Genomic DNA, 56,074 nt, shown 5'->3' on the forward strand with positions numbered 1-56,074 from the left:
GCGATGTGCGGGCGGCCGAGGGGTGCGCCGCCGGCGATCGTGCGGACCTGCGCGAGGGTGATCGGTGCGCCCAGCTCGCGGCAGCGCTCGACCATCCGCACCCCGCGCCGCTCGCGGTCGTCGCGGATCAGCGCCAGCCCGGCGGCCAGCGGAGCGTGGCCGGGGTCGACGAAGTAGCCGAGCAGGTGCACCTCCGCGTCGTCGAGGCGGCACGAGATCTCGACCCCCGGCACCAGTTCGACGCCGGTGGCCGCGCGCGACGCCGCTTCGAGGCCCGCCACCGTGTCGTGGTCGGTCAGCGCGACCACCGTCAGCCCCGCCTCGGCGGCCAGCCGCGGCAGCCGCTCCGGCGGTGTGGTGCCGTCCGAGGCCGTGCTGTGGGCGTGCAGGTCGATCGTCATGCGACGGATCGTCGCACGAACTCGCGCGGCCGGACGGCGCCGCCGGCCGCGCGTCGACTTGAATGGGGGCGTGGAGATCCTCACCGACGCCGCCACGCTCGCCCTGTACACCACCGACGCGTCCAACTACCGCCACGTGCCCCGCGGCGTGGTGCTGCCGGAGACCGTCGACGACGTCGTCGCCGCCGTCGCCGAGGCCCGCGCCCGCGACCTGCCGGTGATCGCGCGCGGTGGCGGCACGAGCGTCGCCGGGAACGCGTGCGGGCCCGGGCTGGTCATCGACACCTCCCGCCACCTCGGCGGGGTGCTGTCGCTGGACCCGGCCACGCGGCTCGCCCGGGTGCGGCCCGGCACGGTGCTGGACGACCTGCAGGCGGCCGCAGCGCCGCACGGGCTGCGGTTCGGCCCGGACCCGTCGACGCACAGCCGCTGCACCCTCGGCGGCATGATCGGCAACAACGCGTGCGGCTCGCACTCGGTGGCGTGGGGCCGGACGGTCGACGCCGTCCGGTCGCTGGAAGTGCTGCTCTACGACGGCACGCGGCTGCGGGTCGGGCGGGACGAGCCCACCGAGGGGCCGATCTTCGACGAATTGCGCGCGCTGGTGCGCGACAACCTCGCGTTGCTGCGCAAGGAGCTGTCGACGTGGCCGCGCCGCGTCTCCGGCTACGGCCTCGAGCACCTGCTGCCGGAGAACGGGTTCGACGTCGCCAAGGCGCTCGTCGGCAGCGAAGGCACGTGCGTGACGATCCTCGAAGCGACCGTCTCGCTCGCCCGGCTCCCGGACCGCAAGGTGCTCGCCGTGCTCGGCTTCCCCTCCGACATCGCCGCCGCCGACGCCGTGCCCGCGATCCTGCCGTGGTCGCCGCTGACCGTCGAGGGCGTCGACGCCGAGCTGGTCGCGATGCTGCCCGGCCGCGCGGGCGACCTGCCGCCGGGCGGGGCCTGGCTGTTCGTCGAGCTGGCCGGGGAAGAGCCGGCCGAGCGGGCCCGCGCGCTGGCCGCGTCGCTCGATCTCACCGGCTTCGCGATCCTCGACGATCCGGCCGCGCAGCGCCGCCTGTGGCGGATCCGCGAGGAAGGCGCCGGGCTCGCGACGCGGCTCGCCGACGGCTCGGAGGCGTGGCCCGGCTGGGAGGACGCCGCCGTCCCGCCCGAACGGCTCGGCGCGTACCTGCGGGAGTTCAAGGAGCTGATGCGGGCGCACGGGCGGCGCAGCGTGGTCTACGGCCACTACGGCGAAGGCTGCCTGCACCTGCGGCTGGACTTCGACCTGCTGTCGCCGGACGGGATCGCCGCGTTCCGGCGGTTCCTGGAGGAGGCGGCGGACCTCGTCGCGGCGCACGGCGGATCGCTGTCGGGCGAGCACGGGGACGGCCAGGCGCGGTCCGAGCTGCTGTCCCGGATGTACAGCCCCGGAATGCTGGACGTCTTCGCGCGGTTCAAGGGGATCTTCGACCCGGCCGGGCGGATGAACCCCGGCATCCTCGTCGCGCCGCGGCCGGTCGACGCCGACCTGCGGGTGCGGCGCGCGCCTCTGTCCATAGCGGACGTGACCGTGCTCGGCTACCCGGAGGACCGCGGCAGCTTCGGCCAGGCGATGCGGCGCTGCGTCGGCGTGGGCAAGTGCCGGAACACCAGCGGCGGTGGCGTGATGTGCCCGAGCTACCGGGCCACGCGCGAGGAGAAGCACTCGACGCGCGGCCGGGCGCACCTGCTCGCGGAAATGATCAACGGCGAGGTGATCACGGACGGCTGGCGCTCGCCGGAAGTCCGCGAGGCGCTCGACCTGTGCCTGTCCTGCAAGGGCTGCCTGTCCGACTGCCCGGTCGACGTCGACATGGCGACGTACAAGGCGGAGTTCCTGCACCAGCACTACCGGCGGCGGCTGCGGCCGGCGTCGCACTATTCGATGGGCTGGCTGCCGCTGTGGCTCCGGCTGAGCGCGCGCCTGCCGGAACTGGCGAACGCGGCCGGGCGGTCTCCGCTGGTTTCCCGGGTGCTGAAGCGGCTCGGCGGCATCGCGCGGGAGCGTGCCCTGCCGTCGTTCGCGCCGTCGCCGTTCACGAAGTCACGCGCGGATCTGCGCCGCCGGGCTTCGGGGGAGCGGAAGGTCCTGCTGTGGCCCGACTCCTTCAACAACTACCTGACCCCCGCCGTGCTGGAGGCGGCGTACGACGTGCTGACCGCGGCGGGCTACGACGTCGTGCTGCCGGACCGCGGAGTCTGCTGTGGACTGACGTGGGTGTCGACCGGCCAGCTCGGCGTCGCGCGTCGGGTCCTGAACCGGACGCTGGACGTCCTGGCGCCGTACCTGGACGAAGGGTACGAGGTAGCCGGGCTGGAACCGAGCTGCACGGCGCTGTTCCGCGGCGACCTGCCGGCGCTCCTGCCCGGCGACGCGCGGGCGGAGCTGCTGAAATCCCGGACGTTCACGTTCGCGGAACTGCTGGCGCGGGCCCCGGTGCCGTTCGCGGCACTGGACGTCGACGCGATCACGCAGGTGCACTGCCACCAGCACGCGGTGCTGGGCTTCGGCGCCGACGAGTCGGCGCTCGCCGCGGCCGGCGTGCGCAACACGACGCTGGACTCCGGCTGCTGCGGCCTGGCGGGCAACTTCGGCTTCGAACGCGGCCACTACGACGTCTCGAGGGCGGTGGCGGAGGACCGCATGCTCCCGGCGATCCGCGCGGCCTCCCCGGACACGGTGGTCGTGTCCGACGGCTTCAGCTGCCGGACGCAGATCGAGCAGGAATCGGGCCGCCGCCCGCTGCACCTGGCCGAGCTACTGCGGCGCGCGCTGCCCTGAACCGGCGCCTACCAAACCGGTGGTGCGCAGCGACGTTTTCGCGTCGTGCCGCCACGAATTGCGCCCGGTCCGCCGGCGCCGGCACGGTCAGCAACGTCTCGCGGGTCGCCGCGGGCGGGAAGGACACCATGATCTCGACGGTAGGGCGGCCGTCCACCGGTTATTCGCTGCGCTCCAGGAGCGTCCGGACCGCCGGGAGCACGAGCCGGGCGATGTCGCCGGGGTCGGCGCCGGCCAGCGGTTGCTTGCCGGAGACCTCGCGCACCAGCGCGATGCCCATCAGCCAGGCCAGCGCGAGGTCGGCGCGCAGCTCGGCGTCCGGGGCGTCGGTCAGCGTGGCCAGCGCCCGCGCGTACTCGTCGCCGATCTCCTGCCGGATCGCCGCCGCGACGCCGTCACTGCCCGACGAGCGCAAGTACGTCTCCAACGTCCGGTTCCGCGCGCCCTCGGGGGCCAGCATGCTGCGCAGGGAAGCGCTGAAGAACCGTTCGGGCGGGGTGGTGGCCAGCTGCTCGCGTCCGTTGCGCGCGATGACGGCTTCGAACAGCGCCTCCTTGCTGCCGAAGTAGCGGAACAACAGCGCCTGGTTGACCCCGGCGCCGCCGGCGATGTCCCGCACGGTCGTCCGGTCGAACCCGCGCTCGGCGAACAGCTTCGCGGCGGCGTCCAGCAACGCCTGCTGCGTCGCGGCCGCGTCCCGCCTCCGGCCGGCCTGTTCCGTCATCGCAGCAGGCTAACCCGGCAAACGGGACGCGGCGCGGCAGCCCTACGCGCCGGAAACGCGGATGGCGGCGGCCGGGCAGGTCAGCTCGGCCTGCCGGACCGCGTCCGCCTCGGCTCCGGCAGGCTCTTCCGCGAGGAGGACGACCGTGCCGTCGTCCTCGTCCTGGTCGAACGTGCCCGGCGCGAGCAGCACGCACTGTCCGGACGAGACACAGCTCGCCGTGTCCACCGTGACCTTCATCGGTTCCTCCTCACCAGGTCACCGGAACGGCGTCGACCCCGCCGGCGACGCGGTTGACGCGGACCGGGATCTCGTCGACGGCCGCCGCGAGCCGCAGCCCGGGGAAGCGGCGGAACAGGGCCGGGAACACCGTGCGCAGCTCGGTTCGGGCCAGGTTGGCGCCGATGCAGACGTGGGCGCCGGTGCCGAAGGCGAGGTGGACGTTCGGCGTGCGGCCGGGGTCGAACTCGTCGGGGTCGTCGAACACCGACGCGTCGCGGTTGGCAGCGTCGCTGGAAATCAGCACCGCGTCGCCACGCCGGATCTTCGTCCCGGCGATCTCGACGTCTTCGCGGGCGTACCGCAGCAGGCCGGTCCCGCTGGTCGCCGTCATCCGGAGGATCTCCTCGACCGTCTGGTTCACCTCGCCGCCGGGGTCGGCGGCGAAGCGGTCGCGGCGGGTTTCGTCGGCGAGCAGGAACAGCGTGCCCATCGCGATGCGCGTCGATGTCGTCTCGTGCCCGGCGAACAGCAGGCCGGCGCCCATCCGGGCGAGGTCATCGTCGGTGAACGCCGGGTCCTCGGCCTGGGCGGCGACCATGTCGGAAATGACGTCGGGCTGCGGGTCCGCGCGCTTCGCTTCGGCCAGCTTCGTCATGTAGGCCTTGAACTCGGTCATGGCCTGCTGCGCGTCTTCGCCGCCGTCCATCCTCGCGATCCGTTCGGACAGGCCGCGGAAGTGCGCGCGGTCGGCGTAGGGCACGCCGAGCAGCTCGCAGATCACCAGGACCGGCAGCGGGAACGCGAGGAACTCGGTGAGGTCGACCGGTTCACCGGGACGGGCGTCGCGGGCGGCCTGCATGTCGTCGAGGCAGCGGGCGGTCAGCTCCGCGATCCGGTCGCCGAGGGCGCGCATGCGCGGGGCGGAGAACGCGGGCGCCAGCATCTTGCGCATCCGCTTGTGTTCCCGCTCTTCGGTGTCGAAGTCGCCGCTCGGGCCGTCCTGCACCGCGGCGTGGGAAATCCGCGACGCCTCCTCCGGCGCCGGGTGCGAGCGGCCGAAACGCTTGTCGCGGAACACTTCCTTGGCCTCTTCGTACGACGTCACCAGCCACGCCGGATCGCCGGCGGGCGTGACGACCCGGCTGATCGGCGCCCGGCGGCGGAGCGCTTCGTACTCCGGGGCGATGGCGAGCGCGTTCGCCCGGGTGAAGGGGAGGCGAGGCGTCGCTTCGGTGGTGGTCATGCGTCTCTCCTGGGTTCGGTTTCCAGCTCGGCGAGCCAGCGGAGCTCGGCGTCGAACTTCCCGAGCACGTGGCGCAGCGCCGCGCGGCTCCACGGGTCGGCCTGCCCGGCGGCGAGCGCGGTGAGCCGGGCGTGCTCGGCGGTCAGTGCCTGCTTGCGGACGCCGAGCACCCGGGCGCGTTCGGCCTGGTTCAGCCAGCCGAAGTTCCCGACGCGGGCCAGGAACTCCTCCTGGCTGAGCGCCAGCTCGCCGGGGAAGTCGGCGAGCATGTCGTGCAGCAGTTCCCGGCCGACGTCGGTGATCGTGTAGACGTGCCGCGGCGGCTTGGCTTCCTGTTCCTCCGCGCTGCGGCTCACCGCGCCCGCGTCGACGAAGCGCCGCAGCGTCGGGTAGAGCGAGTTGTTCGACAAGGTGTGGCCCGTCGACGCCTCCACGGCCTTGCGCAGTTCGTACCCGTGCATCGGTTCGCCGGCGAGCTTCGCCAGCAGGAGGATGTCGATCCACACCTAGGTCACCGTAACCTAGGTTTCGGTGACCTGGCAATGGCTCAGGGTGACATGCGGAAGGAAAATTTCCGCTACAGTTGTAAGCGTCTGCTTACAGCCGGAGCACGGGGGTCCGCATGACAGTCACCCACACCGAGCCGCTCGCGTACCCGTTCAACGAGGAGGCGGGCCTCGACCTCAACGAGGCCTACGCGGCGGCCCGCGAAGCCGAGGGCATGGTCCGGGTCAAGATGACCTACGGCGAACCGGCGTGGCTGGCCACCCGGTACGCCGACGCCCGGCTGGTGCTCGGCGACCGCCGGTTCTCCCGTGCGATGGAGAAGGAGAAGGACGCGCCGCGCCGCTCGCCCGTGGTGCGCGAGGGCGGCATCCTGCAGATGGACCCGCCGGACCACACACGGCTGCGGACGCTGGTGGCGAAGGCGTTCACCATGCGCCGGGTCGAGCTGCTCCGCCCGCGCGTCGCCGCCCTCGCCGCCGGGCTGATCGCCGACATGAAGGCGGCCGGCCCGCCCGCCGACCTGGTCGACGCGTACGCGCTGCCGATCCCGGTCGCGGTGATCTGCGAGCTGCTCGGCGTCCCGGTCGCCGACCGGCCGAAGTTCCGCGTCTGGAGCGACGCCGCGCTCTCCACCAGCGGCCTGACGCCCGAGGAGTTCGAGCGCAACCGCGAAGAGCTGCGCGACTACATGCGCGGCCTGATCGCCGAGCACCGCGCGAACCCCCAGGACGACCTGATGACGGCCCTGATCGAGGCCCGCGACACGCGTGACCGGCTGAGCGAGCTGGAGCTGGTCGACCTGTGCGTCGGCATCCTCGTGGCCGGGCACGAGACGACCGCGAGCCAGATCCCGAACTTCGTCTACGCGCTGCTGGACCAGCCGGGGCAGTGGGAGCGCCTGGTGGCCGACCCGGACCTGATCCCGGCCGCGGTCGAGGAACTGCTGCGGTTCGTCCCGCTCGGCGCGGGGGCGGGCTTCGCGCGTTACGCCACCGAGGACGTCGAGGTGGGCGGGGTGCTGGTGCGCGCGGGCGAGCCGGTGCTGGTGGCGATCGGCGCGGCGAACCGCGACGGGCTGCAGTTCGCCGATGCGGACGAGCTGCGCTTCGACCGCGAGGAGAACCACCACCTGGGCTTCGGCCACGGCGTGCACCACTGCCTCGGCGCGCCGCTCGCGCGGCTGGAGCTGCAGGAGGCGCTGCGCGCGCTCGTCACCGAGATGCCGCGGATCCACCTGGCCGGCGATATCGTGTGGAAGACGCAGATGCTCGTCCGCGGACCGCGGTCGATGCCGATCGGATGGTGACAGTGAGCTGGCACGTGGAAGTCGACGAACACACCTGCATCGGTTCGGGGATGTGCGCCGCGCTGATGCCGGAGGTGTTCGTCCTGGAAGGCGCGGTCGCGCACCCGGTGACGTCCGAAGTGGCGGCGGACGAGACGGTGCTGGACGCGGCCGACTCGTGCCCGGCGATGGCGATCACGGTGACCGACGGCGGCCGCGAGATCGGCCCGCGGCCCTAGGGGACGAAGCGGCCGTGCTCGGTGACCACGGCCGTGACGAGCTCGTACGGGGTGACGTCGAAGGCGGGGTTGAAGACCCGTGAGCCCGGCGGCGTGAGCGGCACCCCGGCGTATTCGGTGAGCTCACGGGCATCGCGCTCCTCGATGGCGATGCCCGTGCCGTCGGCCAGCGTCTTGTCCACAGTGGACGAAGGCGCGACGACGACGAAGGGCACACCGTGGTGCCGGGCGGCGATGGCGAGGCCGTAGGTGCCGATCTTGTTGGCGACGTCGCCGTTGGCGGCGATCCGGTCGGCACCGACGAGAACGCAGTCGACGAGGCCACGCGCCATCGCGGCGGCGGCCGCGCTGTCGGGCTGAACGCGGTGGGGGACGTTCTCCTGGGCGAGTTCCCACGCGGTCAGCCGGGCGCCTTGGAGCAGCGGACGCGTTTCGTCGACGAGGACTTCCTCGACGAGCCCGCGCGCGTGCAGGTGCCAGACGACACCGAGGGCACTGCCCCAGCCGACGGTGGCGAGCCGCCCGGCGTTGCAGTGACTGAGCAGCCGCAACGGCCGGCGCGGGCACTCGGCGAGCACGACCTCGGCGGCGTGCCGCGAGGCGGTCTCGTTGAGCTGTTCGTCCTCGTCGAGGAGAGCGAGAGCTTCGGCGAGGACGGCTTCGGGGCCCTGGCCGAGCTTGCCGAGCGCCCGTTCGACACCCCAGGCGAGGTTGACGGCGGTGGGCCGCGCGTTGGCGATGCGTCCGGCTTCGGCCTCGACGTCGACGTTCTGCCGGGCGGCGAGGGCGACCCCCAGCGCCCCGGCGGCTCCGAGGGCGGGAGCACCCCGGACGGCGAGCCGCTGGATGGCGTCGACGAGCTGGTCGACGGTCCGCAGCCGAAGCAGCCGGAAGTCGCCGGGCAGCGCGGTCTGGTCGATGATGACGACGGCGTCGTCGGCCCAGTCGATGGTCCTGCGCACGTGCCCTCCCCGGGTTTTTCGGTTGCGCACCCCGTGACGATGCGGTGGTGACCATTGAACGGCAGAACCCGCCCGGACTGCACACCCCACCGGGCTACCACCACGTGACCACGACGACAGCGCGCCGCACGGTGTACCTGGCGGGCCAGTGCCCCCTGTCCCCGGCGGGAGAGGTGGTGGCCGGCGGACTGGCCCGCCAGGTCGCCCAGGTGGCGAGCAACACGGCAGCGGCACTGGCAGCGGCGGGAGCAACCCCGGCCGACGTGGTCAGGACGGTGATCTACGTGGTGACAACGGAGCGAGAGACGCTGTCGGAGGTGTGGGCCCAGCTGACGACATCGGAGATCGCCGAGGCATTCACATCGGCGAGCACGTTGCTGGGGGTGGCCCAGCTGGGCTACCCGGGCCAGCTGGTGGAACTGGAGGTGACGGCAGCACTGGACTGAGGGCGCCGCGAAGCGGCTGGTCACCGGAGGCCGCCGCCACGCGGCAGGGCTCGGCGAGCGCCGGGATGGGGAGACTCCGGCGAGTGCGAATCCCCGCGGTCGGGCAGGGCTGCCGCGCAGCGGCGGGCCTGCCCGTGGCCGAGGCGGCGAACGGCAAGAAACCCCGGGCAGACACGACCCCCGCCAACCGGTGCCCGGCCTCCCCATCCCGCGTCCCCGCCCGCCCACACCTCCCCCGGCCCCCCGGCCCCGGAAACCCGAGAGCGACCTCAGAGCCCGACCAGCAAATCGGTCTCGGTGATCCCCGGCCCCTGCCCGGCCCGGATGAACCACTCGGTCCCGAAAGCGAACGCGAACGCGTCGTCGGGCATGGCGAGCATGAACATGTCCTCGGTGATCTGACTCGGATGAGCCCGCATGGCCGCCCGCTTCAAGCCCACATACTGGGACACGTCGACCGCCGCCGTGATCTCGGCTTCCGGCTTGCCGAACTCCACGTTCTCCGGAGGCTTCGGCGCCGCCTCCGCGGGCATCAGGCCCTGCTCGACCGCCGCTTCGAAGCCGCGTTGCATGAACTCGCGGTTGAACGTCGCCTGGAAGACGCGGCTCGTTTCGGCCAGCTCGGCCGCGCGGATGCCGACGCGGTGGACCTGGATGTGGTCCGGGTGGCCGTAGTCGCCGTTGTCGTCGTAGACCGTCAGGACGTCCGCCGACTCTTCGCGCAGGATCGCCGCCAGCTGCTCGGCCGCCTTTTCGACGTCGGCCTGCCAGAAGCACGCCGGGTCGTCGTTCGTCGGCTCGCCCATCATCCCGGAGTCGCGGTAGCCCAGGAACTCGACGCGCGCGACGCCGAGGACCTCCGCGGCCGCGTGCGACTCCTGCACGCGCCGCTCCCACAGTTGTTCGCCCTCGGCGAGAAAGCCCTCGGGAACCTCGCCGACTTCGCCCTTCGTGGCGACGACGAGCACGACGCGGTGCCCCTCCGCGACGGCCTTGGCCATCACACCGGCGGTGCGCAGGCATTCGTCGTCCGGGTGGGCGTGGAAGGTGACCAGAGTTGCCATGTCCGCGACGCTACCGGCTGCCACCGACAAAAACCGCCCGCCAGGGTGCGCGGGCGACGGAACGCGTGGCCGCGCCGGCTCGAAGGGCCGGACCGCCGCCGGACATCGCGGGCCGGCGGACGACGGCAGCGCCGGGCTCGGGGCCGCGTCAGATCTGTTCCGCCGGGCACCACCAGGTCGACCGGCCGCCGACCGTGCCGTGGGTCAACGCCGCGCCGCAGCGCGGGCAGTGGTCGCCGGCGCGGCGGTGGGGGATGATCTCGCCGGTGTGCACGCCGCCGTGCTCGATCGCGGCGCGCAACGCCTTCCGGAGTGCCTTGTGGAGGTTCGCGAGGTCGTCGCCGCTCAGTTCGTTCACCGGCCGGGCCGGGGCGATCGCGGCCTGCCAGAGGGATTCGTCGGCCAGCAGGTTCCCGATCCCGGCCAGCACGGACTGGTCCAGCAGCCGTGCCTTCACCGGCGCCCGGCCGCGGCCGACGCGTTCGCGGAACTCCCGGCGCGAGACCTCGCCGGCGTCCGGGCCGAGCGCGTCGAGATCGGGGTCGAGCCGGACCCGGCTGAGCCGCCGGGTGTCGAACAGCCGCAGCTGTTCGCCGTCGGCGAAGGTGATCCCGAACCGGAACCACTCGGGTTTCTCTTCGCGCTCGCGCGCCCGCCCGGGCGGGCCGCTCCGGCCGCCGAACCGCAGCTGCCCGGCCATTCCCAGGTGCAGGCCGAGGTGGGGGCCGGGCCGCCCGGCCCCGCTTTCCGTTTCGCACCAGAGCGTCTTGCCCCGCCGGTGCGCCCCGGTGAGCCGCCCGCCCCGCAGCGCGGCGGCGATGTCCCCGGGCGCGTGCGGGCGGCACACCCAGTCGTCGTGGTCGTCGACGTCCCGGATCCGGCGGCCGAGCGCGTCGGTGAGGACCTGACGGGCGAGTTCCACTTCGGGCAGTTCGGGCACGCCGCCCAGTCTGCCGACAACCGCGGGCGCCCGCGCGTCAGGCGTCGAGGGACTGCGGCGAGGCGACTTCCCAGGCGAACCCGTCCGGATCGGTGAACGACCCGGCGGAGGTGTGGACGGCGATCCGGTGCGAGCCACTGCCTTCGGGCGAGACGCCGGCCTGCTTGGCGAGCGCCTTGCGCCGGTAGAGGGCGAGCTTGATCGGGCCGGCCCCGGCGTCGAACTCGACGTACATGCGGCCGAAGCTCTTCGCGACGGTGAGCCCGTGGCCGACGTAGAACTTCTTGCTGGCGGCCACGTCGGCGACACCCAGCAGGAGCACGATCGCGTCGAACTCCCGCGTGACCGGGCCGGTGTTCTTCTTCGCGGAGGTGGCGATGGTCCAGACCGCGCCGTCGGGAGCGCGGACGGCCCCGCCGTAGCCCCACATGGACTTCGCGGCGGGCTTGAGCGAGGTGGCCCCGGCTTCGAGGGCGGTGCCGATGAGCGAGTCGACGTCGCCGGGCTGGGCGACGGTGAGGGAGAGCGTGAAGCCACGGAACCCGTCGGACGGCTGATCGGCGGTACGGAAGCGCAGCTCGCTGGTGAGCCCGAAGGCGTCGGTGTAGAAGCGCGCGGCGGCCGCGGTGTCGGCCACTTCGAGGGTGAGGGAGTCGATGTTCGTCATGCCGGTAACGCTAGGTGCGGCGCGGTGACCGGCGCTTCTCGATTCCTGATCGGTCTGCCGGGCGGGCCCGGTCGCGGTACTCACACACCCGCGAACCGATGGACGCGATCAGTACTCGTTCTTGATCACGAAGTAGGAACCCCGGATGGTCCCGGCCAGTTTCGACTTCTGGCGGGCGAACTTGAACGCTCCCAGCTCCGCCGGGACCTCCATCCCGTCGGACAGCTTGAACCCCACCGCCCGCTTGCCCGATTCGGCGAGCGTGTACATCACGTTGACCGACAGGCCGCTCTCGTAGAACACGTACGCCATCCGGATGCCGTCCACCTCGAACTCCGTCGCTTCGAGCGGGCGGGACGCGATGACGATGTCACGCTCTTCCTTGAGGATCCGGTGCACCCAGTCGATCGTCGCGGCGGCTTCGCTCGCCGGCTCGACGGTGAACACGTGGTCGTACTTGTTCTTGAAGTAGCGGGCCTCGTTCGCGCGCAGGCCGGCGAGCGCCGGTGCCACCGGTGACGACTCCAGGCCCACCGTCGACACGGTTTCGAAGTCCACGGCATAGGACATGGCGAATTCCTCCGTCTGCGGGTCGGGCCTCTCGTGGGGAAGGTAGACGACTCGGGCGCGCGGCGCACGGTACCCGGCCGTCCGCAGCTCCAGGGGCGTGCCGCCGCCGGCTCAGCTCGGCAGGGTCCGCCGCAGGAACTCCCTGGTCAGGCCCCAGGCGCGTGCCGCCGCCTGCGGGTGGTGGAACATCGGGGCCACGTTGTTGTGGAACGCGTGCCCCGCCTCCTCCTGGACGTGGATCTCCGCGCCCGGGTGCGCCGCCACCGCGGCTTCGACCACCGCCACGTCCGAGCGCGGGATGTACGGGTCCTGCCCGCCGAAGTGGAACTGGATCGGGCACGTCACCTTCGCCAGGTCCGCGATCCGCGCGGGCACCGTCGAGCCGTAGAACGACACCGCCGTGTCCGGGTCGCCCGCCGCCGCGGCCGCGAACGCCAGCGAACCGCCCAGGCAGAAGCCCAGGACACCGACGCCGCCCGTCACCGCGGGCAGGCCGCGCAGGTGCGCCACCGTCGCCAGGACGTCGGACAGCCCCAGCTCCGGATCGAACGACGAGGCCACCTCCATCGACGCCGCCACGCCCGCCTCGTCGTGCGTCGACGACCAGCCGGGCGCCGTCCGCCGGAACAGCTCCGGCACCCCCACCACGTAACCCGCCGACGCCAGCTCCGCCGCCACCGAGCGCAGATAGTCGTCCAAGCCGAAGATCTCCTGGACCAGCACCAGCCCCGGGCCGCGGCCCGACGGCGGGACCCACAGCGGGAGATCGGTCAGCACGCTGTTCATCGGAAGGTCCTTTCCAGGCAGTCGCCGCCCAGCACCACCGGCAAGCCGCCGGACGCGCGAACCGACGCCACCCAGGTGTACGCCGCCCGCGCGGCCGCGTCGCGGACGCCGTCACCCGGCCGCCACGTGCCGGTGTACCGGCCCGGCGTCACGACCGCCGGCCCTGGTCGGACGGTGCGTCGATCAGGACGAGGTGCGTCACCCGGTCACCGTACTGGCTCCGCGGCCGGAGCCGTCCTAAGTTGGGGTGCCGACCAAGGAGGCGTGATGGCTGAGCAGACCAAGTACATCCTGGACGAAGCCGATCTCCCCACGCAGTGGTACAACGTCATCCCCGACCTGCCCGAGCCGCCACCGCCGCCGCTGCACCCCGGCACCCGCGAGCCCGTCGGCCCGGAGGACCTGGCCCCGCTCTTCCCGCAGGCGCTCATCGCCCAGGAAGTGACGACCGATCGCTATGTCGACATCCCCGAGGAGGTCCGGGAGGTCTACCGGCTCTGGCGGCCGTCGCCGCTGTTCCGGGCGCGGCGGCTGGAGAAGGCGCTCGGCACGCCGGCGCGGATCTACTACAAGTACGAGGGCGTGAGCCCGGTCGGGTCCCACAAGCCGAACACCGCCGTGCCGCAGGCGTTCTACAACGCGGCCGAAGGCGTCACGCGGCTGACCACCGAGACCGGCGCCGGCCAGTGGGGAAGCGCGCTGGCGTTCGCCTGCGCCCAGTACGGGCTCGAGTGCGAGGTCTGGCAGGTGCGGGCCTCCTACGACCAGAAGCCCTACCGCAAGCTGATGATGGAGACGTTCGGCGCGACCGTGCACCCCAGCCCGTCCGAGCTGACCGAGTCCGGCAAGGCCATCCTCGCCGAGCACCCGGACTCGACCGGCAGCCTCGGCATCGCGATCAGCGAGGCGGTCGAGCAGGCGGCGCAGGACCCGAACGCGCGGTACGCCCTGGGCAGCGTGCTCAACCACGTGCTGCTGCACCAGACGGTCATCGGCGAAGAAGCGCTCAAGCAGTTCGAGCTGGCCGGCGACACCCCGGACGTCCTGGTCGGCTGCACCGGTGGCGGCTCCAACTTCGGCGGGCTGGCCTTCCCGTTCCTGCGCGAGAAGCTGGCCGGGCGGATGAACCCGGTGATCCGCGCGGTGGAGCCGGCCGCGTGCCCGTCGCTGACGCGCGGCAAGTACGCCTACGACTTCGGCGACACGGCCGGGCTCACCCCGCTGCTCAAGATGCACACGCTCGGCCACGAGTTCATCCCGGACCCGATCCACGCGGGCGGCCTGCGCTACCACGGGATGTCGCCGCTGATCTCGCACATCTACGAGCTGGGCCTGATCGAAGCGATCGCGATCGGGCAGCAGGAGTGCTTCGCGGCGGGCGTCCGGTTCGCGCGGGCCGAAGGGATCATCCCGGCCCCGGAGCCGACCCACGCGCTGGCGGCGTGCATCCAGGAAGCGTTGCGGTGCAAGGAAACGGGCGAGGAGAAGGTGATCCTCACGGCGCTGTGCGGCCACGCCCACCTGGACCTGCCGGCGTACGGCGCCTACCTCGCGGGAGACATGGTGGACAACGAGCTGTCCGAGGCGACCCTGGAGGAGTCGCTCGCCACCCTGCCGTAGTCCCGAGCGCCCCAAGGCGGCCTTGGGTGCGTCAGACGCACCCAAGGCCGCCTTGGTTGCTCCACCCATGCCCCCGCCACCACCCGCAACGGAGGCGCTTCGCAGTGCCCATTCAACGCACCGAAGGCCACATTGGGGCGCTCTGGGACCGGTCAGAGGGCGTCGGGGATTTCGGGGCGGATGAGTTCGGTGTGCGGGTTCGCCAGGACCACGCGGTCGCGGCCGGCCGCCTTCGCCTCGAACACCGCGTCGTCCGCTGCCTGCAGGAGGATCGTGTACTCCGTCGCCGTCTCCGGGTAGACCGCCGCGCCGATCGAGGCCGTCAGGCCCGTGATCACCTCCGGCTTGCCCGGGCGGATCACCGGGACCGGCACCTCGATCCGGGCGATCGCCGCGCGGATGCGGTCAGCGATGGACACGATCTCCGCGCTCGTCGCGCCCGGGAGCAGGACCACGAACTCGTCGCCGCCGAAGCGGCCCACGTAGTCGCCGCCGCGGACCGCGCCCTGGATCGCCGCCGCGATCGCGCGCAGGACCTCGTCGCCAGCCAGGTGGCCGTTGCCGTCGTCGATCGCCTTGAAGTGGTCCAGGTCGATCATCAGCACGCCCGCCGTCGACGACAGCTCCGCCGCGCGCGCCAGCTCGTTGCGCGCCAGCTGGACCCAGAACTCCGGGGCGAGCAGCGCCGTCTTGGAGTCCGTGCGCGCGGCGGCCTGGAACTGCGGCAGCAGCAGCCCGATGTGCAGCGCGACCGGCGTCACCATCAGCACCGGCAGCAGCCACGGCCGGACCGTCATCACCAGCGCGATCCCGCAGCCGACGCCGACCGCGGCCAGCACGATCAGCACGTCCGACGGGTTGCCGAACGCCTGCCGCGGCGGCTTGCCCGGGTTGCTCATCAGGATCGCGAGGATCACCAGCACGTAGTTGAGCCCGAAGTAGCCGATGCCGGCCGCCAGCAGCGCGGTCATCCCGCCGAACCCGTCCAGGTAGGGCACGTACGGCGCGACGTGCCCGGTCCCGGCGGACAGCACGGACCCGGCGGCCGCGCACGCCAGGATGACCGACGCGGCGGAGAACACTTTCCGGTGAACCACGCCGCGTCGCTTGTAGACCCGCACCCACGAGTGGGCATAGCTCACCGTGATGACCAACGTGGCCAGCGGCGGCGGCAGCAGGAGCAGCCCGGCGAAGATCCAGATCGACTGCAGGTGCATGTGCGGGCGCCCGTCGGCGGCCAGCTCGCGGATCCGCTCGATGCGCTGCGCCGCTTCGAGGTGCACGACCTCGCCGGCCAGGATCAGGCCGCACCACAGCAGCGACTGGGCGGTGACCGGCACCAGCCCGGCGGTGCCGAGGACGACGGCCAGCGCCAGCACGTCGACGACGAGGACGTAGCCGAGCACCGGAGTGGTCAGCTTCCACATCGCCCACGTACGGATACCTGATCGTGGACGTTCTGAGCTGGGCTTTCGCCCTGGGGACCCGGACAATCCCACGAAACGCCCCTCTTCTCAGGACGGAACTCTTCGCGGAAATCGTCACTGTAATCGAATGAACGCGGTGTGTCACTAGGCCGGTCAGGCTACGGTTCGGTCACCCACCGTGCCAATTCGCACACGAACAGGAGAAATCATGTCGCACTTCCTTCCCAGCGCCAACATCGTCCCGTCCCGCCGGCGCGCGCAGCGGCCGACCGACTGGACCCGGCAGCTCCCCACCGACTGGACCCGCGCGATCCCCACCGACTGGACCACGCGGCAGCTGCCGACCGACTGGACCACCCGCGAGCTGCCGACCGACCGGACCGTCCGCCGGATGCCGACCGAGTGGGCCCGCCCCGGCGTCTCGTCACCGCTGCCCGAGTGCCCGACCGACTGGACCCCGCGGCAGATCCCGACCGACTGGACGCGGTCCTGACCAGCGCCCGGTGACCGGCGCCCCGCCGGTCACCGGGAGGCCGGCCGCGCCCGCCGCCACAGCGTCGCCGCGCCGGACGCGGCCACCACGCCGATCGCCCCGGCCCCGGCGACGACGCCGTGCGGCGCGAAGCGTTCGGCCGCGAGCCCGGCCAGCACCACGCCGAGGCCCTGGGACACGCGCAGCGCCGTCAACGCGAAGCCGAACGCCTGCGCGCGCTGAGCATCGGGCGTGAGCTGGACGAACGTCGTGTTCGCGATCAGGTTGTACGAACTGGCCACCCCGGACAGCGTCAGCAGCGCCAACGTGGCCACCAGGTCCGGCCGCAGCGCGCAGCCGAGCAAGGCGGCGCACGCCAGCACGGCCAGCGGGCCGAGCAGCCCGCTCCGCCGATCGGGCGGGATCCGCGACAACGCGGCCATGCCGAGCACGTTCCCCAGCGCGTACGCCCCCAGCAGCAGCCCGACGACCGTCGCGCCCCCGCCGAGTTCGGCGGCGTACGGCGCGGCGATCGCCTCGCCCGCGATGTAGATCCCCGACACGCACCCCAGCGCGACCAGCGCCAGCCGGCGCCGGTCGCCGACCACCACCCGCCAGCCCGCCCGCACGTGCCGCCACCACCGGACGCCCGAAGACTCGCGCGGTGGCCGGGACCGGACGCCCGCGACCAGGAACACCGCCGACACCGCGAAGCTCGCCGCGTCCGCCAGCAGCGCGCCGCCGGTGCCGGCGGCCGCCACGAGCAGCCCGCCGAGCGCGAACCCGGCGACCTGGCCCGCCTGCACGAGCATCATCAGCAGGCCCATTCCCGGCACGAACGTCTCGCCCGGCAGCACCTGCGGCAGCAGCGCGGCGCGCGCGGAGTTCCACACCGGGTTGAACAGCTGGACGCCCACCAGCAGCGCGGCCACCGCGGGCAGCGGGAGACCGGGCCACGCCATCACCGCGACCGCCACCGCCCGCAGGACGTCCGCCAGGACCATCACCGTCCGCGGCGGGTGCCGGTCGGCCAGCCCGGACAGCAGCGGGCCGCCGACGAGGTCCGGCAGGAACGTCAGCGCGTACGTGAGCGCGGCCCAGCCCGGCGAGTTCGTCCGGGCGTAGACCAGGATCGACAGCGCGACCCGCGCGAGCTGGTCACCGGTGACCGAGACGAGCTGGGCGGAGAACAACGCCCGGAACTCGGTCACCGCGAGGACGTCCCGGAACCCCGCCGCGCGCACCGCCATGAGCACTCACGGTACCTCCGCGGACGCGCTCGGTGAACGTCCGTTAGGAGGGGTCGCAGGTGATTTTCGGCTGCGGGTTGTAGCGGACGGTCCGGGTCGAGCGGCTGACCTCGCGGCCGGTGGCGGCGTCCTTGAGCACGCGCGTGTCGGTCGTGGTGAACCCGGGCGCACCGGGGGAGGCGTGGCAGTTCTCCGCCGGGCCCGGCTTGGTCGGCGGATCGGTCGGGTTCGAGCGGCCGCCCGGGATGGACTCGACCGTGTACCGCTTGGTGCCCCACAGCTTCACGGTGATCGACGACGGCGTCCAGATCGTCTGGATGGCGATGCCGGTCGGCGAGTCGTTGGTGAACTTGAGGTCGATGACGCTGGCGCCGTTGGGGCTCTGGAACACCGTCGCCTCGCGCGCGGCGGGGTAGCGGCTGATGTAGTAGCTGTGCTCCTTGTGGCCCGCGTCCTTCATGCCCGCGAAGTAGGCCGCGTTGTACAGCGTCGTCGCGAACTGCGAGATGCCGCCGCCGACCTCGCGCGCCGGGGCGCCGTTCTCGATGACGCCCGCCTCGACGTAGCCCTGCGCCGTGCCGCGCGGGCCGGTGAACCCGTTGAGGCTGAAGGTTTCCCCCGGCTTGACGATGGCGCCGTTCACCTTCTGCGCGACGACGCGGATGTTGGTGCCGGAGTCGGCCGCGAAGCCGCCGGTGGTGAACTCGCCGACGACCTCCTTGACGCCCAGCTGGTTGGCCTGGTCGGTCGTCACCTTCGCCGGGCTGTCCTTGTAGACGGCGGCCACCTCGCGGCCGCCGGTCTGCTTCAGCACGTCCGGCAGCGGCTTGAGGCTCGGGTCCCAGTCGATGGTCCGGCCGTCGGTGGACGGGTCGACCGCCGGCTTGCCGCCCTCGAAGACGATGGTCGCGTCCTTGCCCTCCTTTTCGGTGGACTTCAGCTGCGGCCCGACGGCCTCGACGATCTTGGCGTTGTCGATCTTCGGCGTCAGCCCGCCGCCGTCGGCGGGCTCGAAGCTCAGCGCGGCGGCGATCGCGTCCGGCTTGACCGTGGCGTTCTTGCCTTCGCCCTTCACCACCAGCGGACCGGAGACGGCGGGCCGCGCGAACTGCTCCAGCGCGGCCTGGACGCCTTCGGGCGTGGTGCGGACCGGGGTGCTCGTCACCGGCAGGGTGAGCGTCTCGCCGCGCGCCCACTTCTCGACGACGGTGGCCTTCGCGCCCTCGACGTCGAGCTTCTGCCCGGGCTTCGGCGCGACGGCGACCGGGGTGGTGCCATCGAACTTCACGGTGCCTTCGGCGGGCTCGCGGTCGACCTGGCCGCGCAGCGACTCGAGCGCGGCGGCGAGCTTCGCCTCGTCGGCGTGGCTGACGACGCCGACCTCGCGGCTGGAGAACAGCGACGACAGGCGCGTGAACGGGTTCAGCGGCTGCTCGCCGGCCTGGTCCAGGGTCTGCGGCCAGTCGAGGCGCAGCCCGGCGTTCGCCGGCGGCAGCGTGGCGTGGACGTCGCCGGCGGTGACGGCGAGCGGGCGCGTCAGCCGCGGCTCGATCTGCTCGCGCAGGCGCTGCTCGGCGGCGTCGCGGTCCATGCCGCCGACGTCGACCCCGGCGACGGTCACCCCGCGCGGGACGCTGCCTTGGCTGACCAGCAGGTCGATGCCGTAGACGGCGACGAGCAGGCCGAACACGCCGCCCGCGATCCAGCCGGCCTTGCGGATTGAGCGCTTCGCGGGGCCAGGGCCGCGGCCCGGTTCGGGTTCGGGCCGGACGACGGGCAGGACATCCGTCTGCTCACCGTGTGACTCGGGCCAGCGCGGTTCGTACGGCAACTCTCCACCCCTTCAACGCGGCGCCGGATCGCGCCGGTGACGGGCCCAGCGTACGGGGCACCCGGACAAGCCGTACGACTCGCCCTAACGGGGGATGAACCGGTCACGGAACGGTCAACACAGACAACCTGCGACGCGAGCGGGCTCCGGCCGCAGGCGCCCCAAGGCGGCCTTGGGTGCGTGGGACGCACCGAAGGGCCCCTTGGGTGCGTGGGACGCACCGAAGGGGCCCTTGGGGCGGGTTGGGATTTCGGCGAGAGCGGGTCCCGCGCTGGCGGGCTCAGCGTGCGTCGGGTTCCGGGTTGTGGCCCGCGCGGGCCAGGAAGTCGAAGTCGCATCCTTCGTCCGCCTGTGTGATGTGCTCGCTGTACAACGCGCCGTACCCCCGCTCGTACCGCGGTGCCGGCGCCACCCACGATTCACGGCGCCGGGCCAGCTCCTCGTCGGGCACCTCCAGCCGCAACACGCGCGCGGGGACGTCCAACGTGATGAGATCGCCGTTGCGGACCAGGGCCAGCGGGCCGCCCACGTGGGACTCCGGGGCCACGTGCAGCACGCACGCGCCGTAGCTCGTGCCGCTCATCCGGGCGTCGGAAATCCGGACCATGTCGCGCACCCCGGCGGCCAGCAGGTGCGCCGGGATCGGCAGCATCCCGTACTCCGGCATGCCCGGTCCGCCGAGCGGGCCGGAACCGCGCAGCACCAGCACCGAGTCCGCGGTGATCGACGGGTCGTCGATCCGCTTCTTGAGGTCCGCGTAGTTCTCGAACACCACCGCCGGACCCGTGTGCTTCAGCAGGTGCGGCTCGGCGGCGATGTGCTTGATCACCGCGCCCGACGGCGCCAGGTTGCCGTGCAGCACCGCGACGCCGCCCTCGGCCGCCACCGGGTTTTCCCGCGGCCGGATGACGTCGTCGTTGTGCACCCGCGCGGTCGCGAGGTCGGAGCCGAGCGTGCCGCCCGTGACCGTCGGCCGGTCGAGGTGCAGCAGGTCCGTCAGCCGGGAGAGCAGGCCGGGCAGGCCGCCCGCGTAGTAGAAGTCCTCCATCAGCCAGTCGCCGCCCGGGCGGATGTTCGCCAGCACCGGCACGCGCCGTGCGATCGTGTCGAAGTCCGCGAGCGAGATCGGGATGCCGCTGCGGCCGGCCATCGCGATCAGGTGGATCACGGCGTTCGTCGAGCCGCCGAGGGCGAGCACGGTCGTGATCGCGTCGGCGTAGGCCCGCTTGTCCAGGATCCGCGTGACCGTCAGGTCCTCCCGGACCATGCCGACGATCCGCGCGCCGCTGGCCGCGGCCATCCGGTGGTGGGCCGAGTCGACGGCGGGGATCGACGCCGCACCCGGCAGGGTCATCCCGAGCACCTCGGCGGCCGACGTCATCGTCGACGCCGTCCCCATCGTCATGCAGTGCCCCGGCGAACGCGCCAGCCCGCGCTCCAGTTCGGACAGCTCGGCGTCGCCGATCAGCCCGGCGCGCTTGTCGTCCCAGTACTTCCACATGTCGGTGCCGCTGCCGAGGACCTCATTGCGCCAGTGCCCGCGCAGCATCGGCCCGGCCGGCACGAAGATCGCGGGCAGCCCGGCGCTCGCCGCGCCCATCAGCAACGCCGGTGTCGTCTTGTCGCAGCCGCCCATCAGGACGGCGCCGTCGATCGGGTAGGACCGCAGGATCTCCTCGGTCTCCATGGCCAGCAGGTTGCGGTAGAGCATCGGGGTCGGCTTCTGGTAGGTCTCCGACAGCGTGGCCACCGGGAACTCCAGCGGGAACCCGCCGGCCTGCCAGACGCCGCGCTTGACCTGCTCGGCGCGTTCGCGCAGGTGCATGTGGCACGGATTGATGTCCGACCACGTGTTGAGGATGCCGATGACCGGCTTGCCGAGGTGCTCTTCCGGGTTGTAGCCGAGCTGGCGGCTGCGGGCGCGGTGGCTGAAGTTGCGCAGTTCGTCGCCGCCGAACCACCGGTGGCTGCGGAGCTCCTCGGGTTTCTTCATGCGATCCAGTATGGCATCTGATATACGATCCGGCGGTACTGGTTCAATGGACACCGAACCAGATCGAGGGAGCGCACCATGACCGGGACGTTCAGCCTGCCCGCCTCCCGGACCGAAGTGGTCCTGGAGGAGATCCGCCGCGGCATCCTCACCCGGGAGCTGGTGCCCGGCCAGGCGCTCGTCGAAGCGGAGCTGGCCGCGCGGCTCGGCGTGTCGAAGACGCCGGTGCGCGAGGCGCTCAAGGTGCTGTCCAACTCGGGCCTGGTGACGTTCAGCCCGTACAAGGGCGCGTCGGTGGTCACGGTCGACGCCGAGCTCGCGAAGTCCGTCTACGACGTGCGGATGGTCCTGGAGCCGGAGGCCGTCCGGCGGACGGTCGAGCAGCGGGACACCGCGCTGCTCGAAGACGCTTCGGAGGCGCTCAAGGAGGCGTCGACGGCCATCGCCGACAAGGACCAGGCCGCGCTGAGCCTGCTCAACCGCCGTTTCCACCGCGCCCTCTACCGCGGCTGCGGCAACCCGCTGCTGGTCAGCATCCTCGACGACCTCAAGGACCGCGCGGCGCTGATCAGCGTCGTCGGCTGGGAGGCCAACCCCAGCTGGAAGAAGGAGTGGACCGAGCACAAGGCGGTGCTCGCCGCGGCCAAGAAGGGCGACGCCGAGGGCGCGGCCGCGCTGCTGCGCGAGCACATCGGCGGCTTCCTCGAGCGCGTCCTCGAGGCCATCGGATGAGGCTGCTGCTCATCTCCGACACGCACCTGCCCGCCCGGGCGCGCGCGCTGCCGGCGCAGGTGTGGGACGAGGTGGCGGCCGCGGACGTCGTCGTGCACGCCGGCGACTGGGTCGACGTCTCGCTGCTGGACGAGCTGGAGCGGCGCAGCAAGCGCCTGATCGGCGTGTACGGCAACAACGACGGCCCGGACCTGCGGGCGCGGCTGCCGGAGATCGCGCGGGCGGAGCTGGACGGCGTGCGCCTGGCCGTGATCCACGAAACCGGCGCCAAGCAGGGCCGCGAGCAGCGGTGTGACGCGCTGTTCCCGGACACCGACGTGCTCGTCTTCGGGCACAGCCACATCCCGTGGGACACGACGACCCCGGCCGGCCTGCGGCTGCTCAACCCGGGGTCGCCGACCGACCGCCGCCGCCAGCCGTTCTGCACCTACCAGACCTGCCGCGTCGAAGACGGCTCGCTGCGGGACGTCGAGCTGCATCAACTGCCCCGGAGGGGGTAGACAGGTCCCATGGATCCGGCATGGGCGTTGCGGGAGATCGCGTTCCAGCTCGAACGCGCGGGCGAACCGACCTACCGCGTGCGCGCGTTCCGGAACGCGGCCGCGACCGTGGAGAAGACCGGGGCCGAGCAGCTGGCGCGGCTGGCGGAAAGCGGCACGCTCACCTCGCTGCCCGGCATCGGGAAGGCCACCGCCGGCGTCATCGAGGACGCGCTGGCCGGGCGCGACCCGGCGTACCGGGGCAAGATCGTCGAGAAGAAGCTGCCGGACGGCGAGCCGCTGCGCTCGGCGTTGCGCGGCGACTGCCACACGCACTCCGACTGGTCGGACGGCGGCAGCCCGATCGGCGAGATGGCCGTCGCGGGCCGGGACCTCGGCCACGAGTGGATGGTGCTGACCGACCACTCGCCGCGGCTGACCGTCGCGAACGGGCTCTCGCCGGACCGGCTGCGGACGCAGATGCAGATCGTCGCCAAGGCCAACGAGCTGATGGCGCCGTTCCGGCTGCTGCACGGCATCGAGGTCGACATCCTCGACGACGGCGCGCTCGACCAGGAAGAGGAGCTGCTGGGGCAGCTGGACTTCGTCGTCGCGAGCGTGCACTCGAAGCTGCGGATGCCGGCACGGGACATGACCCGCCGGATGCTCGCGGCGGTCCGCAACCCGCACGTGCGGGTGCTCGGGCACTGCACGGGACGGCTGGTCGTCGGCCGCGGCCGCCCGGAGTCGGAGTTCGACGCCGAGGCGGTGTTCACCGCCTGCCGCGACCACGGCGTCGCGGTGGAGATCAACTCCCGGCCCGAGCGGCTGGACCCGCCGATGAAGCTGCTGCGCCTGGCCGCCGAGATCGGCTGCGAGTTCGCCATCGACAGCGACGCGCACGCGCCGGGACAGCTCGACTGGCTCGGCTACGGGTGCGAGCGCGCGATCAAGGCCGGCATCGGGCCGGAGCGGATCATCAACACCCGCACGGCGGCTGAGCTGCTCAGCCGCTGATCTCGATGACCGGGTGCTTCGCCGGGTCGAGCCAGCCCAGCACGGCTTCGAGGTCGGCCTTGGGGACGGCGACGCAGCCTGCCGTCGGCCTGCCGTCGGTGACGTGCAGGAAGAACGCCGACCCGGCGCCGGGGACCACCGGGTCGCGGTTGTAGTCGATGACGACGGCGTGGGCGTACACCGGTCCGGCCTTGCCGAGGTCCTCGCCGGCGGCCTCGTCGAACGGGCAGGTGCCGGGGGCGCAGGATAAGTGCGTGTTGTAGTACGGGGAGCGCACGTCGGAAACCCACCAGTCCGAGGTGGTGACGCGGCGGTAGGGCAGCCGGGTGGTGGCGGGCTCGAGGCCGAACGCCTCGGTGAGCGGCCAGACGCCCGCGGGGGTGTGCGCGGTCGATTCGCTCGCCCGGCCGATGCCGTCCTTGCCGACGAACGCCCGCACCGGGCCGTACGCCTGCTTCCAGCCGCTGCCGTCGCGCTGCCACGCCGTGAGCACGGCCGTGGTGGCGCTCGGCGAGGCCGCGACGACGGTGAGCCGCTGTTGCGGCCCGGACGGTGGCTGCGGCGCGGCGGCCGCCGTGCTCAGCAGTGCGGCCGCCGCCAGCGTGGCACCGAGAGGTCTCCTGCGCATGTGCACGAGCCTAACGGTGCCACGCCGGCCGCGCCCGGCGTCAGTTGATCGTGTACGAGTCGCCGTAGACCTTCCACTGCAGCGGCGTGTGCAGGTCGAAGTTGCCCTCGTCGAGGAACTTCAGCTGCTCGGTGTCGACGCGGGAGGTGTCGGCGTGGGCCTCCTCCTGCTTCATGATCACCTTGCGGGCGGCGAAGAACGCCTTGAGGTACGTGGCTTCGTCGCCGCCCTGCGCCGGCGTCTTCGCCTTCGTCATCGCGGCCTTGCGGATGCCGCCGAAGCTGTCGGAGCTGTCGCCGGGCCCGTGCATCACGATCGCGTCGTAGTAGGCGAACTGGCCGAGGTTGCTCAGGCCGTCCGCCTTGCCCTGGTTCACCGCGGGGTTGAAGTACACGCGGTCGCGCTCGTCGTTCTGCGCCGTCTGGAACGCCGTGGTGGCCGCGGCCTGCTTCCACGCGTTGACGAACGGCGTGCCCAGCCCGGCGTGCGAGTCGGTGCCGTTCACCTTGCGCAGCGCGGGAAGGAACTTCGCCAGCGGATTGTCCGGCACGGCCTTCGTGTACGCCTCGACGAGCTCGAGCATGTCGCCGGTGCCGGAGCAGAAGCCGATGATGCCCGCGGTGTAGCCGCGGCCGTCGCCGATGTCTTCGATGTACTTGTACTGCGCTTTCCAGTCCAGCGACGAGTTTTCCGCGCTGGAGACCAGCTTCATCGCGATCTCCTTCTTCGCCGGGGCCGACAGGTCGCCGACGGCGCGGACGGACGCACTGGCCAGTGGCGCGGGAGCGGCCGAGGAGAACGCGGGCGTGGTGATCACGAGTGCGGCGACGGAGGCCGCGCCGAGCGCGCCGACGAGGACCGGCCGCAACTTCTTGCTCATGGCAGAAAACCCTTCCGCGGGGTTGCGCCGTGGAGGATCACGGCGGGTTCGGGTGGTGCGGGTGGAGCTGCGGCGTGGCGACACGGTAGCGAAGGGTCACCGAGCTCCACAAGAGGCGGAATTCGTTCATGTTCGTGAACGGTCCGGACCACCCGCTGAGTGTCCGGAAAGGACGGTCAGCGCGTCCCGGCGAAGAGGCGGATGACGTCCGGCAGCACGTTCACCGGGATCGTCGGGTCGATCGCGCGCTGGACGCCGAGGCCGATGCCGAGGCTGAGCAACGCCGTCGCGGCGTCGGCCGCCGGCATCGGGAGCGTGAACCCGAACCGCTCGGCGTACCCGGTGAGCAGGCCGGCGATGCCGTCGCGGATGGCCTTGTCCCGCGCCGCCAGTTCGGCGCGCACGTGCGGGTCGCGCCGGGCGTTCGTGGCGAACTCGACCTCCAGCGCGGTCCACGCCTCGTCGCCGATGCTGCGCTCGGCCCAGGCCTGGAACGCCGCGAGCAGCCCGTCGACGCCGTCGGCGCCGGCCAGCGCCTCGGCGACCAGCGCGACCTGCTGGTCGTGGATCCGGTCGAGCACGGCCAGGCACAGCTCGTCCTTGTTCCGGAAGTTCGAGTACACCGCGCCCTTCGAGTACCCGGCTTCGTCCGCGACCTTCTCCAGCGACGTCACGGCGTAGCCGTCGCGCAGGAAGAGCAGCTTGGCCGTCTCGATCAGCTGCTCGCGGGTGCGTGCCTGGCTTTCCGCACGGGTGAGTCGGGCCATGGGGCCACTCTAGCGAGGCCCGGAATCGGGGTACCGTCGGTATTCAAGTACTGTTAGTCTCCGGAAATGGAGCAACGCGACTTCACGGTCCTCGTCGTCGGCGCCGGGGCCTCCGGGCTCGGCGCGGCCATCCGCCTCGGCCAGGCCGGGATCGACGACCTCGCCGTCCTGGAGAAGGCCGCTTCGCTGGGCGGGACCTGGCGCGACAACACCTACCCGGGCTGCGCCTGCGACGTCCCGTCCGCGCTGTACTCCTACTCGTTCGCGCCGAACCCGGGCTGGACGCGCGCGTTCGCCGGGCAACCCGAAATCCACGGCTACCTGCGGGCGACGGCCGAACGCTTCGGCGTCACGGCGAAGATCCGCTACGGCGTCGAGGTGACGCGGGCGCAGTGGAGCGCCCGGGACGCGCGCTGGGAACTGGAGACCCCGGCCGGGCGCTACACGGCCCGGTTCCTGGTCGCCGGCACCGGGCCGTGGCACGAGCCGCTGATCCCGGACCTGCCCGGGCTCGGCGGCTTCCCGGGCGAGGTCTTCCACTCCGCGCGCTGGAACCACGGCTACGACCTGGCGGGCAAGCGGGTCGCGGTGATCGGCACCGGGGCGTCCGCGGTCCAGTTCGTCCCCGAGATCGTGCCCCGCGTCGGGCGGCTGCACCTGTTCCAGCGCACCGCGCAATGGGTGCTGCCGAAGCCCGACCACCCCGTCCCGGGCGTGGAGCGGTTCCTGCTGCGGCGGTTCCCCGCGCTGCAGCGGGCCTTGCGCGGCGCCGAATACGGCGCGATGGAGACGCTCGGCTTCGGCTTCCGGCACCCGTGGCTGCTGCGGCAGGTGCAGCGGATCGGGCTGGCGCACCTGCGCCGGAGCGTGCCGGATCCCGTGCTGCGCAAGGCGTTGACCCCGGACTACACGCTCGGCTGCAAGCGCCTGCTGATGTCCAACACCTACTACCGGTCGCTGACCGAGTCCCATGTGGACGTCCACCCGGCGGCCGTGCGCGCCGTGGACGGCGGCCGGGTGCTCGGCGCGGACGGGTCGGCCGCCGAGGTCGACGCGATCATCTTCGGCACCGGCTTCCACATCCTCGACATGCCGGTGTCGGCCCGCGTGTTCGACGACAGCGGCCGCAGCCTCGACGACCACTGGAAGGGCAGCCCGCAGGCGTACGCGGGCACGACGGTGGCCGGGTTCCCCAACCTCTTCCTGCTGCTGGGCCCGAGCCTGGGCACGGGCCACTCGTCGGCGTTCACGATCCTCGAGGCCCAGCTGCGCCACGTCGTGGCGGCGGTGACGCGGACGCTGAGCTCGGACCGCGCGTCGCTCTCGGTGCGCCCGGAGGCCCAGGCGGCGTTCAACGCGGAGGTCCAGGCGGCGCTGCCGGGCACGGTGTACCAGTCCGGCGGGTGCTCCAGCTACTACACGGACGCGAACGGGCGCAACAGTTTCAGCTGGCCGTTCTCGACGGGGAAGCTGCGCTCACGCGTCGGCTCGTTCGACGAAAGCGCCTACGAGATCGTTCAGTCCCACTCCCAGCACATCCCGTAGACCCCGGGCCGGGCGTCCAGCACCGCGATGTGGCTCGTCCCGCTCGGGGCGACCGGCAGCTCCGGCCGGTCGGCCCGGACGGCTCCGTCGTAGCGGTAACAGCGCACCGGCACCGCCGCCGGGTCGAAGCACGCCTGCAGGACGATCTGGCGGGCCGGGGCCCGCACCCCGAACTGCAGGTAGCTCGTCTCGGGTGGCACGCCTTCGTAGCCGAATTCGAAGCCGAACACGTACGTCTCGCCCGCCCGCAGCGGGTAGTCGAACCGCAGCTCGACGGCGATCAGCTCGGACGCGGCGTCCCGGCGGACGCGGCCGGGGCGGCAGCTGTGCGCCGAGCGCAGCACCGGTCGGTGGCCGCCGCCGGTCTGCGGGCGGAAGAACGACACCCAGCGGTCGACGCCGTCTTCGCGGCCGGTCACCACCAGTTCCGTGCGCACCGACCGCTCGGTGCGGTCCGCGCCCAGCGTCGCCTTCTGGTGCACCGACGCCAGCGCCAGCCGGGCGTTGCCGTCGAGGTCGATGCCGTCGCAGGAGGCCAGTTCCGCCGGCTGCGAGCCGAGCGCGCCGGCCAGGCTGACGCCGCCGGGCCACGGCTCGGCCCGGCGTGCCCGTGGCCGGGCCACCAGGCTGGTCAACGCGTCCGCGGGCAGCCCGAGACAGGCTTCGGCGACACCCACCGCGTGCAGGGACCGCCGGCCCTCCGGGTGACGGCGGCCCCGGCGCCAGTAGCTGAGCGTCGCGAGGCTGACCTCCGCGCCGCGGAGCGCCATCCGCCGCTGCAGTGCCTCGAGGCTCAGCCCGCGGTGCCGGATCGCCAGGTCGAAGGCCACGGCGAACGGGCCGTCCCGCACCGACGCGGCGACCTCAGCCGGAAACGCCTCCATCCGGGTAAGCATGAATACCGGACGCATCCGGCGCAACGGGGCCCGCCACCAAAGTAGGTGGCAGGCCCCGCCGGGTCGGCTCAGCCGACGGTGAATGCCGTGTCGTCGACGGCGAAGGACGTCTGCAGCGACTGGTCCTCCGTCCCGGCGAACTTCAGCGTGATCGTCTGGCCCGCGTACGAAGACAGGTCGAGCGTCTTCTGGACGTAGGCGGAGTTCCGGTCGAGGTTGGAGTACGTCGCCAGCGTCGCCGGACCGGCGGACACGACGAGCTTGTCGTAGGCGACGTTCTCGGTCTCGGCCGTCCACACGCGCAGCCAGAACGTCAGGCTCGCGCGGCAGCCCGCCGGGATGGTGACCTGCTGCGTGATCGTGTCGGTGTGCGCCGAACCCCAGCCGCCGAGCCAGGAGTCGTAGCTGCCGGAGCGCGCCGGCGCCTGGCTGCCCCACTGGCCGATCGTGGTGTCCGGGTCGCTCCAGGCCACCTGGCCCGACTCGAAGCCCGGGTTCTGCAGGAGCTGGCCTGCCGGGCACCCACCCGGGGGAGTGGTGGTCGTCGTCGGCGGGGTGGTGGTCGGCGGGGTCGTCGTGTCCGTGCACGTCGGGTCGCCGGACTGCGCCGGGACGCTCACCGCGTTCCACGCCGCCTTCACGGCGTTGAACTCGGTGCAGCTGCCCGGGTACAGGTTCTTCGCCGCCTGCAGCGTCCACGTGCGGTAGCGCAGGTAGCTGCTGCCGGACGTCTTCAGCTGCAGGGCGCCGTGCATGATGTTGATCGCCTTGCGGATCCCGATGCCGGACACCGCGCTGCCGTCGCAGGTCGAGCTGGACGGCTGCCCGTCCACCGGGGCGCTGCCCTCGGCGAGCAGGTAGAACCAGTGGTCGCCGGGTCCGGCGGCCTTGTGCACCTCCGCGTTCGGGATCGAGCTGGAGTAGCAGCTCGGGTCGCCGGCCTTCGACGGGTCGTACATGTACCGGAGGGCGCCGGTGCCGACCAGGTTGACCTCCTCGCCGATCGCGTAGTCCGGCGGGTCGTACTGGGACGGCTCGTTCGCGTAGAACTCCGTGGCCGTGCCGAAGGTGTCAGCGATGAACTCCTGCGTGCCGCCGCCGGAGAAGCCGCCGGAGCCGGAGTAGTCGTCGACGCCGTGACCCATCTCGTGGCCGAGGATGTCCAGCGATCCGACCCACTCACCGCTCGGGTTGTGCCCGAGGTTCACGTACGCGGGCCGCGAGCTGTAGTAGTACGCGTTTTCGTCGTCGAGGCCGACGCGGATCTTCCACGCGCCGCCGTCGCCGGTGAACCCGTCGCGGCCCACCCAGTCGGCGAGCATCTTCTTCTCGGTCTGCGCGACGAACAGCGCGTCCGCGCACCCGGTCTCGATGTTCGTGCCGTTGCCGTTGCCCCAGCTGTCGTCGGGTCCGGTGAGGACGGTGTCGCTGCTGTAGTTGCGGCAGTCGAGGTTCGGCGTGCCGGGGTCGGCCATCGCGTAGCCGCCGGCGGTCTTCGCGGTGTTCAGCGGCAGCGGCGCCGGGCCGTTCCACTTGCCCGTGCCGGTGCCCGCGGCGACGTGCTGCACGGTCCGCAGGACCCGGCCGTCCACGGCGTCGACGTAGACGCTCAGGCTGCTCGGCTCGCCGTGTTCGTCGGTGCCTTCGACGTTGCTCTCGTAGGCGAGCCGCCCGCTGCCGTCGGCGACGACGACCAGCTTCCCGCCGGGCAGGCTCTTCGGCCCGCGGACCTGCCCGCGTGCCACGGCTCCGGCCTGGGCAGCCGACAGTTTCGCACCGTGCACGTCGAGGTCGCCGAGCGTCTGCTGCTGCGCGACCGAAGTGGTCTTCACCGTGCCGGCGGCGTCGGTGGCGACGACCAGGTCGCCGCCGATCACGGGCAGGCCGTCGTAGGTGCGGTCGTAGACGACGTAGGACAGGCCGCCCGCCGAGCGCACGTCCCGCCGGACGAACGCGTCGTGCGAACCGGCGAAGAGGGCCGCCGGGCGGGCCGCGATCAGGCTCGCGGCCGCGTTCGTGGCGTTGGCCTGCGCCTGGGCGGTGGACGGCGGCGGCTCGGGGGCGGGCCGGGCGGGCGCGGCGACGGCGATGCCGACCACCACCATGCCCGCCGCCGTCGCGCCGCCGAGCGCGGCGAACCGTTGGGGCAATCTCATGACGCTCCTCGGTGAAACGCGATGGGGGAAAGGGAGAACCCGATCGACGCTAACCACGGGCGTGGAGCGGCAGAAGATTCATCACAGCGGCGGATTTTCACGCCGCCGCGGTGTGAAAGTGAAACGTCAGAGCGTCGCGAACCGGATGCCCGCCCGGGTGAGCCGGTCGATCAGCGCGTCGCCCATCGCCGTCGCCGTGGTCACCTGGCCCGCGGTTTCCGGCAGATCGTCGGTCGCCAGGCACAACGCCGATTCCGCGAGCATTTTCGCCGTTTCGTCGTAGCCCGGATCGCCGCCGGACACCTCCGTCACGACCCGCTCGCCGCCGCCTTCGCCGACGAACCGGACCGAGAACCACGACTTCGCGCGGCGTTGCGGGCCGGGGCCGTCGCCGGGTGCCAGCAACCGGGACAGCGCCCGCCGCGCCGGCGGGACCTGCGCCGCCGCCAGCAGCGCGCCCGCCCCGGCCGCCCCGCCCGCGAGCACCGGCAGGTGCTTGACCGCGGCGAAGTGGCGGTAGGTGAAGTCCGGCCCGTAGCGCTCGGACGCGGCGGCCGACCGGCGGACGATCTCGGGGTCGATCGTCGGCAGCGGCACCGCCCACCACCCCGCGCCGGCGACGCGGTGCGGACGGCCCAGCGGCGCGCGGGCGAACCGCCCGGCCGGGCGCGGCTCGGCGGCCGCGCGCTCGCGGGCCACCCGCGCCCCGGCGCGCAGCCGGGACATGATCGTCAGCGCGCTGAGGAACGTGCCGCCCGAGGGCATCCCGCTCGCCCGCACGTAGCCGTCGACCGTCAGCGGCACGTCCTCGGGCAGCTGCCGCACGGTGAACCGGACGCCGAGGTCGTGCGGGATCGAGTCGAACCCGCACGCGTGCACCAGCCGCGCCCCGGTGTCGCGGGCGCGGCGGTCGTGCGCCAGGTACATCCGGTCCACGAACTCGGCCTCGCCGGTGAGGTCGACGTAGTCGGTGCCGGCCTCGGCGCACGCGGCGACCAGCGGCTCGCCCCGCGTCAGGTACGGCCCGACCGTCGTGATCACCACCTTCGTGGCCTCCGCGACGGCCCGCAGCGACGCCGGATCGCCGGAATCCGCGACGAGCAGGTCGAGCGCGGCGAACCGGCCGTCGACACCCGCCAGCCGTGCCCGGACGGCTTCGAGCTTGGCGCGGCTGCGCCCGGCCAGCGCCCACCGCAGGTCCGCGGGCGCGTTCCGGGCGAGGTACTCCGCCGTCAGGCCGCCGGTGAAGCCGGTGGCGCCGAACAGGACCACGTCGTACGCGCGCATGTCTCCTCCTGGGGACTTCGACGGCGGACGCGCCCAGGTTACCGGTCGGTCACTTCCGGGCGCCGGACGAACATACCGGCGAGTACAGTGCCCCCTCGAACGCGAGGAGGAAGCCGTGACCGAACGCTTCGGCAGCTACCAGAACGAGCTCTACCTGCAGGGACTCGGTGGTCAGCTGCCGCCGTGCTCGACCGACGCGACCACGCTGGAAGCGTCGGCCCGCGAGGTCATGGCGCCCGGTCCGTTCTCCTACGTCGCCGGCTCGGCGGGCTCGGGCGCGACCGCACGGGCCAACCGCGAGGCGTTCGACCGCTGGCGGATCGTGCCGCGGATGCTGACCGGCGCCACCGATCGCGACCTGGCCACGACGGTGCTGGGCACCCGGCTGCCGGCCCCGGTGGCCGTCGCGCCGGTCGGCGTCCAGTCGATCGTGCACCCGGACGCGGAGTCCGCGACCGCCCGCGCCGCCGCTTCGGTGGGCCTGCCGTTCATCCTGTCGACCGCGTCCTCGACCGGCATCGAGGACGTCGCCGCGGCGAACGGCGCCGGGCCACGCTGGTTCCAGCTGTACTGGCCCGGCGACGCCGAGGTCTGCGCGAGCATCCTGGCCCGGGCGAAGACCGCGGGGTACACGGCGCTGGTCGTCACGCTGGACACGTGGACGCTGGCGTGGCGACCGTCCGATCTGGACCAGGCGTACCTGCCGTTCCTGAAGGGCGAGGGGTGCGCGGTCCCGTTCACCGACCCGGTGTTCCGCGGCCTGCTGGAGAAGACGCCGGAAGAGGACCCGAGCATGGCGATCCTGCGCTGGATCGGCATGCTCACCGGCACCGACCGGACGTGGGACCAGCTGCCGTTCCTGCGCGAGCACTGGGACGGCCCGATCGTGCTCAAGGGCATCCAGCACGTCGCCGACGCGCGCCGGGCGGCGGAGGCCGGAATGGACGGCATCGTCGTGTCGAACCACGGCGGCCGCCAGGTCGACGGCGCGATCGGCGCGCTGGAAGCGCTGCCCGGCATCGTCGCGGCGGTGGGCGACCGCCTGGAGGTGCTGTTCGACTCGGGCATCCGCACCGGCTCGGACGTGCTGAAGGCGGTGGCACTGGGCGCGCGGGCGGTGCTGGTGGGCAGGCCCTGGGTGTACGGCCTGGCCCACGCGGGCGAGGACGGCGTGCGCCACGTCCTGCGCGGCCTGCTGGCGGATTTCGACCTGACGATGGGACTGTCCGGCCACCGCAGCCTCGCCGACCTGGGCCCGGACTCACTCCAGCGGACGTGAGGTAACGAATCGGGAATTCCGGGGACACCCGCGTGCCCGGCGGCTACCGTTCGAGGCCCATCGCGGGCCGTTCGGGGACGGCCGGCTTCCGTTTCCCTTTTCGCTGGGGGTTTTCCATGTCTTCGATCATGATGCGGATCGGCGTCCTCTTCACCGTGCTCGGGTTCGGCACGCTCATCCTCGAGCAGTTCGACTACGAGTTCCGGATCCTGGCCTGGGCCAGCGACATGCAGCCGGCCTTCGGCCTCGTGCTCGGCCTGGCCGGCCTGGCGCTGATCGGCGGTTCGGTGCTGGTCGGCCGCGCCAAGGCCGCCCCGCGGCCGCCGCAGCAGGCCCCGGCCGCGCCGCAGCAGCAGTACCCGCAGCAGCCCGGCCAGGGCTGAGCCGCCGGTCCCGAGCGCCCCAATGCGGCCTTGGGTGCGTGGGACGCACCGAGGGCCGCTTTGGGTGCGTGGGGCGCACCGAGGGCCGCTTTGGGTGCGTGGGACGCGCCGAAGGCCGCCTTGGGTGCGTCCCACGCACCGAGGGCCGCCTTGGGTGCGCCGGACGCAACCGAGGCCGCCTTGGGGCGGGGGTGCGGGTGCGTCCGGTCACGTGGCGGGGATATTCGGAGGCCCGGTTCGTCACGCACCGCTATCCTGGGCCGAGGTATGTCCACGTCATCCCCCTTCGAAGCGCTGCGTGCGCGCCTGCCCGAGCTGATGCTGCGCGACGAGCACCGGCTGCGCCGGCGGCTCGACGGTGCCCGCAAGGCTCGCCAGCGAGACGCCGCCCTCGCGCAGATCGCCGCCGACGTCGACAAGGCCGAGCTGCGCGTCCAGTCGCGGCGCGAGAGCGTCCCCACGATCGAATATCCGGAAGAGCTGCCGGTCAGCAGGCTCAAGGACGAGATCGCCGCGGCCATCGGCAAGCACCAGGTCGTGATCGTCGCGGGGGAGACCGGTTCCGGCAAGACCACCCAGCTGCCGAAGATCTGCCTCGAGCTCGGCCGCGGCATCCGCGGGCAGATCGGGCACACCCAGCCGCGCCGGCTGGCCGCGCGCACGGTCGCCGACCGGATCGCCAGCGAGCTGAAGACCGAGCTCGGCGAGACCGTCGGCTACAAGGTGCGGTTCACCGACCAGTCCGGGCAGGACACGCTGGTCAAGCTCATGACCGACGGCATCCTGCTCGCCGAGATCCAGACCGACCGCGCGTTGCGCCAGTACGACACGCTGATCATCGACGAGGCCCACGAGCGCAGCCTCAACATCGACTTCATCCTCGGCTACCTCAAGCAGCTGCTGCCGCGCCGTCCCGACCTCAAGGTGATCATCACCTCGGCCACCATCGACCCGGAGCGGTTCTCGAAGCACTTCGACGACGCCCCGATCGTCGAGGTCTCCGGCCGGACGTACCCGGTCGAGGTGCGCTACCGCCCGCTCGTCGACCCGGACGATCCCGAAGGCGACGACGAGCGCGACCAGACGCAGGGCATTCTCGACGCCGTCGAGGAACTGTGCGCCGAAGGCCCCGGCGACATCCTGGTGTTCCTCTCCGGTGAACGCGAAATCCGCGACACCGCGGACGTGCTGAACCGCGCGAACCTGCGCAACACCGAGGTGCTGCCGCTGTACGCGCGGCTGTCGTCGGCCGAGCAGCAGCGCATCTTCCAAGCCCACACCGGACGCCGGGTCGTGCTCGCGACGAACGTCGCCGAGACGTCGCTGACCGTGCCGGGCATCAAGTACGTCGTCGACCCGGGCACCGCGCGGATCTCCCGCTACAGCCACCGGACGAAGGTGCAGCGGCTGCCGATCGAGCCGGTGTCGCAGGCGTCGGCGAACCAGCGCAAGGGCCGCTGCGGCCGCACGTCCGACGGCATCTGCATCCGGCTTTATTCCGAAGCGGACTTCGAGAGCCGTCCGGAGTTCACCGACCCCGAGATCCTGCGGACGAACCTCGCGTCGGTGATCCTGCAGATGACGTCGCTGGGGCTCGGCGACATCGCCGCGTTCCCGTTCGTCGAGCCGCCGGACCGGCGTCAGGTCACCGATGGCATCGGTCTGCTGCAGGAGCTGGGGGCGTTCTCTTCGACGGGGTCCGACCGCAGCCTGACCGACATCGGCCGCAAGCTCGCGCAGCTGCCGGTCGACCCGCGGATGGGCCGGATGGTGCTGGAAGCGGCGAAGAACGGCTGCGTCCGCGAGGTGATGATCATCGCCGCCGCGCTGTCCATTCAGGACCCGCGGGAACGGCCGGCCGAGAAGCAGCAGGCGGCGGACGCCCAGCACGCGCGGTTCGCCGATCCGACCTCGGACTTCCTCGCGTACCTGAACCTCTGGGAATACGTCGCCGAGCAGCAGAAATCGTTGTCGGGCAACCAGTTCCGCCGCATGTGCCGCACCGAGTACCTGAACTACCTGCGGCTGCGCGAGTGGCAGGACATCTTCAGCCAGCTCCGTCAGCTGGCGAAGCCGCTCGGCATCTCGCTGAACACCACCCCGGCCGATCCGCAGCGCGTGCACACGTCGCTGATCGCCGGGCTGCTCTCGCACATCGGGCTCAAGGACCCGGCCAAGGGCGACTACCTGGGTGCGCGCGGCGCGCGGTTCGGGATCTTCCCCGGCTCGGCGCTGTTCAAGAAGCAGCCGCGCTGGGTGATGTCGGCCGAGCTGGTCGAGACGTCGCGGCTCTGGGCGCGGGTCAACGCGCGCATCGAACCCGAATGGGTGGAGCCGCTCGCGCAGCACGTCGTCAAGCGCTCGTATTCCGAGCCGCACTGGGAACGCAAGCAGGGCGCCGTGATGGCGACCGAGAAGGTGACGCTGTACGGGGTCCCGCTGGTCGCCGACCGCCGCGTCAACTACGGCCGGATCGACCCGGAGCTGTCGCGGGCGCTGTTCATCCGGCACGCGCTGGTCGAGGGCGACTGGCAGACGCGGCACAAGTTCTTCGCGGAGAACCGGGCGCTGCTGGAGGAGGTCGAGGACCTCGAAAACCGGGCGCGGCGGCGAGACATCCTGGTCGACGACCAGACGCTGTACGAGTTCTACGACGCGCGCGTGCCCGCCGACGTCGTCTCGGTGCGGCACTTCGACAGCTGGTGGAAGAAGGCCCGGCACACCGACCCGGACCTGCTGTCGTTCGAAAAGTCCATGCTCATCAACGAGACCGCGGGCGGCGTGCGCGAGTCGGACTACCCGGACTCGTGGACCCAGGGCACGCAGGTCTTCAAGCTGACCTACCAGTTCGAGCCGGGCGCGGACGCCGACGGCGTCACGGTGCACGTCCCGCTGCCGGTGCTGAACCAGGTGACGCCGGACGGGTTCGACTGGCAGGTGCCGGGCCTGCGCGAGGAGCTGGTGACGCAGCTGATCAAGTCGTTGCCGAAAGCGTTGCGGCGCAACTTCGTCCCGGCGCCGGACACGGCCCGGTATGTCCTTTCGCGAGTGTCGCCTTCGGACGGCCCGCTGCTGGAGGTGCTGGGCCGTGAGCTGCGTGCGTTGCGCGGGGTGACGATTCCGTATTCGGACTGGGATCTGTCCTCGGTGCCCGAGCACCTGAAGATGACGTTCCGGGTGGTCGACGAGCGCGGCAAGCGCGTCGCCGAGGGCAAGGACATCGAGGCGCTGCAGCGGCGCCTGGCGCCGAAGGTGCGGGAGACGATCTCGAAGGCGGCCAACACGCTCGAGAAGGCCGGCCTGACGAAACCCGCCTTCGGCTCGCTGCCGCAGGTTTTCGAGTCGACGCAGCGCGGCCACGACGTCAAGGCGTATCCGGCGCTGGTCGACGAAGGCGCGTCGGTGGCCGTGCGGCTGCTGGACACGCCGGGCCAGCAGGAGCACGCGATGTGGGCGGGCACGCGGCGGATGCTGCGGCTGAACCTCAACTCGCCGATGAAGTTCATCACGCGGTCGCTGTCCAACTCGTCGAAGCTGGTGCTGAACCGCAACCCGCACGGAAGCGTGGCGGCGCTGCTGGAGGACTGCGTGGACTGCGCGGTGGACGCCCTGATGGCGTCGGCGGGCGGCCCGGCGTGGGACGAGACCGGGTTCAAGGTGCTGCTGGAGAAGGTCCGCGCGGGCCTGCACCCGGCGGTGCTGGAGGTGCTGACGGAGGTGGAGAAGATCCTCCGCGCGGCGAACGACGTGGAGGTGCAGCTGTCCTCGGCCCGCGGCCCGGCGGACGCACTGGCGGACATCCGGGCCCAGCTGACGGGGCTGGTGTACCCGGGATTCGTGACGGCGACGGGGGCGTCCCGGCTGCGTCACGTGGTGCGCTACCTGCACGGGATTTCGCGCCGGCTGGAGAAGCTGCCCCTGGAGCCGACCCGCGACCTGCAGCGGACGGCGGACATCGCGTGGATCACGCGCGAGTACGAAGAGGCGCTGGCTTCGCTGCCACCGGGCACGTCGTCCCCGGCGCTGCGCGAGGTGCGGTGGATGATCGAGGAACTGCGGGTCTCGTTCTTCGCGCAGACACTGGGCACGGCGCATCCGGTGTCGCTGAAACGGATCACGAAGGCCATCGACGACGCGCTGGCGTGAGTGCCGCTATCCGGCAGCGGCGGCGATCAGCGCCACGAGAGCGGAAACGGTGGCCATGGTGGCCAGGTAGACCGATACCGCGCCGCGGACCCCGCTGTATCGGGCTTGGGCAAGACCGGTCCAATAGCCGCGCGTGCGAATGAGTTTCCGTTTCCTTTCTTGGTGGGGTGGTCGCCAGCACGCCGAGAACACCCCTGCGGTCGGTTCCTCGCACCGGCCGCCGTCGGTTCGATCGGCGCAGCACCAGGCCGGCATCCGGCAGAGGCAGTAGACCGCCAAGATGGCGCTGGCCAGTGCGACGAGACGCCGGTCGACCGCATTGAAGCCCCACAGCGAGCAGACGGCGACGACCCCGGCGAGGATGGTTCCCTCCGCTTCCTTTTGCTTCTTTCCTCTCCCCATGCTCGCCAATCTTCGTCCGGCTCGGCCGGCGCCGACAGCGCTGAGGGGATGAAGCCGGGCCGGGTGGTGGTCACCCTCGGTCCGACTCCGCTCGTCCAGGTGGTACTTGTGACACTTGTGGTGTTCTGACGGTATGTCCGGCTCAGAACTTCCGTCGGTTGACCGCGCGCGTGCGGGCGTCAAGCCTTGGGCGGCTGGAGACCCTCCTGGGAAGGACCGTTCGAATGTCCTTGGGTGTTTCGTTCACCAAGCGAAGAATCTTCGCCACGCTCACCGCGCTCGTGCTGCCGCTCGCCGTCGTCCTCGCGCCCGCCGCGCACGCTGCCACCGGTGGCTCGCCGCTGCCCGTGGATCCCGGGCACGGCAAGCACAAGATCGCCCGGATGGCCGCGGAACCTCGGCACGACGTGCCGAACCCGCTGCTCAAGGAGCGGTTCGCCGACGAGGAAGAGGAGGACGGCGACGATCCCGCGCTGTCCGCGCTCTGCCAGACCTACATCGGCAAGCCGAACCCCTACCGGCCGCTCGCGCCGAACACCGACGTCATCGCCGGCGACGCCGTCGCGCCCACCGGCAGCCAGACCGGGTGCAGCACCGCCCAGAACGAGACCACCGTCGCGGTCAACCCCGAGAACCCGCGCAACATCGTCGCCGGCGCGAACGACTACCGGCTCTACAACACGCGCGAGTCGCGCAACGACTCCGGCGGCTTCGCCTACACCTCGTTCGACGGCGGCCGGACCTGGGCGAACGTCCGGCTGCCGCACCTGGACTTCCCGACCGGCGCCGCCGCTCCGCTGTCCTACATGGACGCCGCCGGTGATCCGGCGATCGCGTTCGGGCCGCACAACACCGTCTACTACGCGACGCTCGTGTTCAGCCGGGCCGCCGTTCCCGACGACCAGCAGCTCGCCAGCGGCATCGCCGTGTCCGTGTCCCACGACGGCGGGCGCAGCTTCGGCGATCCGGCCGTCCTGCACCTCGACGGCGTCACGCCCGCCGGCACGCCCACGCCGACGAACATCTTCAACGACAAGGAGTGGATCGCCGCCGACCCGGTGACGGGCGACGTCTACGTGACCTGGACGCAGTTCACCTACGACGCGACCGGCCAGTTCGTCGAGTCGCCGATCGTGCTGTCGAAGTCGCGGGACTTCGGCCGGACGTGGTCGCCGATGCGCCGGGTTTCGCCGTCGCTGACCGGGTTCCACGGCGGGATCACGCCGTTCGGCAGCGGCTCGAACCCGGTGGTCACCCGCGACGGGACCGTCCAGATCGCCTACGAGACGTCGGTCTGCGCGTCGGCGGCGTGCGACCAGCCGTCCGACCACGACGCCGTCGTGGTGGCGACCTCGCGCGACGGCGGCCGGACGTTCCGGCACGCCGAGGTGGGCCTCGACTTCGACTTCCCGGTCAACGAAGACATCGGCAACAACGCCCTGACCGGCGAGAACTTCCGGATCAACAGCTTCCCGCAGCTGACCTACGACCGGGTGACCGACCACCTGTGGGTGACCTGGGCCGACGACCGCAACGGCGCCTACCACGACGGCAAGTCCGTCAAGACGAACGGCGACGCGTTCCTGAGCGGGTCCGACGGGCGCCACGGCTGGTCGCAGCCGGTCAAGGTCGGTACGGGCGCCGACGAGGTGTTCCCGGCGGTCGCGGCGCTGGCCGGCCGGGTCGCGGTGACGTTCTACACGCGCGGCTACGACCCGGACGGCATCGGGCTGGACTACGCCTACGCCACCGGCTGGGGCGACAACCTGTCGCCGATCCGCCGGATCACGACCCAGACGGCGAACCCGCAGGTCCAGTTCGTCTCGACGGGCGCGGTGACGGGCAAGGAACTCCAGGGCGTGTTCATCGGCGACTACACGGCGGCCGCCGTCGGCGCGGACTTCCGGCTGCACCCGGTGTGGACGGACTTCCGCGGCAACCCGGGCGTGACGCTGCCGAACCAGGACGCCGGGACGCAGACGCTGGCGATGTTCCCGTAGCGGGACGGGCCCGTGCCGGCCGGACGCGGCCGGCACGGGCTTCTCGCGGGCGTCACTTGGCGTCGGCGTAGGTGTCCACCACCGCGACCTGCATCGGGAACCGGACCGGGCAGGCCGGGCCGAACAGCATCCTCGCCGCCTCCGCCACCGAGTCCTCGATCGCGGCCGGCACCTGGGCCGCCAGCTCGGCCGGGGTGTGCACGATGACCTCGTCGTGCTGGAAGAACACCAGGTGCGCCGGGGACGGCAGCCGCTGGCGCAGGGTCGCCAGCAGGACCGCGGTCATGTCGGCCGCGCTCGCCTGGACCACGAAGTTGCGCGTGAACCGGCCCCAGCCGCGGGACGCGCGGCGTGCCTTCAGCTCCGCGGCCTCGTCCGACGCCAGGCCGCCGGTCAGCGCCCGCCAGGCCGCCGAGGGCGCGGGCGACGTCCGGCCCAGCCGGGACCGGACGCGCTCGCCGCGTTCGCCCGCCTGCGCCGCACGCTCCACATAGGACACCGCGTCCGGGAACCGCTGGCGCAGCAACCCCAGCAGCGGGCCCGCCTCCCCGGACGTGCCGCCGTACATCGCCGAGAGCATCGCGATCTTCGCGCGGGCGCGGTCGTCACGGTCGTCGTCCGCGGCCGGGACCCAGCGGGCGCCCGAGAACAACGCCTCGCCGAGCCGCGCGTACAGGTCCGTCGCCGCCGCGACGTCGGCCAGGCGGCGGTCGCCCGACAGCGCCGTCAGCACCCGCGGCTCGAGCTGGGCCGCGTCCGCCACCACCAGTTTCCAGCCGGGGTCCGCGCGCACGCACGTGCGCAGCACCTTCGGGATCTGCAGCGCGCCGCCGCCGCGGCTGGCCCACCGCCCGGACACCACGCCGCCGACGACGTAGTGCGGACGGAACCGGCCGTCGCCGACCCACTCGTCGAGCCACGCCCAGCCGTTCGCCGTGAACAGCCGCGACAGCTCCTTGTACTCCAGCAGCGGCGCGACCGCGGGGTGGTCGATGCCGCGCAGCAGGTACTTCCGCGCCGCCGGCACTTCGATGCCTTCGCGGGCCAGCGCCCGCACGACGCTCGGCGGCGAGTCCGGGTTGACCGGCCGCCCGCCGAACGCCTCGCTGATCTTCGCCGCCAGCTCCACCAGCGCTTTCGGCCGCTGACCGGCCGGCACCCGCGGGCCCAGCCGCTCGGCGAGGAGTGCTTCGTGCACGTCGGCCCGCCACGGCAGCCCGTCGGCCGACATCTCCGCCGCGGCCAGCGCGCTCGCCGACTCCGCGGCCAGCAGCAGCCGCATCCGGTCCGGGTGCTCGCCCGCGGCCACCCGCCGCTCCTGCTCCGCCAGGACGCGCCGGACCGCCGTGACGACCGTCACGCCCTCGGGGAGCGTCGGCACGCGGGTTTCGAACAGCGTCGGCTGCGCCAGCTCGACGGCCGCCGCGTCGGCCGGCGGCTCCTCGCCGTTCGCCCTGGCCCAGGCCGCGCGCAGGCTCCGCGACTGCCCTTCCTGGCCCTCGTACGCCAGCAGCAGTCCCTCGGCGAGCTCCAGGTCGTAGCAGCGGCGCACCCGCAGCCCGGCGGCCATGAGCACCGGATACGTGCGCTCCACGGACGGGAACACCCACCGCGGCCGGTGCGCCGCCTCCAGCTCCCGCGCCAGCTCCGCGAACCCCGCTTCGTCCAGGCCCGCCACCGTCGAGGACGGCGTGCGCACGGTGAAGCTCCCGTCCTCCTCCCGCCCGGCGATCACCTGCACCCGGACATCATGCCGACCACCACCGACAAAAACCGGACCACGGACACGGCTGGTGCGCTCGCCGCGTCGTTGGTTTACTGTCCAGTAGCTCCCATACCGCCGGTACGCCCGCCGTCGGCGTGGGCTCTCTTCCCGCAGCAACGGAGGTGCCTGGATGAGCCTGGTCGCGCTGGCCACGCAGGTGGCGGACAAGGTGGCCGAGACCGCCCGCAGCGTCGAGGTGATGCGGCGCGCGGGGCTCGTTCCCTTCCCCCGGCTCGACGAAGGGGTCCGCTCCCTGGTCGCGCTGCGGAAGTTCGGCCCGTTCGCCGGCGCGAACCACATCTCCGCACGCCGCGACCCGACCGCCGTCGGCATCGTCGACGAGCTCGGCCCGCTCACCTACAAGCAGCTCGACGACCAGTCGAACGCGCTGGCCAGGGCCTGGTCGGAGCGGGGCATCGAGCCCGGCCAGGTCGTCGCCGCGCTCTGCCGCGACCATCGCGGCCTGGTCCTCACGATGGCCGCGTCGGGCAAGCTCGGCGTCCGGCTGCTGCTGATGAACACCGGGTTCGCGAAGCCGCAGCTGGCCGACGTCGCCCAGCGCGAAGGCGTCACCGCGCTCGTGTACGACCAGGAGTTCACCGGCCTGCTCGACGCCGTCCCGGACCACGTCGACCGCTACCTCGCCTGGGTCGACCCGGACACCGACCTGACCGGCCGGGACGTGCCGGTGCTGTCGGAGATCATCGCCAGCACCGACGACCGGCCCTGGCCCGCGCCGGCCAAGCCGGGCGGGTTCGTGCTGCTGACCAGCGGCACCACCGGCACGCCGAAGGGCGCGCCGCGGCCGCACACCTCCGCGCTCGCCTCGGCGCAGTTCCTCGACCGGATCCCGCTGCGGGCCAACGAGGCCACCTACATGGGCGCGCCGCTGTTCCACGGCACCGGTCTCTCGCAGTTCATCCTCTCCTTCGCGCTCGGCTCGAAGGTCGTGATGCGCCGCAAGTTCCACCCGGAAGAGGCGCTGCGCGGCGTCGCCGAGCACAAGTGCACCGCGCTCGTGCTGGTGCCGACCATGCTGCAGCGCATCGTCGACCTGCCGAAGGACGTCCGCGAGAAGTACGACACCTCGTCGCTGCGGATCATCTTCGTCGCCGGTTCGGCCCTGTCGCCGGACCTCGGCAACCGCGCGAACGAGGCGTTCGGCCCGGTCGTCCACAACCTCTACGGCTCGACGGAGGTCGCGGTGGCGACGGTCGCGACGCCGGAGGACTGGGCGAAGGCGCCGGGCACGGTCGGCCGCCCGCCGGTCGGCTGCAAGGTGGCGCTCTACGACCAGGACGGCCGCCGCATCACCGAGCCGAACGTCACCGGCCGCGTGTTCGTCGGCAGCGGCCTCAGCTTCGGCGGCTACACCGACGGCAGGCACAAGGAGATCATCGACGGCCTGCTCTCCAGCGGCGACGTCGGCCACTTCGACGAAGACGGCCTGCTGTTCATCGACGGCCGCGACGACGAGATGATCGTCTCCGGCGGCGAGAACGTGTTCCCCATCGAGGTGGAGAACCTCCTGGTCGAGCGCGAGGACGTGCTCGAGGCGGCGGTGATCGGGGTCGACGACCCGGAGTTCGGGCAGCGGCTCAAGGCGTTCGTGGTGCGGGCCGAGGGCGCCGACCTCGACGCGGACGGCGTCCGGGAGTACGTCAAGGCGAACCTGGCGCGCTACAAGGTGCCCCGGGACGTCGAGTTCCTCGACGAGCTGCCGCGCAACGCGACCGGAAAGGTGCTGCGGAACAAGTTGTCATGATCCGCGCTGCACGTTGACGATCTGCCAGCGCCCGGCGCGGCGGGCCGCGACCACCGTGCACCCGGCGCCGTCGCGGTGCCCGGTCGCGACGCCGACCGACGGCGTGACCCGCAGGATCGTCCACCGGAAGGCGCCCGACGGCGCCCGGCCGGGCCAGTCCGCCTTGCCCAGCACGCGCCCGGCCGGGCCGTCGCCGCGGAAGTCGGCGGCCAGCAGCGGCTCCCAGGCGCGCGCGTCGCCGCGTGCCTCGGCGTCCCGCCAGCGGGTCAGCAGCTCTTCGAACGTCTCCACGCCTTCGAAGTTCGCACCCGCGGATGGCCGCAACATCGGCCACCTGGCCGAGAATCGCTGGCAGACTGACCGGGCCATGACCGAGACGAAACTCCTGCCCGCCGGCACGGTCACCATCCTGTGCGCGGGGGACGCGCCCGCGGCCGCCTTCGCGACGCCCGAAGCGGCGCTCGCGACGCTGACCGGCGGCCCCGCCGCGCTCCACACCGGCGAGGCCTGGCTCCGCGACGACGGCACGCCGACCGGGCCCGCCGTCCGGCGCTGCGAGCTGCTGCGCGAGCTGGCCGACGACCGGACGCTCGTCTCCGCCCCGGCCGCGGCCGCCCTCGACGGCGTCACCCTGCACGACCTCGGCGTCCACCGGCTGGCCGACCTCACCGCGCCGGAGCGGATCTTCCAGCTCGGCGGGACTCCGGCGCCGCTGCGCTCGCTCGGCGCCGTGCCGCACAACCTCCCGGTGCAGCTCACCGGGTTCGTCGGCCGCGAAACCGAGGCCCGCGAAGCCGGCGCCCGGCTCGCGGGCGGACGGCTCGTCACGCTCGCCGGGCCGGGCGGCAGCGGCAAGACGCGGCTGGCCGCGCAGGTCGCGGCCGCGGCGGCGGCACGGTGGCCCGACGGGGTGTGGTGGGCGGAGCTGGACGCCGTCACCGGGCGCGCCGAGGTCGCCGAGCTGGTCGCCGCGACGCTCGGCGTGCCGGTGGAGCCGCGAGCCGGCGCCGCCCGCTCGGTCGCGAACCGGCTGCGCGACCGGCGCGTGCTGCTCTGCCTCGACAACTGCGAACAGGTCCTCGACGGCGTCGCCGACCTCGTCGTCGAACTGCTCCGCTCCTGCCCCGAGGTCGCGGTGCTGGCGACCAGCCGCGAACCCGTCGGCGTGCCGGGCGAGACGGTGTGGCGGGTGCCGCCGCTGGCCGTCGAGGACGCCGTCGCGCTGTTCGTCGAACGGGCGGCCGCGGTGCGGCCACTGTTCACTTTGGACGGTTCCAGCGCGGCCGCCGTCCGGTCGGTCTGCACCCGGCTCGACGGCATCCCGCTGGCCGTCGAGCTGGCCGCGGCGTGGCTGGGCACCCTGACGCCGCACCAGGTCGACGCCGGCCTCGACGACCGGTTCGCCCTGCTCACCCGCGGCCCGCGCGGGGTGCCGGAACGGCAGCAGACCCTCGAAGCCTCGATCGCCTGGAGCCACGACCAGCTCACCGCCCAAGACCGGGCGGTGTTCCGCCGGCTCGCCGTCTTCGCGGGCGGGTTCACGCTCGACGCGGCCGGTGGCCCGGCCGTGCTGCCGTCGCTGGGCCGGCTGGTCGACAAGTCCCTCGTCGTCGCCGAAGACGGGCGCTACCGGCTGCTGGAGACGCTGCGCGAGTACGCGGCGGCCCGGCTGGCCGAGGCGGGGGAGACCGAGGCCGCGCGCGACCGCCACCTCGACCACTTCCTCGCGTTCGCCGAAGCCGCCGAGCCCGGCCTCGACCGAGACAAGGACGCCTGGCGGGCGCGGATGGAGCCGGAGCGGGACAACTTCCGCGCGGCGCTGGAGTGGGGGCTGGCCCAGGACGATCCCACGCGGGGCCGCCGGCTCGCCGCCGCCGTCGCGTGGCTGTGGAACCTGCGGGGCCGCGGCCACGAGGGCCTGGCGTTCCTGAAGCGGGCCGTCGCGCGGTGCCCGGACGAGCGGTCGGTGCTGCAGGCCCGGCTGCTCACCGGCATGGGACTGGTCGCGGACACGACCGCGCCGTTCGACGTCGAAGCCGCGCGGCAGGGCCTGGACCTGGCCACCGAACTCGGCGAGACGCGGCTACGCGCGCGCTGTCTGTCGCTGACCGCGCTCGGCCACCTGTACACGGACTTCGACGCGGCTTGGGACATCGCGCTCGAAGCCGGGAAAGCCGCGGAGTCCGACAGCTTCGCCCGCGACAGCGCGTTGCTGCTGCGCGGGATCAGCCTCCACGCGCGAGACCGGCACGGCGAAGCCGATCCGTTGCTCGCCGAAGCGGCCGAAGGCCTCCTGGCCCGGGGTGACCGGGGCCTGGCGTCGACTGTCCTCAGTGTCCAGTCGGCGAGCGCGCTGGCCGCGGCGGACCTGCCGCGGGCACGCGAACTCGCCGAGCGGGCGGTCGAGGTCGCCGCGCCGCTCGGCGACTTCCACCGGGTCAACACGACGCTGTGCCGGCTGGCGATGGTGCACTGCCTGGCCGGCGACGTCGACGCGGGGTTCCGGGTGATGGACCCGTTCCGGAAACTGGTTTCGGCCGCCGGGGACGTCTTCGTGCCGGGCATGGCGGGCGTGCTGGGCGAGCTGTACTGGCGCCGCGGCGAGCTTACGGAGGCCGAGCGCTGGTTCGCGCGCGAAGCCGTGCCCGGGACGTACATGGCGGCGCAGGGGCTCGCCCAGCGCGGTGCCGTGCTGCGCGCGCTCGGCCGGCGTGCGGAGGCCGCGGAGGTCGTCGCCACCGCCGTCGACCTGACCCGCCGCTGGGGCCTGCCCTCGGCGCTGGCCGACGCACTCGATCAGCAGGGGTACCTGGCCGCGCCGGAGGAGGCCGCCGAGCTGCACCACGAGGCGTTGACGCTCCGCCTCGACCACGGCCTGCGCCTGGGCGTCCTGGCCGGCCTGGACGCGCTGACCGCGGTCCTCGCCCGCACCGGCCGTGAGGCCGACGCCGCCCGGGTGCTCGTCTCGGCGTCCCGGGCCCGCGCCGAGCTGGGCTTCCCCCGCCGCCCGGGCGATCAGGCCGAGCTGGACGCGCTCGGCCTGACGACGGACGAGGAGCCGATGAGCCTCGACGACGTCGTCGCGTTCGTCCGCCGGACGCGAGGCGCGCGCGGCCGCCCGTCGAGCGGCTGGGGGAGCCTGACCCCGACCGAGCTGGCGGTCGTGAAGCTGGCGGCCGGGGGCTGCACGAACCCGGAGATCGGCGCGCGGCTGTTCATGAGCCGCGGCACGGTGAAGACGCACCTGGCGCACGTCTACGCGAAGCTGGGCATCGCGAACCGCACGGAGCTGGCCACGATCGCGGCCGCCCACCGCGGCTGACGTCAGTCCCAGTCGATGCCGAACACGCCCGGGCCGAAGTCCAGCGCCACCGCGTGCACGCCGTCGCCGCCGTCGAGCTTCAAGGGGCGGCGGGTGCGGGCGCCGGTCGCGCCGTCGGCGTACTGCCAGCAGCGGTCCGGTGCCGTTCCCGGGTCGAACCGGACCTCCAGCAGGTACTCGCGCACCGGGCGGCGGAACTCGCGGTAGTAGGTGTTGCGGCACTCCGGGTACGGCGGCCCGCCGTTGGTCAGCGTGTACTCGATCAGGTGCGTCTCGCCGCGGTCGATCGGCCGGTCGAAGACCAGCTCCGCGACGATCAGCCCGTGTGCCTCGTCGACCTCCGCGCGCCCGACCCGGCAGTTGCGCACCGCGTGCAGCTCCGGCGGGCCGGCCGCCGGGTCGTCCTGGGTGTAGACGAGCAGCCACCGGTCCTGGCCGTCCGCGCCGGCCTGGAACACCGCGCGGGCGGTCACCGCGCGCTGGCCGCCGTCGCCGGCGATCTCGCACAGGTCGTGCAGCCCGACGAGCTTGAGCGGGTGCTGCCGGTCGAGCGCATCCGGCGCGCCGACCTTGTCCAGCAGCGGCTGGAGCGTTTCGCGCGGGAACGTCATGGGTTCGCCGGCCTGGCGTTTGCCCGCGCCGCCGCGGGGCCGGGGCGGCGGCAGCAGCCCGAGCAGCGACCCGGCGGGGACGTCGAGGATTTCTTCGAGCGTGCGCACGGCCGACAGCGAGCTCTGCCGCTCCGGCTGGCGCTTGCCCGACTGCCAGTAGCTCAGCGCGGTGACACTGACGACGACGCCGCGCGCCCGCAGCCGCGCCTGGATCCGGTCGAGCGAGAGCCCGCTGGTGGCGATCGCCGCGCGCAGCTGCGTGGCGAACGCGGTGCGCTCACCCTGCCGGCCGCCCGCCGTGCTGCCCGCCATCGCCGATCCGACCGTCCCGTATCGTCCCCCGCCGATCTCCGACACGGTGCACGGTAGCAGGATCCGCCCGCCCGCCACGCGGGCTCGCCTGCCGGCCGCGGCGACAGCGTCCGCTCGGGCGAACGGGCTAGTACTGGCAACTGTGAACCATTGCCCCGGCCTGGGCGGACGCGCTTGTATGACTTGCCTGCGCCGGTGGCCCCGCCTCCCCTCACGGCCCATCCGGGCGCCGGCGAACGGCCGTGAAAGCGGTTCCGGCTCCGGCTCACCCGGCCGCGTCGTGCGACCGGCCGCGGTGGCCGCGCGATGACCGGTGGCCCGGCGACGCCCCCAGCGCCGGGCCACCGGTCTTGCCGCCGCCGTCCACCCGCCACCAGGAGCTTCGCTCCGCGGTTACTCTCCAGTAGCATGCCGGCATGACGCTCCGGAAGAACATCCTGATCACCGGCGCGAGCAGCGGGCTCGGCGAAGGCATGGCCCGCCGGTTCGCCGCGGAGGGCCGCAACCTGGCGTTGTGCGCCCGCCGCACCGAACGCCTCGAGAACCTCGCGAAGGAGCTGGAAGCCGCGCACCCGGGGATCAAGGTCGTCACGCGCACGCTCGACGTCACCGACCACGACCGCGTGTTCGCCGTCTTCGCCGAATTCCGCGCCGAGCTGGGGTCCCTCGACCGGGTGATCGTGAACGCCGGGCTCGGCAAGGGGCAGCCGGTCGGCAAGGGCCGCTTCGACGCCAACCGCCAGACGCTGGAGGTCAACTTCGTCGCCGCGGCCGCCCAGATCGAGGCGGCCGCCGGGATCTTCCGCGAGCAGGGCGCCGGGCACCTGGTGGTGATCTCGTCGTTCAGCGCGATCCGCGGGCTGCCGGGCAACCTGACCGCGTACGCCGCGTCGAAGGCCGGGATCTCGGCGTTCGCCGACGGCACCCGGCACGAGCTGCGCCGCAAGGGCATCAAGGTCACCGACGTCCGGCCCGGCTACATCGAGTCGGAGATGAACGACCGGATCGGCCGCAACCCGTTGCTGGCCAAGGCCGACAGCGGCGCCCGCGCCCTGGTCAAGGCGATCGAGTCCGAGCCCGCTCGCGCGTACGTCCCGGCGTGGCCGTGGGTGCCGCTGAGCCTCGTGATGCGGGCGGTGCCGGGTTCGCTGCTGCGGAAGTTCGCGTGAACGCCGCGGGCGAGGTCTGCGCGGAGGACGCCTTCGACGTCGCCGCGGTGCACGAGTGGCTGCGCACGAAGGTCGACGGCCTCGGCGCCGAGCCGCCGCGCGTCCGGCAGTATCCCGGCGGCGCGTCGAACCTCACCTACCTGCTGACCTACCCGGACCGCGAGCTGATCCTGCGCCGCCCGCCCGCCGGGCGCAAAGCCGCCTCGGCGCACGACATGCGGCGCGAGTACCGCGTGCAGCACGCGCTCAAGCCGGTGTTCCCGTACGTCCCGGAGATGATCGCGTTCGGTGACGACCCGGCCGTGCTCGGCGGCGACTTCTACGTCATGGCGAAGCTGGACGGCCTGATCCTGCGCGGCGACCTGCCCGCCGGTCTCGAGCTGAGCCCGGAGCGGGCGCGCGAGCTGTCCGGCAAGGTGGTCGACCGGCTGGTGGACCTGCACGCCGTCGACGTCGAAGCCGCGGGACTGGCGGACCTCGGCAAGGGCGCGGGCTACGTCTCGCGGCAGATCCGCGGCTGGTCGGACCGGTACGTCGCGGCGCGCACGGACAACGTCGGCGACTTCGCCGAGGTCCGCGCGTGGCTGGCGGACAACCAGCCGGCCGAGGTCAGGATCTGCCTGATCCACAACGACTACCGCCTCGACAACCTCGTCCTGGACGGCCCGTCGACGCTGAACATCACCGGCGTGCTCGACTGGGAGATGGCCACGCTCGGCGACCCGCTGATGGAGCTGGGCAGCACACTGGCCTACTGGGTCCAGGCCGACGACGACGAGGTCATGCGGGCCGGCCGCCGCCAGCCGACGCACTTGCCGGGCATGCTCACGCGCGAAGAGTTCGTCGCGCGCTACGCCGGGAAGACCGGGCTCGCGGTCGGGGACTGGCGGTTCTACGAGGTCTACGGCCTGTTCCGGCTCGCCGCGGTGCTGCAGCAGCTGTACCGGCGCTACCACGACGGTGCCACGCGCAACCCGGCGTTCAAGGACTTCTGGCAGTTCGTCGGTTACCTCGACTGGCGCTGCCGCGAGATCATCGCGAAGGGACGTGGCTGAGTGGGCGCGATCTACCTGGTCCGGCACGGGCAGGCGTCCTTCGGCGCGTCCGACTACGACGCGCTGTCGCCGCGTGGCTTCGAGCAGTCCACTGTGGTCGGTGCGGAACTGCTGCGGCGCAACGTCTCCTTCAGCCGGATCCGGTCGGGGACGCTGGCGCGGCAGCGGGACACCGCGGCCACGGCGCTGAAGGTCCTCGGCACCGACGTGCCGGTGGTCGAGGACCCGCGCTGGAACGAGTACGACCACGTCGACATCGCCCGGCACCACGCCGGCGGCGCGCCGCAGGAGGACTCCCGCGCCTACCAAGGCGTCCTGGACGCCGCCCTCACGGCGTGGACGGCGGCCGGCGCGGACGGGCCGTGCGCCGAGACGTGGCCCGCCTTCCTCGCGCGCTGCCGCGGTGCCCTCGAAGACCTGGTGACGTCGCTGGGCAAGGGCGAGCACGCGCTGGTGTTCACCTCCGGCGGCGTGATCGCGACGCTCTGCGGCCTGCTGCTGGGGACGCCCGAAACCGGGCTGCTCAAGCTCAACCGCGTCACGGTCAACGGCGGGATCACGAAGCTGGTGTCCGGGCGCGGCGGAGTCACGCTCTTGTCGTTCAACGAGCATCCGCACTTCGAAGCGGACGCCGCCCAGCTGCTCACCTACCGGTAGGAGACACCCGATGCGGTTCGGCGAAGTCACGCTCTTCCCGGTGAACGGGCACGGCCCCGAAGACGTCGTGGTCGACGGCGAAGGCCGGATCTACACCGGCGTCGACGACGGGCGGATCCTGCGGCTGTCGCCCGACGGCAAACGCATCGACGTCATCGCCGACACCGGCGGCCGCCCGCTCGGGCTGGAGCTGTACGGCGAAGACGAGCTGCTGGTCTGCGACGCCCGCGCGGGCCTGCTGGTGGTCCCGCTTCCGGGTGGCGCGGTGACGACCCTGGCCACGTCCGCGCTGGGGCTGGACTTCGTGTTCTGCAACAACGCGGCGGTGGCGGCGGACGGCACGGTGTACTTCACGGACTCCTCACGCCGGTTCGGCATCGACCGGTGGCGTGCCGACCTGATCGAGCAGACCGCGGGCGGCCGGCTCCTGCGCCGCACCCCGGACGGGAAGATCGACCTGCTGCTCGACGGCCTCCAGTTCGCGAACGGCGTCGCGCTGGCCCCGGACGAGTCGTTCGTCGCGGTGGCCGAGACGGGCGCGTTCCGGGTGTCCCGGGTCTGGCTGGACGACGGCCGCACGGACGTGCTCGCCGACGGGCTGTGGGGCTTCCCGGACAACATCTCGACGGGCTCGGACGGGCTGATCTGGATCACGCAGGCGTCCCCGCGGGTGCCGGCACTGGACGTGGCCCGCCGGCTGCCGCCGTTCCTGCGGGCGGGGATCCGGGCGCTTCCGGCGTCGCTGCAGCCGCGGCCGGGCCGCGAAGTGGGCGTGCTGGGCGTGACGGCCGACGGTGCGGTGGCGCGGGAACTGCGCGGCGAGATCCCGGGTTTCCACATGCTGGTGGGCGTCCGCGAATGGCGGGGCAGGCTGTATTTCGGCTCGCTGGAGGAGTCGGCGATCGCGGTGACGGCTAGCATCGGGTGATGCTGACCAACCTGCGCTTCGAAGCCCGCCTCCCGACGCAGGACCTGGCCCGCGCCCGCCGCTGGTACCGCGAGAAGCTGGGCCTCGAGCCGGCGGAGGAGCGCGAAGGCGGCCTGCGGTACGAGGGTGTTTCGGGCGTGTTCTGCCTGTATGCGTCGTCGGGCGCGTCCGACGGGTCGTTCACGCAGGTGGCGTTCTACGTCGACGACCTCGACGAGACGGTCGCGGCGCTGCGGGACCGTGGCGTGGTGTTCGAGGATTACGGGGACGGCGCAATCGTGGAGATCCGCGGCAACTACCCGAGCAAGGGCACGGGCGAGCGCGCGGCCTGGTTCCGCGACAGCGAAGGCAACCTCATCGGCCTCGGTGAGATCGTGCCCTAGCGGCCCGTCCAGCGGGGTTCCCGCCCGGCCGTCCACGCCGCGTAGAACTCCTTGTGGTCCTTGGCCGTCATCAGCAGCGCCTGCGTGATCGCCTCCAGCTCGATCGCGCTGCCCAGGTCCATGTCCAGCTCCCGGGTCAGCAGCACCTTCGTCGTCGCGTACGCCAGTGCCGGGCCGTCCGCCAGGCGGCGCGCCAACGCCGACGCCGTCGAGGCCAGCTCGTCGTCCGGGACCACCTGGGAAGCCAGCCCGATCTCCGCCGCGCGCGCCGCCGGGATCTTGTCGCCCAGGATCAGCAGCTCCGTCGCGCGGCCCAGGCCGACCAGGCGGGGCAGCAGGTACGCCGAGCCCATGTCCGCGCCGGCCAGGCCGACCTTCGTGAACAGGAACGCGAACTTCGCCGACTCGGCCAGCAGGCGGAAGTCGCTGGCCAGCGCGATCACCGAGCCCGCGCCCGCCGCGACGCCGTTGACCGCCGCGATCACCGGCAGCGGGCACTCGCGCAGCGCCTTCACCACCGCGCCCGTCATGCGCGTGAACTCCAGCAGCTGCGCCGTCTCGAACTTCTGCAGCTCGCCGATGATCTCCTCGACGTCGCCGCCGGAGCAGAAGCCGCGGCCCCGCCCGGTGATCACCAGCACCCGCACGTCCTCGTGCTGCGGCAGCTCGGTGACCAGGTCGCGCAGGTCGGCGTAGACGTCGAAGGTCAGCGCGTTCAGCTTGTCCGGGCGGGTGAACGTCACGGTCGCCACCCCGCCGGACACCGTGAACTCGAAGTGCTCCCACTCCTTCGTCAGGGGCGCGGTCGCGCGGAACGGGCTCATTTCTGGATTCCTCCGCCGTCGAGTACGAGGGTCTGGCCGTTGATCGCGGCGGCTTCCGGCGCCGCCAGGAAGGCGACGGCGAACGCCACCTCCTCCGGTTCGAGCAGCCTGCCGAGCGGGGACGCCGCCGCCAGCGCCGCCTCCGCTTCGGCGGGATCGCGGCCCGTGCGTTCGCGGATCCGCGCCACCGACGCCGCCGTCATGCCGGTGCGCACGAACGCCGGGCACACCGCGTTCGCCGTGACGCCGGTGCCCGCCAGTTCCGCCGCGACCGCGCGCATCAGCCCGACCGCGGCGTGCTTCGACGCCGTGTACCCGGCCGTGTAGCGGTAGCCGGCGTGGGACGCCGTCGACGCGACCGTGACGATCCGGCCGCGGTCGCGCTCACGCATCCCCGGCAGCACCGCCCGGGTGCACAGGAACGCGCCGGTCGCGTTCACCTCGAACTGCCCGCGCCAGTCGTCGAGCGACGTCTTGGCCGCCGGCGCGCTCGAGGAGATCCCGGCGTTGTTCACCAGCACGTCCACCGGCCCCGCCGACGCGAAGTAATCCGTCACGGCCCGCTCGTCGGTGACGTCGCATTCGGCGCGGCCGGGCGCGCGCACCTCGTCGCCCGCGGCGCGGAACCGGGCGGCGATCGCCGCGCCGATGCCGCGCGTGCCGCCCGTGACGACGACCAGGCGGCTCACGAGCGGGCCGCCAGCGCGCGCCGGTCGAGCTTTCCGTTGGCGGTACGGGGAAGTTCCGTCATGAACACGACCTCGCGGGGGTACTTGTGCTTGGCCAGGTGGGCTTTCGCGTGGTCTTTCAGCTCGTCCGCCGCCACCTCGGCATCACCGCGCAGGACGACGTACGCGCGCGGCACGACCAGGCCGCCGGTCTCGTGCCCGACCACGGCGCAGTCCAGCACCGCCGGGTGGCCGAGCAGGCAGTCCTCGATCTCGCCGGGCGCGACGAACACCCCGCCGACCTTGAGCAGCGCGTCGGCGCGGCCGTGGTGGCGGAAGAACCCGCCGGCGTCCCGGCTGAACAGGTCGCCGGAGGTGAGCGTGTCGCCGTCGAACGTCTTCGCGGACTTCTCCGGGTCGCCGTGGTATTCCAGCGCGATCGTCGGACCGGTCACCCGCAGCGGCCCGATCTCCCCGTCCGGCAACGGGTTTCCCAGCTCGTCGACGACCTGGGCGGTGTACCCGGGCACGGGCGTGCCGAGCGTGCCGATCTTCGCCTCGCCCGGCCGGTTCGACAGGTAGATGTGGTACGCCTCCGACGAGCCGATCCCGTCCACGACCGGCACCCCGAACGTCGCGTCCCACTTCCGGTGCAGCTGCGAGGGCAGTGCTTCGCCCGCCGACGTCGTCATCCGCAGGCAGCCGAGGTCCTGCCCGGCCGCGGCCGGGTGCGCGACCATCGCGCTCATCATGGTCGGCACGTTGACCAGGACGGTCGGGCGGTACTTCGCGATCAGCGCGAAGATCAGGTCGGCCGTGCTGCGTTCGGCGAAGGCGATCCCGGCCGCGCCGACCCCGAACGGGAACAGCGCCACCAGGTCGCGCGCGTACCCGAAGAACAGCTTCGGCACGGCCAGGATCCGGTCGCCCTCCCGCAGCCCGAGCACCTGGACCGCGTACCGCTCGAAGCTTTCGAGCGGGCTGCGCAGCGGGTGCACGCACGCCTTGGGCGCGCCGGTGCTGCCGGTGGTGAACTTCCAGATGCCGATGTCGTCCACTGTGGTCGGTGCGGCTTCGAGGACGTCCGGTGCCGCGTCGACGAGTGTCCGGAATGGACGCTCGCCGGGTCGCAGCTCGTGCTCCGGTACGCCGGTGACCAGCAGGTTCCGCGCACCCGCCGCGCGCAGGGCGGGCAGCGTGACGGCGTCCGCGATCACCGCGACGGCTTCGGTGTAGCCGAGGTAGTACGCGTAGTCCTTGGGCTGCAGGAACGGGTAGACCTCGGCGGTGACCGCGCCGATCTTCTGCGCGCCGTACCAGGTGGCGACGAACTCGTCGCCGTCGCTCAACGCCAGCAGCACCCGCTGTCCTCTTCGGACACCGGCGTCACGCAGCACGTTGCCGACGCGGTTGGCCAGCCGGGCCAGCTCGGCGTAGCTGACCGCGCGGTCGCCGACCAGCAGGGCGGTCCGCTCGCCGCGGCCCTCGGTGACGTGCCGGTCGAGGAAGTGGGTGGCGAGGTTGAACGGCTCACTCACCGGCCAGCTCCCGGATCGCTTCCACCAGCAGGTCGGTCAACGTCGAGAACGTCTCGGTGCCCTCTTCCGCGGTCGCCTCGGCCGGCTTGCCGCAGTACGCCTCGGTCATGCCCATGGCCTGGAAGCCGCCGTCTCCGGGAGCGGCGGCCAGGCTGACCGGCACGTGCGGCAACGTCCGCATCAGCGCCTGGTCGACCAGCTCCGGCCGGTCGGCCAGCACCAGTGACGTCTCGTACCGGCCCGCGTGGCACTCGCCGGACCGGAACTCCTCGGTCAGCCGCCGCGCGTGCCGCCGCCGGACCAGGTCGAGCAGGGCGACGCGCCCGTCGTAGGCGAAGTTCAGCGTCTCCGCCGCACGCCGGAGCGTGACCAGGTGCGCGGGCTCGAAGTGGTTGTTGACCAGCAGGATCCGGCGCAGTCGCTGCCCGATCAGCGCGGACCCGACGTCCACCAGCAGCGAGTGCAGCGTCTCCTCGCCGATGTGGACGCCGCCGGCGAACCCGGCCGCGAACCTTGTCACGCCGTAGGGCACCTCGGGCAGGACCAGGACGTGCACGTCCTCGTCGGCCGCCAGCCGCTCGGCCGCGCGCTCGCACATCCCGCGCGAAATCAGCGGGTCGGTGCCCAGCGGCGCGTGCGGGCCGTGCGGCTCGATCGCGCCCAGCGGCAGCAGCAGCACCGGGACGCGGGGGCCGTCCGCGAGCGCGGCGACCTGCGGCGAGCTGAGGTCCGCGAAGTACGTCACGCAAATCAAGCTACACCGCAGCGGCCTGAGGTGTATAGAGTTGCGTTCATGCCCGCCGATGCCTTCGAAGCCGGCCCCCAGGAGCTGGTCGTGACGTTGCTGGGCAGCTACGTGCACCCGCGCGAGACCCGGCGGGTGTGGTCCGGCGGCCTGGTCGCGGTGCTCGCCGAGCTGGGCTTCTCCGACGGCGCGGCCCGGATCGCGCTGACCCGGCTCGTGCGCCGCGGCCTCCTGGAACGCCATCGCGAAGGCCGGACCGTGCACTACTCGCTGACCC

At 72.6% G+C, this 56,074-nt stretch carries 52 protein-coding genes (2 of these 52 cut by a window edge); 22 read left to right on the forward strand and 30 right to left on the reverse strand.

Features of this window, described 5'->3' with window-relative positions; translation table 11 throughout:
- Window positions 1-401 carry the 5' end (the start) of a PHP domain-containing protein gene (locus BT341_RS16220; protein WP_072477101.1) on the reverse strand. 418 nt of this gene lie to the left of the window's left edge, so 401 of the gene's 819 nt are visible here — the first part of the coding sequence; the start codon lies at window positions 399-401; its stop codon lies off the left edge, out of view.
- Window positions 402-471: 70 nt separating this feature from the next.
- Here BT341_RS16220 and BT341_RS16225 point away from each other — a divergent pair, with 70 nt between their 5' ends.
- A complete protein-coding gene (locus BT341_RS16225) occupies window positions 472-3,210 on the forward strand; it encodes an FAD-binding and (Fe-S)-binding domain-containing protein (protein ID WP_072477102.1) in 2,739 nt (912 codons plus the stop codon).
- A 160-nt stretch (window positions 3,211-3,370) separates the two neighbouring features.
- Here BT341_RS16225 and BT341_RS16230 read toward each other — a convergent pair whose 3' ends face one another.
- The 4 genes from BT341_RS16230 to BT341_RS16245 are packed head-to-tail and all read right to left on the reverse strand — an operon-like array spanning window position 3,371 to window position 5,905.
- On the reverse strand, window positions 3,371-3,934 hold the full coding sequence (locus BT341_RS16230; protein WP_072477103.1) for a TetR/AcrR family transcriptional regulator: 564 nt from the start codon (window positions 3,932-3,934) through the stop codon (window positions 3,371-3,373).
- A 42-nt stretch (window positions 3,935-3,976) separates the two neighbouring features.
- Window positions 3,977-4,174 (reverse strand): ferredoxin, encoded by a 198-nt coding sequence (locus tag BT341_RS16235; protein ID WP_072477104.1) that lies wholly within the window; start codon window positions 4,172-4,174, stop codon window positions 3,977-3,979.
- 10 nt (window positions 4,175-4,184) lie between these two features.
- Window positions 4,185-5,399 carry a cytochrome P450 gene (locus BT341_RS16240; protein WP_072477105.1) on the reverse strand — a complete coding sequence of 405 codons (1,215 nt, stop codon included), beginning with the start codon at window positions 5,397-5,399 and terminating at the stop codon, window positions 4,185-4,187.
- On the reverse strand, window positions 5,396-5,905 hold the full coding sequence (locus tag BT341_RS16245) for a PadR family transcriptional regulator (RefSeq protein ID WP_072477106.1): 510 nt from the start codon (window positions 5,903-5,905) through the stop codon (window positions 5,396-5,398). Before BT341_RS16245 ends, BT341_RS16240 begins: the two co-directional genes overlap by 4 nt.
- A 116-nt stretch (window positions 5,906-6,021) precedes the next feature.
- On the opposite strand from BT341_RS16245, the gene BT341_RS16250 reads away from it, so the two are divergent.
- Together BT341_RS16250 and BT341_RS16255 are read left to right on the forward strand one after the other, a co-directional pair.
- Window positions 6,022-7,212 (forward strand): cytochrome P450, encoded by a 1,191-nt coding sequence (locus BT341_RS16250; protein WP_072477107.1) that lies wholly within the window; start codon window positions 6,022-6,024, stop codon window positions 7,210-7,212.
- On the forward strand, window positions 7,206-7,430 hold the full coding sequence (locus tag BT341_RS16255) for a ferredoxin (protein WP_072477108.1): 225 nt from the start codon (window positions 7,206-7,208) through the stop codon (window positions 7,428-7,430). The genes BT341_RS16250 and BT341_RS16255 overlap by 7 nt, the downstream gene beginning before the upstream one ends.
- Here the strand turns inward: BT341_RS16255 and mtnA are convergent.
- Window positions 7,427-8,392 (reverse strand): S-methyl-5-thioribose-1-phosphate isomerase, encoded by a 966-nt coding sequence (mtnA, locus tag BT341_RS16260; protein WP_072477109.1) that lies wholly within the window; start codon window positions 8,390-8,392, stop codon window positions 7,427-7,429. The genes BT341_RS16255 and mtnA overlap by 4 nt on opposite strands.
- Before the next feature lie 47 nt (window positions 8,393-8,439).
- Here mtnA and BT341_RS16265 point away from each other — a divergent pair, with 47 nt between their 5' ends.
- Window positions 8,440-8,838 carry a RidA family protein gene (locus tag BT341_RS16265; RefSeq protein ID WP_072477110.1) on the forward strand — a complete coding sequence of 133 codons (399 nt, stop codon included), beginning with the start codon at window positions 8,440-8,442 and terminating at the stop codon, window positions 8,836-8,838.
- A 269-nt stretch (window positions 8,839-9,107) separates the two neighbouring features.
- Here BT341_RS16265 and BT341_RS16270 read toward each other — a convergent pair whose 3' ends face one another.
- The 6 genes from BT341_RS16270 to BT341_RS44300 form a co-directional block, all read right to left on the reverse strand.
- Window positions 9,108-9,902, reverse strand: coding sequence for a PIG-L family deacetylase (locus BT341_RS16270; RefSeq protein ID WP_072477111.1), 795 nt, complete (start codon window positions 9,900-9,902; stop codon window positions 9,108-9,110).
- Window positions 9,903-10,050: 148 nt separating this feature from the next.
- Window positions 10,051-10,842: an Fpg/Nei family DNA glycosylase gene (locus tag BT341_RS16275; protein ID WP_072477112.1), complete on the reverse strand. Its 792-nt coding sequence runs from the start codon at window positions 10,840-10,842 to the stop codon at window positions 10,051-10,053.
- Between the two features lie 37 nt (window positions 10,843-10,879).
- Window positions 10,880-11,509 carry a VOC family protein gene (locus BT341_RS16280; RefSeq protein WP_072477113.1) on the reverse strand — a complete coding sequence of 210 codons (630 nt, stop codon included), beginning with the start codon at window positions 11,507-11,509 and terminating at the stop codon, window positions 10,880-10,882.
- A gap of 108 nt (window positions 11,510-11,617) precedes the next feature.
- Complete coding sequence (locus tag BT341_RS16285) at window positions 11,618-12,079, reverse strand: phage tail protein (RefSeq protein WP_072477114.1); 462 nt, start codon at window positions 12,077-12,079, stop codon at window positions 11,618-11,620.
- A 111-nt stretch (window positions 12,080-12,190) separates the two neighbouring features.
- Complete coding sequence (locus BT341_RS16290; protein ID WP_072477115.1) at window positions 12,191-12,865, reverse strand: dienelactone hydrolase family protein; 675 nt, start codon at window positions 12,863-12,865, stop codon at window positions 12,191-12,193.
- A complete protein-coding gene (locus BT341_RS44300; protein WP_177328821.1) occupies window positions 12,862-13,017 on the reverse strand; it encodes a hypothetical protein in 156 nt (51 codons plus the stop codon). Before BT341_RS44300 ends, BT341_RS16290 begins: the two co-directional genes overlap by 4 nt.
- 115 nt (window positions 13,018-13,132) lie before the next feature.
- Here BT341_RS44300 and BT341_RS16295 point away from each other — a divergent pair, with 115 nt between their 5' ends.
- Complete coding sequence (locus tag BT341_RS16295; protein WP_072477116.1) at window positions 13,133-14,485, forward strand: TrpB-like pyridoxal phosphate-dependent enzyme; 1,353 nt, start codon at window positions 13,133-13,135, stop codon at window positions 14,483-14,485.
- A 152-nt stretch (window positions 14,486-14,637) separates the two neighbouring features.
- Here the strand turns inward: BT341_RS16295 and BT341_RS16300 are convergent, their stop codons facing one another.
- Window positions 14,638-15,912 (reverse strand): diguanylate cyclase, encoded by a 1,275-nt coding sequence (locus BT341_RS16300; RefSeq protein ID WP_072477117.1) that lies wholly within the window; start codon window positions 15,910-15,912, stop codon window positions 14,638-14,640.
- A gap of 208 nt (window positions 15,913-16,120) precedes the next feature.
- On the opposite strand from BT341_RS16300, the gene BT341_RS16305 reads away from it, so the two are divergent.
- Window positions 16,121-16,405 carry a hypothetical protein gene (locus BT341_RS16305; RefSeq protein ID WP_072477118.1) on the forward strand — a complete coding sequence of 95 codons (285 nt, stop codon included), beginning with the start codon at window positions 16,121-16,123 and terminating at the stop codon, window positions 16,403-16,405.
- A 29-nt stretch (window positions 16,406-16,434) separates the two neighbouring features.
- On the opposite strand, the gene BT341_RS16310 is transcribed toward BT341_RS16305, so the two are convergent.
- From BT341_RS16310 to araD, 3 genes are all read right to left on the reverse strand, one after another.
- The gene (locus tag BT341_RS16310; RefSeq protein ID WP_072481986.1) at window positions 16,435-17,634 is read right to left on the reverse strand and encodes an MFS transporter; all 1,200 of its coding nucleotides are present in this window, start codon (window positions 17,632-17,634) and stop codon (window positions 16,435-16,437) included.
- 43 nt (window positions 17,635-17,677) lie between these two features.
- On the reverse strand, window positions 17,678-19,465 hold the full coding sequence (locus tag BT341_RS16315) for a VanW family protein (RefSeq protein WP_072477119.1): 1,788 nt from the start codon (window positions 19,463-19,465) through the stop codon (window positions 17,678-17,680).
- Between the two features lie 280 nt (window positions 19,466-19,745).
- Window positions 19,746-21,458, reverse strand: coding sequence for an L-arabinonate dehydratase (gene araD, locus BT341_RS16320; RefSeq protein WP_072477120.1), 1,713 nt, complete (start codon window positions 21,456-21,458; stop codon window positions 19,746-19,748).
- 78 nt (window positions 21,459-21,536) lie between these two features.
- On the opposite strand from araD, the gene BT341_RS16325 reads away from it, so the two are divergent.
- The 3 genes from BT341_RS16325 to BT341_RS16335 are packed head-to-tail and all read left to right on the forward strand — an operon-like array spanning window position 21,537 to window position 23,686.
- Window positions 21,537-22,190, forward strand: a complete 654-nt coding sequence (locus BT341_RS16325; RefSeq protein WP_072477121.1) for a GntR family transcriptional regulator — start codon at window positions 21,537-21,539, stop codon at window positions 22,188-22,190.
- Entirely contained in the window at window positions 22,187-22,690 is a 504-nt protein-coding gene (locus BT341_RS16330; RefSeq protein WP_072477122.1) for a metallophosphoesterase family protein, read from the forward strand. The genes BT341_RS16325 and BT341_RS16330 overlap by 4 nt, the downstream gene beginning before the upstream one ends.
- A gap of 9 nt (window positions 22,691-22,699) precedes the next feature.
- Entirely contained in the window at window positions 22,700-23,686 is a 987-nt protein-coding gene (locus BT341_RS16335) for a PHP domain-containing protein (RefSeq protein ID WP_072477123.1), read from the forward strand.
- Here BT341_RS16335 and BT341_RS16340 read toward each other — a convergent pair.
- The 3 genes from BT341_RS16340 to BT341_RS16350 form a co-directional block, all read right to left on the reverse strand.
- Window positions 23,676-24,314, reverse strand: a complete 639-nt coding sequence (locus BT341_RS16340) for a L,D-transpeptidase family protein (RefSeq protein WP_072477124.1) — start codon at window positions 24,312-24,314, stop codon at window positions 23,676-23,678. The two genes, BT341_RS16335 and BT341_RS16340, sit on opposite strands and share 11 nt — an antisense overlap.
- A 40-nt stretch (window positions 24,315-24,354) precedes the next feature.
- Window positions 24,355-25,194 (reverse strand): chitosanase, encoded by an 840-nt coding sequence (locus BT341_RS16345; RefSeq protein WP_072477125.1) that lies wholly within the window; start codon window positions 25,192-25,194, stop codon window positions 24,355-24,357.
- A gap of 176 nt (window positions 25,195-25,370) precedes the next feature.
- Window positions 25,371-25,961 (reverse strand): TetR/AcrR family transcriptional regulator, encoded by a 591-nt coding sequence (locus BT341_RS16350; RefSeq protein ID WP_072477126.1) that lies wholly within the window; start codon window positions 25,959-25,961, stop codon window positions 25,371-25,373.
- A 66-nt stretch (window positions 25,962-26,027) separates the two neighbouring features.
- Between BT341_RS16350 and BT341_RS16355 the strand changes: the two genes are divergently transcribed.
- On the forward strand, window positions 26,028-27,506 hold the full coding sequence (locus tag BT341_RS16355) for a flavin-containing monooxygenase (protein ID WP_072477127.1): 1,479 nt from the start codon (window positions 26,028-26,030) through the stop codon (window positions 27,504-27,506).
- On the opposite strand, the gene BT341_RS16360 is transcribed toward BT341_RS16355, so the two are convergent.
- From BT341_RS16360 to BT341_RS16370, 3 genes are all read right to left on the reverse strand, one after another.
- Window positions 27,479-28,390, reverse strand: coding sequence for a hypothetical protein (locus BT341_RS16360; RefSeq protein WP_072477128.1), 912 nt, complete (start codon window positions 28,388-28,390; stop codon window positions 27,479-27,481). The genes BT341_RS16355 and BT341_RS16360 overlap by 28 nt on opposite strands.
- An 80-nt stretch (window positions 28,391-28,470) precedes the next feature.
- A complete protein-coding gene (locus BT341_RS16365) occupies window positions 28,471-30,558 on the reverse strand; it encodes a M4 family metallopeptidase (RefSeq protein WP_072477129.1) in 2,088 nt (695 codons plus the stop codon).
- A gap of 126 nt (window positions 30,559-30,684) precedes the next feature.
- Window positions 30,685-31,845 carry a saccharopine dehydrogenase family protein gene (locus BT341_RS16370; protein WP_072477130.1) on the reverse strand — a complete coding sequence of 387 codons (1,161 nt, stop codon included), beginning with the start codon at window positions 31,843-31,845 and terminating at the stop codon, window positions 30,685-30,687.
- Between the two features lie 115 nt (window positions 31,846-31,960).
- Between BT341_RS16370 and BT341_RS16375 the strand changes: the two genes are divergently transcribed.
- The 3 genes from BT341_RS16375 (at window position 31,961) to hrpA (ending at window position 37,653) form a co-directional block, all read left to right on the forward strand.
- The gene (locus BT341_RS16375) at window positions 31,961-33,124 is read left to right on the forward strand and encodes a lactate 2-monooxygenase (RefSeq protein ID WP_072477131.1); all 1,164 of its coding nucleotides are present in this window, start codon (window positions 31,961-31,963) and stop codon (window positions 33,122-33,124) included.
- 116 nt (window positions 33,125-33,240) lie between these two features.
- Entirely contained in the window at window positions 33,241-33,507 is a 267-nt protein-coding gene (locus BT341_RS16380) for a hypothetical protein (RefSeq protein ID WP_072477132.1), read from the forward strand.
- A 267-nt stretch (window positions 33,508-33,774) separates the two neighbouring features.
- The gene (gene hrpA, locus BT341_RS16385) at window positions 33,775-37,653 is read left to right on the forward strand and encodes an ATP-dependent RNA helicase HrpA (RefSeq protein ID WP_072477133.1); all 3,879 of its coding nucleotides are present in this window, start codon (window positions 33,775-33,777) and stop codon (window positions 37,651-37,653) included.
- A 6-nt stretch (window positions 37,654-37,659) separates the two neighbouring features.
- Here the strand turns inward: hrpA and BT341_RS44305 are convergent, their stop codons facing one another.
- Entirely contained in the window at window positions 37,660-38,055 is a 396-nt protein-coding gene (locus tag BT341_RS44305) for a hypothetical protein (RefSeq protein ID WP_143168569.1), read from the reverse strand.
- Between the two features lie 224 nt (window positions 38,056-38,279).
- Between BT341_RS44305 and BT341_RS16390 the strand changes: the two genes are divergently transcribed.
- Window positions 38,280-40,055: a sialidase family protein gene (locus BT341_RS16390; protein WP_072477134.1), complete on the forward strand. Its 1,776-nt coding sequence runs from the start codon at window positions 38,280-38,282 to the stop codon at window positions 40,053-40,055.
- Between the two features lie 52 nt (window positions 40,056-40,107).
- Here the strand turns inward: BT341_RS16390 and BT341_RS16395 are convergent, their stop codons facing one another.
- Window positions 40,108-41,796: a bifunctional 3'-5' exonuclease/DNA polymerase gene (locus BT341_RS16395; protein WP_072477135.1), complete on the reverse strand. Its 1,689-nt coding sequence runs from the start codon at window positions 41,794-41,796 to the stop codon at window positions 40,108-40,110.
- A gap of 154 nt (window positions 41,797-41,950) precedes the next feature.
- Between BT341_RS16395 and BT341_RS16400 the strand changes: the two genes are divergently transcribed.
- Window positions 41,951-43,585 carry an acyl-CoA synthetase gene (locus BT341_RS16400; protein ID WP_072477136.1) on the forward strand — a complete coding sequence of 545 codons (1,635 nt, stop codon included), beginning with the start codon at window positions 41,951-41,953 and terminating at the stop codon, window positions 43,583-43,585.
- Here the strand turns inward: BT341_RS16400 and BT341_RS16405 are convergent.
- Entirely contained in the window at window positions 43,580-43,912 is a 333-nt protein-coding gene (locus tag BT341_RS16405) for a nuclear transport factor 2 family protein (RefSeq protein WP_245804996.1), read from the reverse strand. The genes BT341_RS16400 and BT341_RS16405 overlap by 6 nt on opposite strands.
- Window positions 43,913-43,952: 40 nt before the next feature.
- Here BT341_RS16405 and BT341_RS47290 point away from each other — a divergent pair, with 40 nt between their 5' ends.
- On the forward strand, window positions 43,953-46,907 hold the full coding sequence (locus BT341_RS47290; RefSeq protein ID WP_072477137.1) for a helix-turn-helix transcriptional regulator: 2,955 nt from the start codon (window positions 43,953-43,955) through the stop codon (window positions 46,905-46,907).
- A 2-nt stretch (window positions 46,908-46,909) separates the two neighbouring features.
- On the opposite strand, the gene BT341_RS16415 is transcribed toward BT341_RS47290, so the two are convergent.
- The gene (locus tag BT341_RS16415; RefSeq protein WP_072481988.1) at window positions 46,910-47,830 is read right to left on the reverse strand and encodes a hypothetical protein; all 921 of its coding nucleotides are present in this window, start codon (window positions 47,828-47,830) and stop codon (window positions 46,910-46,912) included.
- Window positions 47,831-48,246: 416 nt separating this feature from the next.
- Here BT341_RS16415 and BT341_RS16420 point away from each other — a divergent pair, with 416 nt between their 5' ends.
- Genes BT341_RS16420 through BT341_RS16440 form a run of 5 tightly spaced genes read left to right on the forward strand, consistent with a single transcriptional unit; the run spans window position 48,247 to window position 52,022 of the window.
- Entirely contained in the window at window positions 48,247-48,999 is a 753-nt protein-coding gene (locus BT341_RS16420; protein ID WP_072477138.1) for an SDR family oxidoreductase, read from the forward strand.
- Window positions 48,996-50,054 (forward strand): phosphotransferase family protein, encoded by a 1,059-nt coding sequence (locus BT341_RS16425; RefSeq protein WP_072477139.1) that lies wholly within the window; start codon window positions 48,996-48,998, stop codon window positions 50,052-50,054. Before BT341_RS16420 ends, BT341_RS16425 begins: the two co-directional genes overlap by 4 nt.
- Entirely contained in the window at window positions 50,055-50,711 is a 657-nt protein-coding gene (locus BT341_RS16430) for a histidine phosphatase family protein (protein WP_072477140.1), read from the forward strand.
- Window positions 50,712-50,721: 10 nt separating this feature from the next.
- Window positions 50,722-51,639, forward strand: coding sequence for an SMP-30/gluconolactonase/LRE family protein (locus tag BT341_RS16435; RefSeq protein WP_072477141.1), 918 nt, complete (start codon window positions 50,722-50,724; stop codon window positions 51,637-51,639).
- Window positions 51,639-52,022 carry a VOC family protein gene (locus BT341_RS16440; RefSeq protein ID WP_177328822.1) on the forward strand — a complete coding sequence of 128 codons (384 nt, stop codon included), beginning with the start codon at window positions 51,639-51,641 and terminating at the stop codon, window positions 52,020-52,022. Before BT341_RS16435 ends, BT341_RS16440 begins: the two co-directional genes overlap by 1 nt.
- Here the strand turns inward: BT341_RS16440 and BT341_RS16445 are convergent.
- The 4 genes from BT341_RS16445 to BT341_RS16460 are packed head-to-tail and all read right to left on the reverse strand — an operon-like array spanning window position 52,019 to window position 55,797.
- Complete coding sequence (locus BT341_RS16445; protein WP_072477143.1) at window positions 52,019-52,846, reverse strand: enoyl-CoA hydratase family protein; 828 nt, start codon at window positions 52,844-52,846, stop codon at window positions 52,019-52,021. The genes BT341_RS16440 and BT341_RS16445 overlap by 4 nt on opposite strands.
- Window positions 52,843-53,535, reverse strand: a complete 693-nt coding sequence (locus BT341_RS16450; RefSeq protein WP_072477144.1) for an SDR family NAD(P)-dependent oxidoreductase — start codon at window positions 53,533-53,535, stop codon at window positions 52,843-52,845. The genes BT341_RS16445 and BT341_RS16450 overlap by 4 nt, the downstream gene beginning before the upstream one ends.
- A complete protein-coding gene (locus BT341_RS16455) occupies window positions 53,532-55,052 on the reverse strand; it encodes a benzoate-CoA ligase family protein (protein WP_072477145.1) in 1,521 nt (506 codons plus the stop codon). The genes BT341_RS16450 and BT341_RS16455 overlap by 4 nt, the downstream gene beginning before the upstream one ends.
- A complete protein-coding gene (locus BT341_RS16460; RefSeq protein ID WP_072477146.1) occupies window positions 55,045-55,797 on the reverse strand; it encodes a creatininase family protein in 753 nt (250 codons plus the stop codon). The genes BT341_RS16455 and BT341_RS16460 overlap by 8 nt, the downstream gene beginning before the upstream one ends.
- Window positions 55,798-55,845: 48 nt before the next feature.
- Here BT341_RS16460 and BT341_RS16465 point away from each other — a divergent pair, with 48 nt between their 5' ends.
- Window positions 55,846-56,074, forward strand: the beginning of a protein-coding gene (locus tag BT341_RS16465) for a PaaX family transcriptional regulator (protein WP_072477147.1). Its footprint extends 587 nt past the window's final position; 229 of the gene's 816 nt are visible here — the first part of the coding sequence; its start codon is at window positions 55,846-55,848; the stop codon falls past the right edge of the window.

Source organism: Amycolatopsis australiensis (assembly GCF_900119165.1).
GTDB classification, from domain to species: domain Bacteria; phylum Actinomycetota; class Actinomycetes; order Mycobacteriales; family Pseudonocardiaceae; genus Amycolatopsis; species Amycolatopsis australiensis.

Excerpts from the sequence above, each read along its gene's own strand:
- BT341_RS16295 (WP_072477116.1), top strand. The coding sequence starts at position 13,133 with ATGGCTGAGCAGACCAAGTACATCCTGGACGAAGCCGATCTCCCCACG.
- BT341_RS16420 (WP_072477138.1), top strand. The coding sequence starts at position 48,247 with ATGACGCTCCGGAAGAACATCCTGATCACCGGCGCGAGCAGCGGGCTC.
- BT341_RS16400 (WP_072477136.1), top strand. The coding sequence starts at position 41,951 with ATGAGCCTGGTCGCGCTGGCCACGCAGGTGGCGGACAAGGTGGCCGAG.
- BT341_RS16345 (WP_072477125.1), bottom strand. The coding sequence starts at position 25,194 with ATGAGCAAGAAGTTGCGGCCGGTCCTCGTCGGCGCGCTCGGCGCGGCC.
- BT341_RS16415 (WP_072481988.1), bottom strand. The coding sequence starts at position 47,830 with ATGGCGGGCAGCACGGCGGGCGGCCGGCAGGGTGAGCGCACCGCGTTC.
- BT341_RS16250 (WP_072477107.1), top strand. The coding sequence starts at position 6,022 with ATGACAGTCACCCACACCGAGCCGCTCGCGTACCCGTTCAACGAGGAG.
- BT341_RS16380 (WP_072477132.1), top strand. The coding sequence starts at position 33,241 with ATGTCTTCGATCATGATGCGGATCGGCGTCCTCTTCACCGTGCTCGGG.
- BT341_RS16230 (WP_072477103.1), bottom strand. The coding sequence starts at position 3,934 with ATGACGGAACAGGCCGGCCGGAGGCGGGACGCGGCCGCGACGCAGCAG.
- BT341_RS16405 (WP_245804996.1), bottom strand. The coding sequence starts at position 43,912 with ATGTTGCGGCCATCCGCGGGTGCGAACTTCGAAGGCGTGGAGACGTTC.
- BT341_RS16340 (WP_072477124.1), bottom strand. The coding sequence starts at position 24,314 with ATGCGCAGGAGACCTCTCGGTGCCACGCTGGCGGCGGCCGCACTGCTG.
- BT341_RS16390 (WP_072477134.1), top strand. The coding sequence starts at position 38,280 with ATGTCCTTGGGTGTTTCGTTCACCAAGCGAAGAATCTTCGCCACGCTC.
- BT341_RS16240 (WP_072477105.1), bottom strand. The coding sequence starts at position 5,399 with ATGACCACCACCGAAGCGACGCCTCGCCTCCCCTTCACCCGGGCGAAC.
- BT341_RS16255 (WP_072477108.1), top strand. The coding sequence starts at position 7,206 with ATGGTGACAGTGAGCTGGCACGTGGAAGTCGACGAACACACCTGCATC.
- BT341_RS47290 (WP_072477137.1), top strand. The coding sequence starts at position 43,953 with ATGACCGAGACGAAACTCCTGCCCGCCGGCACGGTCACCATCCTGTGC.
- BT341_RS16290 (WP_072477115.1), bottom strand. The coding sequence starts at position 12,865 with ATGAACAGCGTGCTGACCGATCTCCCGCTGTGGGTCCCGCCGTCGGGC.
- BT341_RS16235 (WP_072477104.1), bottom strand. The coding sequence starts at position 4,174 with ATGAAGGTCACGGTGGACACGGCGAGCTGTGTCTCGTCCGGACAGTGC.
- BT341_RS16270 (WP_072477111.1), bottom strand. The coding sequence starts at position 9,902 with ATGGCAACTCTGGTCACCTTCCACGCCCACCCGGACGACGAATGCCTG.
- BT341_RS16355 (WP_072477127.1), top strand. The coding sequence starts at position 26,028 with ATGGAGCAACGCGACTTCACGGTCCTCGTCGTCGGCGCCGGGGCCTCC.
- BT341_RS16325 (WP_072477121.1), top strand. The coding sequence starts at position 21,537 with ATGACCGGGACGTTCAGCCTGCCCGCCTCCCGGACCGAAGTGGTCCTG.
- BT341_RS16360 (WP_072477128.1), bottom strand. The coding sequence starts at position 28,390 with ATGGAGGCGTTTCCGGCTGAGGTCGCCGCGTCGGTGCGGGACGGCCCG.
- BT341_RS16305 (WP_072477118.1), top strand. The coding sequence starts at position 16,121 with ATGTCGCACTTCCTTCCCAGCGCCAACATCGTCCCGTCCCGCCGGCGC.
- BT341_RS16435 (WP_072477141.1), top strand. The coding sequence starts at position 50,722 with ATGCGGTTCGGCGAAGTCACGCTCTTCCCGGTGAACGGGCACGGCCCC.
- BT341_RS16330 (WP_072477122.1), top strand. The coding sequence starts at position 22,187 with ATGAGGCTGCTGCTCATCTCCGACACGCACCTGCCCGCCCGGGCGCGC.
- BT341_RS16365 (WP_072477129.1), bottom strand. The coding sequence starts at position 30,558 with ATGAGATTGCCCCAACGGTTCGCCGCGCTCGGCGGCGCGACGGCGGCG.
- BT341_RS16335 (WP_072477123.1), top strand. The coding sequence starts at position 22,700 with ATGGATCCGGCATGGGCGTTGCGGGAGATCGCGTTCCAGCTCGAACGC.
- BT341_RS16445 (WP_072477143.1), bottom strand. The coding sequence starts at position 52,846 with ATGAGCCCGTTCCGCGCGACCGCGCCCCTGACGAAGGAGTGGGAGCAC.
- araD (WP_072477120.1), bottom strand. The coding sequence starts at position 21,458 with ATGAAGAAACCCGAGGAGCTCCGCAGCCACCGGTGGTTCGGCGGCGAC.
- BT341_RS16280 (WP_072477113.1), bottom strand. The coding sequence starts at position 11,509 with ATGACGAACATCGACTCCCTCACCCTCGAAGTGGCCGACACCGCGGCC.
- BT341_RS16440 (WP_177328822.1), top strand. The coding sequence starts at position 51,639 with ATGCTGACCAACCTGCGCTTCGAAGCCCGCCTCCCGACGCAGGACCTG.
- BT341_RS16370 (WP_072477130.1), bottom strand. The coding sequence starts at position 31,845 with ATGCGCGCGTACGACGTGGTCCTGTTCGGCGCCACCGGCTTCACCGGC.
- BT341_RS44305 (WP_143168569.1), bottom strand. The coding sequence starts at position 38,055 with ATGGGGAGAGGAAAGAAGCAAAAGGAAGCGGAGGGAACCATCCTCGCC.
- BT341_RS16300 (WP_072477117.1), bottom strand. The coding sequence starts at position 15,912 with ATGTGGAAGCTGACCACTCCGGTGCTCGGCTACGTCCTCGTCGTCGAC.
- BT341_RS16350 (WP_072477126.1), bottom strand. The coding sequence starts at position 25,961 with ATGGCCCGACTCACCCGTGCGGAAAGCCAGGCACGCACCCGCGAGCAG.
- BT341_RS16310 (WP_072481986.1), bottom strand. The coding sequence starts at position 17,634 with ATGGCGGTGCGCGCGGCGGGGTTCCGGGACGTCCTCGCGGTGACCGAG.
- BT341_RS16285 (WP_072477114.1), bottom strand. The coding sequence starts at position 12,079 with ATGTCCTATGCCGTGGACTTCGAAACCGTGTCGACGGTGGGCCTGGAG.
- hrpA (WP_072477133.1), top strand. The coding sequence starts at position 33,775 with ATGTCCACGTCATCCCCCTTCGAAGCGCTGCGTGCGCGCCTGCCCGAG.